Here is a 57671-nt window from a genome sequence, read left to right as displayed (position 1 = left end):
TTCATCATGTAGGCGATGACCTTGCCGAAGGCCTGGCTCTGATAGTAAGGGCTGTCGGGATTGGACACAAAGAAGAGGGTCATGCGGCCACCCTTGAGGAACACCTTCTCGGCTCCCAGACGGGCGGCCAGACGACGCAAGGGCACGATGCGCAGCAGCTCTTCCGTCTCGGGCGGCACAGGGCCGAAACGGTCTTCGAGGCGAGCGCGGAAGGCATCGACGTCCTTGTCGAGCACCAGCGAATCGAGCTCGCGGTAGAGGAGCATGCGCTCGCTGCTGCCCGTAACGTAGGTGGCGGGCAAGAGGAGTTCGAGGTCGCTCTCCACCTGACATTCGTCCACAAACTGCTCGCCGCTGATCTGCCCGCTACCGTCGGCCGCCTGCTGCTCTTCGGCCACGAGGTCGGCAAACTCGTCGTTCTTCAACTCGCGTACGGCTTCGGTCAAGATCTTCTGATAGGTTTCGTAACCCAGGTCGGCGATGAAGCCGCTCTGCTCGGCGCCCAGCATGTTACCTGCCCCGCGGATGTCGAGGTCCTGCATGGCGATGTGGATGCCGCTGCCCAGGTCGGAGAAGTTCTCGATGGCTTGCAGGCGTCGCTTGGCTTCGGGCGTCAGGCTGGACAGCGGGGGCGCCAACAGGTAGCAGAAGGCTTTCTTGTTGCTGCGCCCCACACGCCCGCGCATCTGGTGCAGGTCGCTCAAGCCGAAGTTCTGCGCCTGGTTGATGATGATGGTGTTGGCGTTGGGGATGTCGATGCCGCTCTCGATAATGGTGGTGGCGATGAGCACATCGTAATCGTAATTCACGAAGTCGAAGATAATCTTCTCCAGTTCGGCCGGCTCCATCTGACCGTGACCGATGCACACGCGGCAGTCGGGTATGTTGCGCTCGATCATGGCCTTCAGCTCGGGCAGGTTGGAGATGCGGTTGTTCACGAAGAACACCTGCCCGTTGCGGCTCATCTCGAAGTTGATGGCGTCGATGATGACTTCCTCGTTGAAGGTATGCACCTCTGTCTGGACAGGGTAGCGGTTGGGCGGCGGCGTCTGGATGACGCTGAGGTCACGCGCCCCCATCAGCGAGAATTGCAGGGTGCGGGGGATGGGCGTGGCGGTCATGGTGAGCGTATCGACATTCACCTTGAGCTGGCGGAGCTTCTCCTTGACGCTGACGCCGAACTTCTGCTCTTCGTCGATGATGAGCAGACCCAAGTCCTTGAACTTGACGTCCTTGCCCAGGATGCGGTGGGTACCGATGAGGATGTTCACCTCGCCTGCGGCCAATCCCTTGATGACGGCCTTCGCCTGGGCGGCGGTGCGGGCGCGGCTCAGGTACTCCACGCGGCAGGGCAGGTCTTTCAGACGCTCCTTGAACGTCTGAAAATGCTGGTAGGCCAAGACGGTGGTGGGCACCAGGACGGCCACCTGCTTGTTGTCGCACGCGGCCTTGAAGGCGGCGCGCACAGCCACTTCCGTCTTTCCGAATCCCACGTCGCCGCACACCAGCCTGTCCATCGGCCGGGCGCTCTCCATGTCGGCCTTCACGTCGGCCGTGGCCTTGCTCTGGTCGGGCGTGTCTTCGTAGAGGAACGAGGCTTCGAGCTCGCGTTGCAGGAAGCTGTCGGGGCTGAACTGATAGCCCTTCTCCTCGCGGCGTTGCGAGTAAAGCTTGATGAGGTCGCGGGCAATATCCTTGATTTTCTTCTTCGTACGGTCCTTCAACTTCTCCCACGCACCCGTGCCCAGCTTGTTGAGGCGGGGCGCTTCGCCCTCCTTGCCCTTGTACTTGGACACCTTGTGGAGGGAGTGGATGGAGACGAACACCACGTCGTCGTTCTGATAGACAAGCTTGATGACCTCCTGCGTGGTATTGCCATTGGGGATGCGCACCAAGCCGGCAAAGCGCCCCACGCCATGGTCGGTATGCACCACATAGTCGCCCGGCTGAAACTGGTTCAGTTCCTTCAGCGAAAGGGCCACCTTGCCGCTGCGGGCCTTGTCGCTCTTGAGGTTGTACTTGTGGAAGCGGTCGAACAGCTGGTGGTCGGTAAAGACGCACAGGCGCAGCTGGTTGTCGGCAAAGCCCTCGTGCAAGGTCTTCTCCACTGCCGTGAAGGTAATCTTCTCGCCCCCGCGCTCCTCGAAGATGGCACGGATGCGGTCGGTTTGCTTGGTGCTGTCGCTACAGATATAGATGGTATAGCCGTCGGCCAGATAACGGGCAAAGCTGTCGGCCACGAGGTCGAAGTTCTTGTGAAAGATGGGTTGCGCCGACGTGTCGAACTGAAGCGAAGCGTCGGGCGTGCCTGTGGGCTTGGTGCCGAACTCCAGGCGGCGGAAGTCGAGGGCACGGACGGTGAACTCACCGCCGTCGATGAGCTTGCCTTCCAGACGGATGTCACCGTTCTCCTCCGCCTCGCGGGCAGCGATGGCTTGGGGAGTGAGAGCTTCGTCGTGCACCTGCTGGATGCGTTCGCGCAGCCACAGGAAGTCGCGCATGGACAGGATGGTGTCGGCGGGCAGGAAGTCGAGAAACGACACCATGCCGCCCGTGCCGCCTGCCGAGAGGTCATTGCTGAGGTCGGGCACGATGACCACGCTCTCCTTCTTCTCCTTGGACAGCTGTGTCTCCACCTCGAAGGTGCGCAGGCTTTCCACCTCGTCGCCGAAGAAGTCGATACGGAAGGGGTATTCGCTGGAAAAGGAAAATACGTCGATAATGCTGCCTCGGACGGCATACTGGCCGGGTTCATACACATAGTCGGTACGCTCGAAACCATAGCTGTGGAGCACCTCGGTGACGAACGTCATGTCCACCTGCTCGCCGGCATGAAGGGTGAGCGTCTTCTGCTCCAGCTCGCCCTGCGACACCACCTTCTCGGCCAGCGCGTCGGGGAAGGTGACGATGCACAAGCCGCGGCTGTCCTTCTGCAGGCGGCTGAGCACCTCGGTGCGGAGGATTTCGTTGGCGGCATCCTTCTGGCCGTACTTGATGGCACGGCGGAAGGACGAGGGGAAAAAGAGTACCTGCCCGTCGCCCAGCACCTGCACCAGGTCGTGATAGAAGTAACCCGCCTCCTCGCCGTCGCCCAGCACAAAGACGAACGGGCGACCTGCCCGCCCCACCAGCACCGAGGCCAGCAGGGAAGCCGACGAGCCGTGAAGCCCGCCCACGAAGAGGTGTTTCAGCTGGTCGTCGGCCAGCAGGCGCAAGGCCGCCTCAATCTGCGGATGGGCGGCGTATCGTTGTTGCAGTTCGGTAATCGTAAAGCTCATGTGCGTGAAAATTATCCGTGCAAAATTACGAAGAAAATGGATAAGAATACATCCGCCGCAAAGAAAAGCACTGTTTTCCTACTGAAAAAACAATGGAAAACACTACATTTGTGGCACATTTACAATCCATAAAAGATATGCATACATCAGACAGCATCGTCATCATCCCGACCTACAACGAGCGGGAGAATATCGAGAACATCATACGGGCCGTCTTTGCCCTGGAGCATGGTTTCCACATCCTGGTCATCGAAGACGGGTCGCCCGACGGTACGGCCGAGATTGTCCGCCGCCTGCAACGCGAAGAGTTCGCCGACCGCCTGTTCATGGTGGAGCGTCACGGTAAGCTGGGCTTGGGCACCGCCTACATCGCCGGTTTCCGCTGGGCGCTGGAGCACGACTACGAATACATCTTCGAGATGGACGCCGACTTCAGCCACAATCCCAAGGACCTGCCCCGCCTCTATAAGGCCTGTGCCGAGGAGGGGGCCGACGTGTCCATCGGCTCGCGCTACGTGAGCGGCGTGAACGTGGTGAATTGGCCCATGGGGCGCGTGCTGATGTCCTACTTCGCCTCGAAATACGTGCGCATCATTACGGGCCTGCCCATCCACGACACCACGGCGGGCTTCGTGTGCTACCGCCGCCGCGTGCTGCAAACCATCAACCTCGACTCCATCCGCTTCAAGGGTTATGCCTTCCAAATCGAGATGAAGTTCACCGCCTACAAGTGCGGCGCACAGGTGAAGGAAGTGCCCGTCATCTTCATCAACCGCGAGCTGGGCACCTCGAAAATGAACTCCAGCATCTTCGGCGAAGCCGTCTTCGGCGTCATCCGTCTGAAGTGGGACAGCTGGTTCAAGAAGTATCCGAAGATTAACGGTTAGTGGTGAGCGGTGAACGGTTAGTATTCCATTCGGACGGCTACTAACCGCTAACCGTTAACCACTGACCGCTCAACAACGTCACTAACCGCTAACCACTAACCGCTCATAACATGAAACGTACCCTCATCCACAACGCCCTCATCGTCAACGAGGGACAAACCATACAAGGCTCCGTAGTCATCACCGACCAGGGCCGCATCGCCGAGGTGCTGACCCACGGCAAACCCCTCTCCGCCCCCTGTGACGAAACCATCGACGCCACCGGCTGCTACCTGCTGCCGGGCGCCATCGACGACCACGTGCACTTCCGCGACCCGGGCCTGACGCACAAGGCCGACATCCTCAGCGAAAGCCGGGCGGCCGCCGCAGGAGGCGTCACCAGCATCATGGACATGCCCAACACCCTGCCGCAAACCACTACCCTCGAAGCCCTCGACGCCAAGCTCAACCTGCTGGACGAACGCTGCATCGTGAACCACTCCGCCTACTTCGGCGCCACGAACAACAACTACGGCGACTTTGCCCGTCTGGATCGTTCGCGCGTGTGCGGCATCAAGCTCTTCATGGGTTCGAGCACGGGCAACATGCTGGTGGACCGCATGGAGAGCCTGCGCGCCATCTTCGGCAGCACCGACCTGCTCATCGCCGTCCATTGCGAGGACCCCGCCACCATCCGACGGAACATGGAGAAATACAAGGCGCAATATGCCGACGAAGACGACGTGCCCGTCAGCAAGCACCCCAACATCCGCTCTTCGGCCGCCTGCTACGCCTCGTCGAGCCTGGCCGTGAAGCTGGCGCGCGAAACGGGTGCCCGCCTGCATGTGCTCCACCTCTCCACCGCCCGCGAACTGAACCTGCTCGAGGCAGGCCCCGTCAGCGGCAAGAAGATTACGGGCGAGGCTTGTGTGGCCCATCTGCTGTTCAGCCAGGCCGACTACCGCACACTGGGCACCCTCATCAAGTGTAACCCGGCCGTGAAGACCAAGGCCGACCGCGACGCCCTGCGCCGTGCCGTCAACGACGACGTGATAGACGTCATTGCCACCGACCATGCCCCCCACCTCATCACCGAGAAGAAGGGCGGCGCGCTGAAGGCCGTGTCGGGCATGCCGATGGTGCAGTTCTCGCTCGTGAGCATGCTCCAGCTGGCGAGTGAAGGCATCTTCACGATAGAGAAGGTCGTGGAGAAGATGTGCCACGCCCCTGCCCAGCTTTATGGCATCAGCGAGCGCGGCTTCATCCGCGAAGGCTGGAAGGCCGACCTCGTACTGGTGCGCCCCGACACCCCCTGGACGCTGGAAAAGAGCCTCATCCAGAGCAAGTGCGGCTGGAGTCCGCTGGAGGGACACACCTTCGACTGGCACGTGGAGCGTACTTTCGTCAACGGCCATACCGTTTACGACGGCCGCGAAGTCGACGAAAGCTATCGGGGCGAGGCACTGCGCTTCGACCGCTGACGCCAGCTCCAATCGGGTGGGAAGAAGGTAATGATAGTTTACAAAACAGAAATCTGACCGAATCCGGAGCCAACCGGCCCGCCCAAACAGGTTTAAACCCCAAGGGGCTTATGTTTCAAACATAGGGGTCGAATGTTTCAAACATAAGGCCCCGATGTTTCAAACCTTCGGCAGTACCGCTTCAGAACCGGTGAAAGACCCCGACTGAAAATCCCGTCCGAAGACAGTTACAGATATTTACAACGAAACATAACCGGAACGAACATGCTCCTCACCTATACCCTTGCCGAAACAGCCCCCTACATCAACTGGATCTACTTCTTCCATGCCTGGGGCTTCCAACCACGGTTTGCCACCATTGCCGACCTGCACGGATGCGACTCGTGCCGCGCCCTGTGGCTGGCCCGCTTCCCCGAAGCCGACCGCGCCAAGGCAGCCGAAGCCATGCAGCTCTTCAAGGAAGCGCAACGCATGCTCGCACAGCTGGAAGGCAAACTGCGTGTGCAAGTCCTCTTCCGCCTGTGCCGTGCCAACGCCGAAGGCGACAACCTGCTGCTGAACGGCGTCACCTTCCCCCTGCTGCGCCAGCAGACGCCCCATGCCGACGGCAGTCCCTACCTCTGCCTGAGCGACTTCGTGCGCCCACGCTCGTCGGGCATCGAGGACACGGTAGGCGTCTTTGCCGCTACCGTAGGAGGCGAAGCGGAAACCCTCGGCGACGACGACCCCTACCGCCAACTCCTGGTGCAGACGCTGGCCGACCGCCTGGCCGAAGCCGCCACGGAGCGGATGCACCTCTACGTGCGCCGCACCGCCTGGGGATACGCCCCCGACGAAGACCTGCCCATAGCCGACCTGTTTCAGGAGAAATTCCAGGGCATACGCCCCGCCGTAGGCTATCCGTCGCTGCCCGACCAGTCGGTCAACTTCCTCATCGACCGCCTGCTGGACCTCAGCCGGATAGGCATCCGTCTGACCGAGAACGGCGCCATGCACCCGCACGCCTCTGTCAGCGGGCTGATGCTGGCCCATCCGGCGGCCCGCTACTTTGCCGTGGGGCGCATCGGCCACGACCAGCTGGAAGACTATGCCCGCCGGCGCGGCCTGCCGCTGGAAGAGATGAAAAAATTTCTGGCGGCCAATCTGCAATAAGCTGTGATTTTCGGCCCCGCCCTGCGACTCATGAAACAAGAAAGCTTGAATACATCCTTCACCCCGAGAAAGATCATGGACCCGATAGAACAAGAGTTCGTCCGTCTGATAAAAGAATACGAACGAGTCATCTACAAGGTGTGCTACCTGTATGCCACCCCCAACGCCCCGCTCAGCGACCTCTACCAGGAGGTGGTGCTGAACCTGTGGAAAGCCTTTCCCAAGTTCAGGCGCGAGTGCAAGATGTCCACATGGATTTACCGCATCGCGCTGAACACCTGCATCAGCTTCATGCGCAAGGAGAAGAACATCCCCGAAATCGTGTCGCTGACACCCGCCGAAGCCGACCGCAGCGAGGAATGGGACGAGACACAGGCCATGCTGAAGCAGATGTACCGCCTCATCAACCGGCTGGGGCAGCTGGAGAAGTCCATCATCCTGCTCTACCTCGAGGAGAAGAGCTACGAGGAAATCAGCGAAATCACGGGGCTCACCGTGACCAACGTAGCCACCAAGCTGAACCGCATCAAGGAGAAACTGAGAAAAATGAAGAAGGAAGAATGACCGTATGGAACTGGAGGAACTGAAGAAATCGTGGCAGACGCTGGACAACCGCCTGCAAAAACAGAATATCACTACCGAAGAACGGGTGGAAGCGCTCATCGAGAGCTACCGCCGTAAAACGACCCGGCGGCTGGGCAACATACAGAGCCTGCTGAGGGCTTCGCTGGCCATCGGCATCGTGCTGCTGGGCATCATAGGCATCGTGGCCGTCCTGCTGCCCACGTGGTACGACAACGAAGAGACCCTGCTCAAGCTGCAGGTGGTCCTGGCCTTCATCGCCTTCACCCTGGTGGCCGGAGGCTGCTGGGACTGGTGGACCTACCGCTACATCCGGCAGATACGCGTCGACCTGCTGCCCATTGCCGAAGTGAGCCGGCGAATCGTCAGGCTGCGGCTGTGGACCCGCCAGGAAGCGGCGGCCATCAGCCTCTGGGTGCTGCTCTTCGGAGGCATCTACTACTGGGGTATGGAGTTCTACCGCCTGCCGGCCTATGCACAGGCGGTTATCCTCGGCGTGTTCGTGCTGTTCGAGGCCGCCATCATCTACCTGCTCTACCAGAAGCTCATCTACAAGAACTTGAACCAAATCAAAAAAGACATTGAAGACCTGAAAGACGTATGCACCGAATCACATTAATCCTGCTCCTGTCCCTGCTGCTGCCTGACCTGTACATCTACCTGGTGTACATCGTGCGGCAGACGAAGAACTTTGCATGGCGTGCGGCCTACTGGCTGCCCTCCGCCGTGCTGGTCGTGCTGTACATGTACCTCATCTACCTGACGGGCGACAACGCTATGGCCCACCATCCGCAAGCCATCGGCCATCTGGCCATCGCGGTCATGGCACTGGCGGTACCCAAAATTCTGTTCATGCTCTGCTCGCTGCTCGGCATCCTGTGCCGCGGGCTGGGGCGCTGCCTGTCGGCCGCCCTGCTGCACACCCCCTTCCGCCAACCCAAGGCGCCGTTCACCGTCCGCCGTGCGCCGTTCACCCTCCTGGGACTGGTACTGGGCGTGGTGAGCTTCATCAACGTGATTTACGGAGCCACCGCAGGCATCACCCGCTTCGAGGTGAAGGAAGTAATCTACGAGTCGGACCGCCTGCCCGAAGGCTTCGACGGCTACCGCATCGCCCAGCTGTCGGACATCCACATCGGCAGCTGGCAGGGGCGCCCCGAAGCGGTAGCGCAGCTGGTGGAGCTGACCAACCGGCAGAAGGCCGACCTCATTGTCTTTACCGGCGACCTGGTGAACCAGCAGAGCCACGAGCTGGACAGCTTCCGGCAGACCCTGTCGCGCCTCCAGGCTCCCGACGGCGTCTACTCCGTGCTGGGTAACCACGACTACGGCACCTACTACCACTGGAAGAACAGCCGCGAGGAGGCCGACAACCTGCAATACCTGCGGGACGAACAGCGGGCCATGGGCTGGCAGCTGCTGGACAACAGCCACGTCGTCCTGCACCACCGCGGAGACAGCATCGCCCTCGTCGGAGTGGAGAACGACGGCGAACCGCCCTTCCCCCAACATGCCGACCTGGAGCAGGCCACCCGCGGCACGGAAGACATGTTCAGCATCCTGCTGAGCCACAACCCTACCCACTGGCGCCGCGAGGTGTTGCCCGAATCGGCCATCGACCTGATGCTGGCCGGGCATACACACGCCATGCAGATGACCTTCTTCGGCCGTTCGCTCTCGTCACTGAAGTATCCCGAATGGTCGGGCATGTATTATGAAGGGCCGCGGGCACTCTATGTCAACGTGGGCATCGGCTACGTAGGCCTGCCCTTCCGCTTCGGAGCCTGGCCCGAGATAACGGTCATCACGCTGAAGAAAAAGAGATAGACCAAAGCCATCCTCTGACGAAATGCGAAAACTTCTTTTCAGCTTGGCATTTCGTCGGGTTTACACTATCTTTGCCACAAAAATAGCCAGCATTATGAAGTTTTTCTATTACATCTATCAAATTTGCATCGCACTCCCACTGTTCCTGGTGCTGACCATCCTGACGGCTCTGGTCACCATCATCGGTTCGCTGCTGGGCGGAGCACACATCTGGGGTTACTACCCCGGCAAGATATGGTCGCAGCTGACGTGTTACCTCCTGCTGATTCCCGTCCGTGTAGTGGGACGCGAGAAGCTGCACAAACATACGTCCTATGTCTTTGTTCCCAACCATCAGGGAGCTTTCGACATCTTCCTCATCTACGGCTTCCTGGGCCGCAACTTCAAGTGGATGATGAAGAAGAGCCTGCGTAAGATTCCCTTCGTGGGCAAAGCCTGCGAAAGCGCAGGACACATCTTCGTGGAGCGCGGCAACCCGAAGAAGATGGTAGCCATGATGCGCAAGGCCGAGGCATCGCTCACCGATGGTGTGTCGCTCGTTGTCTTCCCCGAAGGTGCACGTACGTTCACGGGCCACATGGGCTACTTCAAGCGCGGAGCCTTCCAGCTGGCCGACGACCTGCAGCTGGCCGTGGTACCCGTTACCATCGACGGTTCGTTCGAGATTCTGCCCCGCACAGGCAAGTGGGTACACCGCCACCGCCTCACGCTGACCATCCACGAACCCATCCCGCCCAAGTGCAAGGGACCGGAAAACGTGAAGGCCACCATGACCGAAGCCTATGCCGCCGTAGAAAGCGCCCTGCCCGAGAAATACAAAGGCATGGTAAGGAACGACGACCAGGACCGGTAGTCCACTCGACGAACAGAACACGAAAGGTACAGATACAGGAAGAGGCTGTCCCGGCAGGGGCAGCCTCTTCCTGTATTCTGTCAAATCAAATGAACGAGCCGAATCAAGGCTGCTGTGTTGTGGAAGCCATGTTCTGCTGCAGACGCTTATGCTCCTCGATGAGCTTCATGTTCTCTTTGGCCTTGGAGATGTAATCCTTTACCAGCACATGGTTCTTGAAAGAAAGGGGAGCCTCCTTCAGAATGGCTTCGATGTGAGGAGTCATGACCGGATAGGGCAACGTACTGCACATCATCATGAAGACACTGGGGCCCAGCTCATTCTCGTAATTGTCCTTGATGAATTGCTGCACATAATTGTCGAGCGCAGATACCAGCGAATCGGCTTCATGACGCAGCTGGTCGTGTATGTCGTCCAGCGCCACACCGTCGAGCACCATGCGGGCCTCCTTGCGGTCCACCTCCTCGACAGCCAGCTCCATGGAATTACGTTTGGCAATGAATTCATAAAGCATATCGTTCAACGGTGTACCCTCGGCTTTCATCTCGACATTCGTAATGTTCACCAGGATTTTCCCGTCCTCGAGCACCAGCGGCATCAGGCCTTCATCGCCCATGTAGAGGGTCACCACCCGTACGCTGTCGGCCGAGCCCTTCATCTGGAACAATCCATGAACCACTTCCGCCGAATCGATGGCCACCCAATCGCCGTCCTGCAGCGTCTTCAGGTAAAGCATTTTCCCGTCGAGACCGGTCACGGACGACTTGCCATCTATCTTATAACGCTTGCTGCAGGAAGCAAACAAAACCGTAAGTACCAGCAACAAAGGAAACGCGTAATTGACATGCATCTTGTTCATGTATGAATGTTTTTTGAATTTTACACGCCGCAAAGGTATTAATATTCCTTATAAAGGAAGAGGCAAAAAACGTATTTTCATTTGCTTTACGTATTTTTGCACATAAATTAATCAAAAGCTACAAGATACAGACATGTCTACCTACGCACCCTTTGCCAAACCGCTCTACGTGATGCTGAAGCCTGTAGGAGCCGTATGCAACCTGGCATGCGACTACTGCTACTACCTGGAGAAGGCCAAGCTGTACAGGGAGAACCCCAAGCACGTAATGAGCGAGGAACTGCTGGAGAAGTTCATCGAAGAATACATCAACTCGCAGACCATGCCGCAGGTGCTCTTCACCTGGCACGGCGGAGAGACGCTGATGCGCCCCCTGTCGTTCTACAAACGGGCCATGGAGCTGCAGAAAAAATATGCCCACGGACGTACCATCGACAACTGCATACAGACCAACGGCACACTGCTCACCGACGAGTGGTGCCAGTTCTTCAAGGAGAACAACTGGCTGGTGGGGGTCTCCATCGACGGCCCGCAGGAGTTCCACGACGAGTACCGCAAGAACAAGCAGGGACGCCCCTCCTTCCACAAGGTGATGCAGGGCATCAACCTGCTGAAGAAACACGGCGTGGAGTGGAACGGTATGGCAGTAGTGAACGACTACAACGCCGACTATCCCGAAGAATTCTACCGCTTCTTCAAGGACCTGGGCTGCCACTACATCCAGTTTGCCCCCATCGTGGAGCGCATCCTGCCCCACGGCGACGGACGCCATCTGGCCTCGCTGGCCGATACGGGTGACGTACCATTGGCCGACTTCTCCGTCAGCCCCGAGCAATGGGGCAACTTCCTCTGCCGCCTGTTCGACCTGTGGGTCAAGGAAGATGTGGGCACGTACTACATCCAGATCTTCGACTCCACGCTGGCCAACTGGGTGGGCGAACAACCCGGCGTCTGCTCCATGGCGCGTACGTGCGGCCATGCCGGTGTGATGGAGTTCAACGGCGACGTCTATGCGTGCGACCACTTTGTCTTCCCCGAATACAAGCTGGGCAACATCTACCAGCAGACACTGGTGGAGATGATGTACAGCGAACGCCAGCAGCGTTTCGGCCAGGCCAAATACGACTCCCTGCCCCGCCAGTGCAAGGAGTGTGAATGGCTCTTTGCCTGCAACGGCGACTGTCCCAAGAACCGCTTCGCCCGCACGGCCGACGGAGAGCCGGGACTCAACTACCTCTGCGCCGGCTACCGGCAGTTCTTCAGTCACGTGGCCCCCTACATGGACTTCATGAAGAAGGAATACCTGGCACAACGTGCACCTGCCAACGTGATGGACGCCATCCGCGAAGGCAAGCTGCCAATGCCCCAGTAAAGACTTTACAAAGGAACAACAACATATAAATCATTACTAATTTAAGTGACATACATGAAAATCAAGAAGTATCTCGTTGCGGCCCTCGCCGCAGCATTCACCTTCTCGGCGCAGGCCGACGAAGGTATGTGGCTGCTCCAGCTGATGAAGCAGCAGAATTCCATCGACATGATGAAGAAACAGGGCCTGAAGCTGGAAGCCGATGACCTCTATAACCCCAATGGCGTGTCGCTGAAGGATGCCGTCGGCATCTTCGGCGGAGGATGTACCGGCGAAATCATCTCGCCCGAAGGCCTCATCCTGACCAACCACCACTGCGGATATGCCTCCATCCAGCAGCACTCCAGCGTGGAGCACGACTACCTGACCGACGGTTTCTGGGCCAAGAGCCGCGCCGAGGAACTGCCTACACCGGGACTGAAGTTCCGTTTCGTGCACCGCATCGTGGATATCACCGACCTGGTGAACGCCAAGATAAAGGCCGGTGAAGTGAACGAATACGAAGCGATGACCGGTTCCTTCCTCAGCAAGGTGGCCAAGGAAGAATACGAGAAGAGCGACCTCAAAGGCAAACCCGGCATCGAAACCCGCGCCTTACCCTTCTACGCCGGAAACAAGTATTACCTCTTCTATTATAAGGTGTACAGCGACGTGCGCATGGTGGCTGCCCCGCCCTCGAGCGTAGGCAAGTTCGGCGGCGAGACAGACAACTGGATGTGGCCCCGCCACACGGGCGACTTCTCCATGTTCCGCATCTATGCCGACAAGAACGGAGAACCTGCCGAATACAGCGCCGACAACGTGCCTCTGAAGACCCCGAAATACCTTTCCATCTCGCTGAAGAGACTGGACGAAGGCGACTATGCCATGATTATGGGCTTCCCCGGCTCTACCGAGCGCTACCTCACGCAGAGCGAAGTGCGCCAGCGCATGACCGCCATCAACCAGGCCATGATAGACATGCGTACCGTCTACCTCGACGTGCTGAAGAAGTACATGCGCCAGAGCGACAAGACCCGCATCCAGTATGCCAACAAGTTTGCCGGCAGCAGCAACTACTGGAAGAACTCCATCGGCATGAACAAGGCCATCGTGGACAACAACGTGCTCGAGACCAAGGCCGAGCAGGAGAAGCGCTTCGCCGCCTTCGCCCAGGGCAAGCCCGAATATGAAGGTGTGGTGGAGAAGATAGACGCCATTGTGGAGAAAATGACTCCCGCCCTGCGCCGTGCCGAATATCTGTACGAGGCCCTGAACGGAGCCATCGAGTTCGGCTGCCCGCCTGCGCTGATGGACAAGATGAAGGAAGCCATCGAATCGAAGAACGACTCCCTGCTCCAGTCTGCCAAGAAGCAGCTGGAATCGGTATACGAAGGCATCTACAACAAGGACTACGACCAGCAGGTGGACCGCGCCGTGGCCAAAGCCATCCTGCCCGCCCTGGCCAAGGCCCTGACACCCGAAGAACTGCCCGCCTTCTACCAGACCATCGAGAAGGAGTACAAGGGCGACTATGACGCCTACGTGGACGACCTCTTCGACACCTCCATCATGGGCAGCCGGGCCAACTTCGACAAGTTCCTGAAGAAGCCCAGCGTGAAGGCCATCGAGCGTGACCTGGCCACCGAATACAGCCGCACGAAGCTCGAAGCCATCAAAGCTGCCGCAACCGAGTACAGCCAGACGTCACAGGAGCTGGGCCTGCTGCACAAGGCCTACATCCGCGGACTGGGCGAGATGAAGCAGCCCGTGCCCGCCTACCCCGACGCCAACTTCACCATCCGCCTGACCTACGGCAACGTGAAGTCCTACAACCCGAAGGACGGCGTACACTACAAGTACTTCACCACCACCGACGGTATCCTCGAGAAGGAAGACCCTGAAAACCCTGAGTTCGTGGTTCCGGCCAAGCTGAAGGAACTCATCCAGAAGAAGGACTTCGGACGCTATGCCATGGCCGACGGCACCATGCCCGTCTGCTTCCTGACGACGAACGACATCACCGGCGGCAACTCCGGCTCGCCCGTCATCGACGGCGAAGGACGCCTCATCGGCTGCGCCTTCGACGGTAACTGGGAATCACTGAGCGGCGACATCAACTTCGACAACAACCTGCAGCGCTGCATCGCACTCGACATCCGCTACGTGCTCTTCATCCTCGAAAAGCTGGGCGGCTGCGGGCACCTCATCGACGAGATGACCATCGTGGAGTAATCAAATAAACAGGCACGGATTACACGGACTATCACGGAGAAAAACGACCGTGAACCCTCCGCGAAATCCGTGCCTCATTTATACCAATTCACTTATATATCCCTGATTCTACATTATGATGAACAAACTTCTATTTGCGGCAGCCCTGTCTGCCCTGACACTCCCCGCGCTGGCCGACGAAGGCATGTGGATGCTGACCGACCTGAAGCGGCAGAACGAGGCCGCCATGCAGGAACTGGGGCTGCTGCTGCCGGCCGACTCCATCTACAACCCCGAAGGCATCGCCCTGAAGGACGCCGTCGTACACTTCGGCGGAGGCTGCACGGGCGAGGTCATCTCGGCCGAAGGCCTGGTGCTCACCAACCACCACTGCGGCTACGGTGCCATCCAGCAGCACTCGAGCGTGGAGCACGACTACCTGACGGACGGCTTCTGGGCCATGAGCCGGCAGGAGGAGCTGCCGTGCAAGGGGCTTACCGTGACCTTCATCGACCGCATCCTCGACGTGACGGACTACGTACAGCAGCAGCTGGCCAAGGATCCCGACCCGCAGGGCACCAACTACCTCTCGCCCAAGTACCTGACTCAGGTGTGCGCCCGCTTCCTCCAGGAGCAGAACATCACCCTGGGCATCGGCGAAAAGGCCGAGCTGAAGACCTTCTACGGCGGCAACCGCTACTACCTCTTCGTGAAGACCGAATACAGTGACATCCGCATGGTGGGTGCGCCGCCGTCGAGCATCGGCAAGTTCGGCGCCGACACAGACAACTGGATGTGGCCCCGCCACACGGGCGACTTCTCCATCTTCCGCATCTACGCCGACCGCGACGGACGCCCAGCCGCCTACAGCGCGGACAACGTGCCCCTGCGCGTGAAAAAGCACCTCAACATCAGCCTCCGCGGCTACAAGGAGGGCGACTTTGCCTTCGTCATGGGCTTCCCCGGCCGCAACTGGCGCTACATGATAGCCGACGAGGTGGAGGAGCGGATGCAGACTACCAACTTCATGCGCCACCACGTGCGCGACGCCCGCCAGCGTGTCCTCATGGAGCAGATGCTCAAGGATGACGCCGTGCGCATCCACTACGCCAGCAAGTACGCCTCCAGCGCCAACTACTGGAAGAACGCCATCGGCATGAACGAAGGCCTCGTGCGCCTCCACGTGCTCGACACCAAGCGTGCCCAGCAGGAAGCCCTGCTGCAACGCGGACGCGAGCTGGGCGACACGACCTATCAGGCTGCCTTCGACCGTATCCGCGCCATCGTGCAGAAGCGCCGCCCTGCCCTCTACCACCAGCAGGCCATCCAGGAGGCACTGGTCACGGCACTCGACTTCATGCGCATCCCCAATACCGCCGCCCTCGCCACCGCCCTCAAGAGCAAGGACAAGGCAGCCATCCAGGCTGCCACAGACACCCTGCGCCAGGCGGCCGACCGCTACTTCGCCTCCGTCCCCTATCCCGAGGTGGAGAAGCTCGTGGGCAAGGAGATGCTACGCACGTATGCCAAGTACATCCCCGCCGACCAGCGCATCGGTATCTTCAAGGTCATCGACAAGCGCTTCAAGGGCGATACGGACGCCTTCATCGACGCCTGCTTCGAATACTCCATCTTCGGCAGCCGCGAGAACTTCGACAAGTTCATCAGCAAGCCCAAGCTCTACCGGCTGACCAGCGACTGGATGGTGCTCTTCAAGTACTCCATCACCGACGGCCTGTTGCAGACAGCCATCGCCATGATGGACGCCAACCGCGACTACAACGCCGCCCACAAGACGTGGGTCAAGGGCATGATGGACCTGCGCCAGGCCAACGGCCAGCCCATCTATCCCGATGCCAACTCCACCCTGCGCCTCACCTACGGCAAGGTGGCCTCCTACGAACCCGCCGACGGAATGGTGTACGACTACCAGACGACACTGGACGGCGTGATGCAGAAGGAAGACCCGACGAACTGGGAGTTCGTAGTGCCCGACAAGCTGAAGCAGCTCTGGCAGGCGAAGGACTTCGGCCGCTATGCCCTCGAGGACGGACGGATGCCCGTGTGCTTCATCGTGGACACGGATAACACCGGCGGAAACTCGGGCAGCCCCGTGTTCAACGCCAAGGGAGAACTCATCGGCACCGGCTTCGACCGCAACTACGAAGGCCTGACGGGCGACATCGCCTTCCGCCCCTCGTCGCAGCGCGCCGCCTGCGTGGACATCCGCTACACGCTCTTCATCATCGAGAAGTATGCCGGTGCCAAGCACCTCATCGACGAGCTGAGCATCGTGGAGTGAACCAAAACGACGCAACGTTTGTTAGTAGATACATCATCAACAACTAACAGGATTATCATTATGGAAAAATTTGAAGAACTGATCAACAACACCGCAGAGCCCGTACTGGTGGACTTCTATGCCACGTGGTGCGGCCCCTGCAAGATGATGCACCCCATACTGGAAAACGTCAAGGCACGCGTGGGCAACAAGGCACGCATCGTCAAGATAGACGTGGACGAACAGCAGGCGCTGGCCATGAAATACCAGATTCAGGCCGTCCCCACGCTGATGCTCTTCAAGGGCGGAAAGCAGGTGTGGCGGCAGTCGGGCGTGGTGCAGAGCAACGAGCTGGTAGAACTCATCGAGAGCCAGGCATGAGGTATTAATTATCCATTATCAATTTTCAATTCTCCATTATTATGAAGAAGTTATTGCTTACCCTGGCCCTCGTGGCCGCCGCCCTCCTCGGGCATGCCCAGGAGGTGATTGTGATGGACAAGGCAATGTTCATCGACAAGGTGTTCGATTACGAGAACAGCAAGGAGTGGAAATACAAGGGAGACAAACCCGCCATCATCGACCTCTATGCCGACTGGTGCGGGCCCTGCCGCAGGGTGGCTCCCATCATGAAGGAACTGGCCAAGGAATATGCCGGAAAGATTACTATCTATAAGGTAAACGTGGACAAGGAAAAGGAGCTTGCCGCCCTGTTCAATGCCACCAGCATCCCACTGTTCGTGCTTATTCCCATGAAGGAGCAGCCGCAACTGATGACCGGAGCAGCCGACAAGGCCACGTACAAGAAGGCTATCGACGAGTTTCTGCTGAAGAAATGACCGGCAACCGGCACTGAAAATGCCACAACATAGCAGCATCGGGCCGACAAGCTGCAATCATCCATCCGTTCCCCTGCCAAGGAAGCATCCGTTTCCTTGCAGGGGAACGGTTGTTTCCTGCCTATGGGAACGAGCGTTTCCGCCTATGGGAACTCCAGTTTCCTAGTAGGGGAACTGGTGTTTCCGCGCAGGGGAACTCCAGTTACTGCGCGGAGAAACAAACGGCACTGCCTGTCTAAAAGGGAATCTCAGTCCACTGTCCGCCCCGAAGCCGCATGACGGACGTGAAGCCTGCGCGGCGCAGGGCCCGGTAAGCCTCAGCCATACCGCTGGCGATGCGCTCGGGATAGTGGGCGTCGCTGTTCACCTGTACACGGATGCCCAGCTCACGGAGCAACGGGAAGTAGCGTTCGTCGGGATAGAAGGTGCCCAGCTCGGACCAGGCCTTCGTATTGATTTCCACCTGATAGCCACGGCGGGCAATCTCGGCGAAATAGTCGCGCACCAGGCGGTCGTACCACGGCTCTTCCAGAATGCCGGGACGGCAATAGGCGGCGTTGTAATGAATCTTGTCTGCATGGCCCACAATGTCGAAGCCGCCCAGCTCCACCATGCGTCGCGAACGCTCGTAGTAGAGGCGCACCACCCGCTCCACATCGCCCTGAAAATGCTTCTCGACCATCTGTCGGAACTTCTCGGCGGAGAGGTCGGCGTCTACCACGCGGCCTTCGTCGTCGTAGAGCAGGTGGACAGAACCAATGCGATAGTCCAGTGGCAGGCGGCGGAAACGTTCGATGGCGGGATGGCTCTCCTCGTTCAGGTAATCAATCTCCAGCCCGAGGTACAGCTCGATGCGCCCGGCATACTTCTCCTTGAGGCGGCGGAACTCGGCCACGTAGTCGTCCATGCGGTCCCACTCCATGGTCCAAGCCGTGGGGAATGGCAGCGGGGCGTGCGAGGAAAAGCCATAGGACGTGAATCCGCTGCTCAGGGCAAAGCGAACGAAGTCCTCCATGCCGGCACGGCCGTCGCAATAGAGGGAATGGCTGTGGTAGTTCGAGGTGGCAGCCTCGCAAAGATCGTTTATCGGTGTCATAGGCGTGTTCATTTCAGTAGGTGTTCTTATTTATCCTTCTATCTCACTCAACTCGAGCCAGCGCATCGTCTTCTCGTCAATCAGGTCCGTCAGCTGCGGCAGGCGTTTCGACTTCTCCGTCAGCTCGTCCACCGAAAGCGTGCCGCTGCACAAGGCTTCCTCGATGGCCTTCTTCTCGGCTTCAAGCTCGGCAATCTCCTTCTCGAGCTGCTCGAACTCGCGGCGTTCCTTGAAACTCATGCGGCGCTTCTCGTCCTGACGGATGCGGGCGGGCTTGGCGGCGGCTTGCGGTTTGGCGGCCGCCTGCTGTTCCTTGTCGTGGCGTGCCTTGGCCTCCTTCCATTCGCGGTACTGCGTGTAGTTGCCGGGGAAGTCGCGGATGTCGCCCCCGCCGTTGAACACCAGCAGGTGGTCCACCACCTTGTCCATGAAGTAGCGGTCGTGGCTCACGACGATGACACATCCCTTGAAGCTTTGCAGATATTCTTCGAGCACCTGCAGGGTGACGATGTCGAGGTCGTTGGTGGGCTCGTCCAGCACGAGGAAGTTGGGGTTGCGCATCAGCACCGTACAGAGGTAGAGGCGGCGGCGTTCTCCTCCGCTCAGCTTGTAGACGTAGCTGTGCTGCGTCTCGGGCGTGAAGAGGAAGTGCTGGAGGAATTGCGAGGCGGTGAGCCTCTTGCCGTTACCCAGCTCGATAACTTCAGCGATGTCCTGCACCACGTCGATGACCTTCATCTGCTCGTTGAACTGAAGCCCGTCCTGCGAGTAGTAGCCGAAACGGACGGTCTCGCCGATGTCCAGCGTGCCGCTGTCGGGCTTCACCAGCCCCATCAGTATCTTGATGAAAGTTGATTTTCCCGTCCCGTTGTTGCCCACGATACCCATCTTCTCGTAGCGGGCGAAGATGTAGGAGAAGTCGTCCAGTATCTTCAGGTCGCCGAAAGCCTTGCACAGGTGGTCGGCCTCGAATATCTTGTTGCCGATGTAGGAAGCCTTGACATCGAGCTTCACGTTGGCGTCGTGGAAGCGCTGCTTGGCCACCTTCTCCAGTTCGTAGAAGGCCTCCTCGCGGTAGCGGGCCTTGTGGCCGCGGGCCTGGGGCATGCGGCGCATCCACTCCAGCTCGGTGCGGTACAGGTTGTTGGCACGCTCCACCTCCACCGTCTTGGCGTCGATACGCTCCTGACGCTTCTCCAGATAGTAGCTGTAGTTTCCCTTGTAGGAATAAATCGTGCGGTTGTCTATCTCGATGATTTCGGAGCAGACACGGTCGAGGAAGTAACGGTCGTGCGTCACCATGAGCAGTGTCAGATTGGTACGTCGCAGGTATTCTTCCAGCCACTCGGTCATGTCGAGGTCGAGGTGGTTGGTGGGCTCGTCGAGGATGAGGAGGTCGGGCTCGGTGATGAGGGTGTTGGCCAGCGCCACACGCCTCAGCTGCCCGCCGGAGAGGTGCTTCACCTGTTGGTTGAAGTCGCGTATCTTCAGTTGGGAAAGTATCTGCTTGGCTTTCTGCTCGTAGTCCCACGCCTTTTCGTGGTCCATGCGCACGAGCAGCTCGTCCAGGCCAGGATGGCCCTCGGTCTCCATGCAGCGCTCGTAGTCCTTGATGAGGTCCACGGTCGTGTTGCCATGATGAAAACAGGCCTCGAGCACGGTCAGTTCTTCGGGATACGAGGGGCTCTGTTCCAGATAGCCCACACGAAGGTCTCGGCGAAAGGATATCTTTCCCTCGTCGTAACCTTCCTTTCCCGAAAGAATATTGAGCAGGGTGGACTTGCCGCTTCCGTTCTTGGCAATCAGTCCGACACGTTGGCCTTCGGCCAGGCCGAAGGATATATTTTCAAACAAGACCAGGTCGCCGAACGACTTGGTGAGGTTTTCTACTTGCAGTATGGGAGACATTAATTTAAATGAAGAATGAAGAATTAATAATGAAGAATTAATCAAGCATTGCAATAGGCTTCCGCCAGGTTGACCTTCTCGCCGGCCTTCACCTTGCTCCACACCAGCTTCATGGGGTCTGTCCACTGGCCGGTAGCAGTGTTGAGCAATACGGGGGCCTCGCGGTTGCCGTCTATCAGCGTACGCCACTCCATCCCGTCCACTTCGTTGGCCATGATGACGCAGAGGGTGATGCCCAGTGCCAGCCACTGGTCTTTCTTCTTGGGTCCTATCACGCCACGGTCCACCACCTGCTGCATGCTTTCCACGTCTTCTTCCACACCCTGGAAGTCCTTCTTCAGCAGGTCTTTCACCGTCTTCTCCACCCATTCGTAGGCTTCGTCTATCTGATAGATTTCGGAAAGACGGACGGGGATGAGCTCGGCAGGATATTTCACACCCGGCTTGCGCACCTGCAGGGAAGCAATCACCCGCTCGGCCTCGGCCACGGATTCACCCTTGCGCACGGTGAACGAGCACTCAAAGGCCACATCGTCCACACCCGCAATCCAGATGTGCGACGTATAGTATTCGCCGCCTTCCTCGAACATCTCCTTGCTATAGGCACAATCCAGTGCACCCACACGTACCCGTACAGCCGAAGCGTTCTCCTTCAGCTCCTGCCGTACGGACTCGCGCCCGTAATCAGCCGTATTGCCCCGATAGGCCGAAATGCGGAAATTACCCGTCCACTCGTCGGGATTGTAGAACAGGAACGAGCCTTCGCTGTCTTCGAATTCGCTCCACACGGCCGGGTATTCCATGGAAAACCACGCACCCGGAGAAATATACTTCTTGAATGATTCCATATCGTTGACTCTGACTTAACTTCGCAAAGGTAACACTCCCAGCGATGATTTGCAAGCGGCAGGTACAAAAACAAGCCTTATTTGCCGATGGGCTGTATCTTCCTGCGCACTTCCTTCGATATTTCCAGGAACATGTAGTTCAGCTTGCCCGAGTGGATGCCCTCCTCGTGCTGGCGGTACTTCTTGTTGGCATACTCCTTCGACTTGTCGAACGTGATGCGCGACATCTGGTTCTGCGACTTGCCCACCATCGTGGAGTCCAGCTGCTCGTCGGGGAAGAAATCGTCCAGGTCGACATCGCCTATCATCGTCGTCTCGAGAAAGTTCATGTCCTTGTGCTGGCTGTCGGTGTAGTAGCCTACAAACATGTGGCCGGGTATGCGCACCAGTATAGGCTCGATGTTGATGGCACGCAACAGGGAAGCGAACAAGACGCTGCCGTCCACGCAATTGATCTGCGACGACTCCAGCGCATCGTCGAACGTACGTACCCGCTGGGAAAAGACAATGTTGCTCGAAAGACTGGTATTCGACACCGAGCTGTAGCGGAAGTTTCGCTTCTGCAATACGTTCCACAAGGCATACACCTGCTTGTCCACCGCCTCCGCCTTCCCGCCCTGATAGCCCAGAAAGCGGTTGACGATGCGCGTGTTGAGCGCCTCGCGGAGCAGACGGTCTATCATCGGATTTTCCTCGTTGACGTAGGCGGCAAAGAAAATGCCCGTATCATGAAACTTGGTACCGTTGGTGACGTAACCCAACAAACACTCGTTGATGCTTCGCACGGAGAAGGTACGTACCTTCTGCCCCAACGCCTTGCCGTTCACCTCCACCGTGACGGCCACACTGATTGGCTCGGCCTGCTCGTTGGCCTTTAAGGCCTCGTAGTTCCAGATGATATCAGGATAGATAATGTACTCGGTACGCGGACGGGGCAACACAAACTCGGACACCGAACGGGAGAAGAACGGTGTCTCGGCCACCTCGATACGGACACGCGTGTAACTGCGCCCCGAACGCAGGCGGACCGCAATGCACGACTTCGGGTTACCCACATACACGGAGTCGGAAGGCACAATGACCTGCGCATCGGTAGTAGCCACGGAGAGGATGCTCGACGGAAAGATGTTTCCTCCCAAATCGTCGGCTATCTCGAATCCCGAACGGAAGGGAATGCCGTTCAGCCAAAACGCGACCACCGCCACTACAATCACCACCCCAAGCGGCAATGCCAGACGCCACCGGCCCGAAGCCAACCGGCGCCAATTGATGCGAATATTTTTTTTCATAACAACAATCTCTGCTTTATTCCAAACAAAGATAGTGAAAGGTGAGAGGAGAACAAAATATTGAAACTTGTTTCAGATATTTTTTATCACGAGACGACTCTTATTTTATGAAAAGATAGTGAAAGGCGAGAGGAGAAATAAAACGAGCTAGCTTGATTATTTTGCTGAGACCTGTCCTCATCAGACAAAGACAGCAAGACGAAACCTGAAAGGCCCTACCATCAAATACATAAGATGAAATCTTGCGATGCACAAGATGCCATCTCATACTGCACAAGATGCCATCTCATGCAACACAAGATGCCATCTTACGCAACACAAGATGGCATCTTGTGCAAAGGATGATTGAAACCTGCATAAGCCAAGGCGGTACTTACGACTTCTGACCGGGCATGATACATATTCAATTATCCGGCATTCCGAAATCCCTGTAACAGGAATGTAACATCTGTTTCATGTTTCCGTAATAAAAATGCCTCAACTTTGCCGCAACAAAAGAATAAAAACATATTTTTGTAAAACCATTACCTTACTTAAACTGAAGAAGAGATGAACAACTACCGGATATTGGTCGTCGACGACGAAGAAGACTTGTGCGAGATCTTGAAGTTCAACCTCGAGAACGAAGGTTATGAAGTGGATACGGCAAACTCAGCCGAAGAAGCCCTGCAAATGGACATCAGCCGTTACAACCTGTTGCTGCTGGATGTGATGATGGGCGAAATCTCCGGCTTCAAGATGGCCCGCATGCTGAAACAGGACAAGAAGACGGCCCAAATCCCCATCATCTTCATCACTGCCAAAGACACGGAAAACGATACCGTTACAGGCTTCAACCTGGGAGCCGACGACTATATATCGAAACCCTTCTCCCTGCGCGAAGTGACCGCCCGCGTAAAAGCAGTGCTCCGCCGGACCACTTCAGCAGAAAGCGGACGCATGCCCGAACAGCTGGTCTATAAATCGCTGGTGCTGGACATAGTCAAAAAGAAAGTATGCATCGACGGCGAAGAAGCCCCGCTGACCAAGAAGGAATTCGAGATATTGCTCCTGCTGCTCCAGAACAAAGGACGTGTATTTTCGCGCGAAGACATCCTGAACAAAGTGTGGAGCGACGAAGTATACGTACTGGACCGTACCATCGACGTGAACATCACACGCCTGCGCAAGAAAATAGGTGATTATGGTAAATGCATTGTAACACGTCTGGGATATGGATACTGCTTCGAAGCCGAGTGAAAACCGGCATTTCCTTTCATTCAGCCGGAAACTGTTTCTCTCCGTTTTCCTGCTGTTCCTGCTTTTCTCCGGAAGTGTTACCCTCTACCAGTACCAGCGGGAAAAAGAGTACAAGATAGAACTGCTCGACCTGCAACTGCAGGATTTCAACGAAGACCTGTATTACCGGCTGGTGGAAACACCCGACAGCCTCTGGGATACTGTACTCAACACCCATATCCGCCAAAGTCGGGCCAAAGACCTGCGTGTCACCATCATCAGCCCGCAAGGCACCGTCTTGTATGACAGCTACGAACAGAACTTCAAACCCGGCAACCATCAGAACAGGCCGGAAGTACAGCAGGCCCTGAAGCAGCGAAAAGGGCATGACGTGCGCCGCACGTCGGAAACTACGGGAGTACCCTACTTCTATTCGGCCACCGACTTCGGTTCCTATATCATCCGCTCGGCACTGCCTTACGACATCGACCTCGTCAACCACCTGGCCGCCGACCGCCATTACCTGTGGTTCACACTGGCCGTCACACTGGTACTGATATTCATCTACTATCACTTTACCTCACGCCTGGGAACAGCCATCACCAAACTGCGCCAGTTTGCCAAACGTGCCGACAAGAACGAGCCCATTGAGACAGACTTGCAATCGGCCTTCCCGCATAACGAGTTGGGCGAAATATCGCAGCACATCATCCAGATTTACCGCCGCCTGCGTGAAACGAAGGAAGCGCTCTACATCGAACGCGAGAAACTCATCACACACCTCCAGACGTCGCGCGAGGGTCTGGGCGTATTTACCAAAGACAAAAAAGAGATACTGGTCAACAACCTGTTTATCCAATACAGCAACCTGATTTCAGACTCCAACCTGGAAACGACCGAAGAGATTTTCGCTGTCTGCGAATTCCAGAAAATCACCGACTTCATCGGCAAAGCCCAACGCAGCCCGCTGGGAAAGGAAGAGAAAAGAATGTCGCTGACCATCAATAAGAACGGACGCATCTTCATTGTGGAATGTATCATCTTCCAGGACCTGAGTTTTGAAATTTCCATCAACGACATCACGCAGGAAGAAGAGCAGATACGCCTGAAGCGTCAGCTCACCCAAAACATAGCCCACGAACTGAAGACACCCGTCAGCAGCATACAAGGTTATCTGGAAACCATCCTCAGCACGCAGGATCTGCCTCAGGACAAAATGCAGATTTTCCTGGAACGGTGTTACGCCCAAAGTAACCGGCTGACGCGCCTCCTGCGAGACATCTCCGTACTGACCCGCATGGACGAGGCAGCCAACCTCATCGACATGGAGAAAGTGGACGTCAGCCTGCTGGTGGGAAACATTGTCAACGAAGTGGCGCTCGAACTGGAAGAAAAAGACATCACCGTCGTCAACTCCCTGAAACCCCACATCCTGCTCCGCGGTAACTACTCGCTGCTCTACTCCATCTTCCGCAACCTGATGGACAATGCCATCGCATACGCCGGTTCGCATATCCACATACACATCAGCTGTTTCCGTGAAGATGAAAACTTCTATTATTTCAGTTTTGCCGATACAGGCGTCGGAGTGTCACCCGAACATCTGAACCGACTTTTCGAACGGTTCTACCGTGTAGACAAAGGACGTTCGCGCAAACTGGGGGGTACAGGCCTGGGACTTGCCATCGTCAAAAATGCCGTACTGATTCATGGCGGAACAATCTCTGCCAAGAACAGTCAGGGAGGCGGATTGGAATTTGTATTTACACTGGCGAAAGAAAGGTAACTGTTAACTTTTGCATCGCCTGTAATTTATTTCCTCCAACAGTCTTTCCGATTCAAAAAAAACTTCTATCTTTGCTCTGCATTGGTTCGCCCGCTTCCCACATTGGCGGAAGCGGCGATTAAAAGGGAATCGGGTGCAAGTCCCGAACAGTCCCGCTGCTGTGAGTTTCATCTATCCCGTTGCCGGCATTACTCCATCTGCCACTGGAACCCGTTTCCGGGAAGGCCGCCGGCAACAGAAACAAGTCAGAAGACCTGCCATGCACATTCTTTATCATTGCTTTCGAGGAAAAAGCGGTGAGTCTAATGAATCGGACCGTTCCGTCCTTCATTTCATTCATCTAAACTGATTCAGAGAAAGTAAACGAGTAAACTTCTGCCAAAGTTTATGAAATGATGTCCGGGCGAAGGGATTTCGACCGGACATTTTCATTTTTTGTCATGAACAGAAACCGAAAATAACCGTCAATCAGATTTCAGTCTTTTCCCTTCGCTATCTGTGTCACCACTGTTTCAATCTGTACTTTTTTCAGTTCTTGCAGTGTATATGCATGCCGATACCGCTTGGTTAAATCACGCTTTACTGTAAACAGCCGGCCTCCCATTCGAGTAATGGTAATGAGTACTTCCTGCCCGTTACCATAGCAGAGCATGTAACGTGTACCGTTGGTCGTAAATGTACCTCGTACATCGTGTCCATCAGGAAAGAAGTAAGCAAATGTTCCACGACACATCTCGGTATAGCGGAAATACAATAACCCCTTTGTGACCGGACAACTATCTTGCAAGTGGGTTTCCACACACGTACGAATGGAGTCACTGCCCACAAAATTCAGGCTATATTCCTCATTGTCCACATGAAAGTATTCATAACGTCCGCACTGCTGTTCCGAATTATTGTAAGCTGCGAGGGCAACCAATGTCTTATTGGCAGCTCTACGCTGGCGGAAGTTCCAATACTGGAGACTGAACATTTGATCGAAGTCCGTTTTGAAACTACCGCCCATACTACCGCCCATCATCATAAGTCGCATGTCATTCATCGGCCCTCCCTGTCCTGGCACTATCTGTCCACGTGAAATTTCGTATGTCTTTCTGTCCATCATTCCACCCATAGGAACCCGCTTTCCTGACACAGGATTTAGATTGTAAAGGTAAATGCCATGATAAGGTAACAGACTCATGTGCATGCCTTTCGCCAACGTGTCTGTTGCCACTCGAGGGAAAGGCGAAGATGGCAATGTTTCATCGAAATCGAAATGCCGACGATAGTGTTGCGGATCACTATATGGCGAAGCAAAACCTGAATTCCCATTTGTAGCTGTACCGCTTGTTTCCACACCTATACTACCTTTCAAAAAATCAATGGATTGCAGCGCTTCAGGGTTCAACTCTATTTCTCCCTCCTTTTTCAACAGTTCCGCCAACTTGAGAGAGTCTTGTTTTGTCCATTGTGCATGGCAATAATTAGCCGACAACAACCCGATCCATAATAGGAAGATGTTTTTTAATACTTTATGCGTCAAATCAAATATCCGTTTCATGGTTAGAATTTATTTTCAATATTTCAAAATTAGGTATCGTGCAATTTCCCTACAAATAAAATCGACGAATCGCCTCCTCCATTCCATAAACGATATTTCGTTCTTAACTTCATAATGTATAAAAGAAATGAAAGCTATCAAATGTGTTTTCCGACTGAATGATTTACTGACAGCAGAGTTGTATAATAGCCATATACCAGTCATATAAAAGAGTACATATCACTTGGAAAGCACCACTGATATGACGCTTGTAACTCTATAATGAATATTGTATATGGAAACAGAATTGCCCCATCAGTGTTCTCCGGTCAAGTTTCCGTTTTTCGGAAAACAAGTCCAGGTCAGTACAAAATCCGGAGTAATCCGATAGGCGACCCGAAACAGCTGCCGACGGCCGGTCTTGTATTCACAAGCCTCAAAACAACCTTGCCGTTGTGGACTGAAAGGAAAAATACGGAGATGTTCCTTAAAATCGACTTCTGATTCATTCAGACATTTGAACAGAGTTTCTTTGGCCGACCAATGAAGCAACATCGACCAGACATCATCGCCTTCAAAAAGGGCAGCCGCCTCATCGGGACGCATAAAGCGACGGGCCACCTTGCGCACTCTCTCGCCCGCTTGTTCGATATCAATCCCTACCTCCGAGTCCGCCCGCCCCCAGATGACAGCCGCATAACCTTTGGTATGAGTGATACCAAGCGCATACGAACCGTCTGTCAAATAAGGTTTCCCACTGGGCAGATAGGCTATCTCCTTCTCTTCGCCCAACAAGGTAAACAACAGGACACGTACCGCCAGCCACTCCAGGCGGCGGTGGGGGGAAGTATATTTCCCAGCCATTACACGGGCATAGTCTTCCGCGTGAGGGAGCAACGAAAGCAAGGCTTCTTCTGTCTCGTCTATCCGCCATATTCCCCACGAACAGGTCTCTTCCTTATGTTGCAGATACAAGGGCATCAGTCCGACTCACTTTCATCATTCTCCACAACCTTCTCCGAAATGGCAAATTTCACTTTCAGAATGCGGCGGCTGTCCATTTCGAGCACCTCGAATTCATAATTCTTGTAGGAAAGGCGTTCATGCAAAACAGGAAACTCTCCCTTCAGTTCGAGCAGCAGGCCAGCCAACGTATCGGCATCCCCAGCCACTTCTTCAAACTCCTGCTCGTCTATCTTCGTGATTTTATAGAAATCCGTCAGCAGCGTCTTGGCCTCGAAAATCCAAGTATGATCATCGAGCACCACATAGGTACGTTCCTCGTCGTCGTATTCATCGTGTATTTCTCCCACAATCTCCTCAATGATGTCTTCCATTGTTACAATGCCCGACGTACCGCCAAATTCATCGACCACAATGGCTATGTGGATTTTATTGGCCTGAAAGTCGCGAAGCAAGTCGTCTATCATCTTGGTTTCGGGAACAAAATAAGCCGGACGGATGAGGGACTGCCAACGGAAATTGTCTCCTTTACCCAAATGGGGCAACAAATCCTTGATATAGAGAATACCCTTGATGTTGTCGCGCGTACCGGCATAGACGGGAATTCGCGAATAGGCGTTGTCGACAATACACTTCAGCACATCCTTGAAAGGCGTCCGGATATCCAGATCGACCACATCCAGACGTGAAGTCATCACCTCCTTGGCCGTCTCGCCGCCAAAACGGATGATTCCTTCCAGGATATTGCTTTCTTCCGAAATTTCCGTCTTGTCCGTCAGTTCCAGCGCATGCGACAGTTCATCGACAGAAATGTTGTGCCCCTTGCGGGAAATGTGCTTGTTCAGGAATGAAGTGGAACGTATCAGGAGCGATTCCAGCGGATAGAAAATGGAACGGCACATGGAAATGCCCGAAGCGGCAAAACGACAAAAGCCCAATGTCTTTTGTGCCGAATAGATCTTAGGCATGATTTCGCCGAAAAGCAGCAAAAGAAAAGTCAGGATGACCGTCAACACCAGAAACTCGGCAACAGGCGAATGAAACTCAAAGACATTCATGAAAAAGAAGTTGCAGAGCATGATGATGGTCACGTTCACAAAATTATTGGTAATCAGGATAGTGGCCAGCAAGCGCTCGCTGTCGGCAAGCAAATCGCTAATTTTGGAGTCGGCAGGATGCTTGCGTTCGGCAATGGTGCTCAAATCAGCCGGAGAAAGCGAGAAGAAAGCAATCTCGGAAGCCGAAGCAAAGCCCGACACAATCAGAAGAAGCCCCGCCAACACAATGGCTACGATAGCCGAAACGGTAGGAGTCTGTACAGAAATTCCACTAAATACATCTGCCAACTGGCATAAATAAGCGTCTGGGTCCAAAGAGGTAGTTTTTAGTTAAACATTCAGAAAGGCAAATCGTCTGCCGCATTGTCTTGCGCCGGCATGGCCTGTGTCTGGGCAGGTTGTTGGGGTGCAGGCTGCGCAGCTCCCTGCAAAGGCTGGGAAGCAGGTGCAGCCGTTTTGGGAGTAAGCATTTCCATATTGTCAACAAAGATTTCCGTCACATAACGTTTGATACCGGACTGGTCATCATACGAACGGGTACGGATTTTTCCTTCCAGATAGAGCTTGTCTCCCTTGTGTACATATTTTTCTGCCGTCTCAGCCAATCCTCGCCACAGAACGACATTGTGCCACTCTGTGCGTTCGGGTACCTGCGTTCCGTTGGGCAAGGTATATGCACGGTCGGACGTTGCCAATGGAAACGTAGCCACAGCCACGCCACTATCCAGATATCTCACTTCGGGGTCTTTTCCCACATTTCCCAACAGGATTACTTTATTGACAGACATAACTTTCCATATTTTTTATTCAGCGGCCAAAAATAAGCAGAATAATGCAACCTTGCAAATATCCGCCCAACTTTTACACATATTTCTCCAAGAAGAGATGTATCAGGCGGGGAACCGCATAGCGGTCCCATTCCTGTATGCCCACACGCAGGCAGCCGGCAAAAGCCTCAGAAGATTCGGGTAACAGCATTTCATAGAAATCTGCATGAATCACCTGATGGGACAATACGTGCTTCACCCCCAAGTGCAACGGACGTACTTCACAGGCAGGGCTCTCCTCTCCCAATTCCTTTTTCAAGGCGGGATGCCGAAGAAGCTCATCCTGCGACAACCGGCAATCCGTTTCAATCAAGGGCAACTCATACAGATTGCGCCAGATGTCGTCCGCCGTCCGCTTCCGCATCAGCATCCTGTCGCCCATCCGTATATATAAATAGGTAAAAAAGCGGTCTGTTGTCTTGGTCTTATGCTGCTTTACAGGAAGACTTCCCACCTCACCTCGCGCCAAAGCCGAACAGCTGTCGGCCAAAGGACAGAAAAGGCAGGACGGCGACTGGGGCGTACACTGGATAGCACCAAAATCCATTATCGCCTGATTGTAGAGAGCCGGACGGCGCTTGTCGAGCATTTCCTGTGCCAAGGCTGCAAACATCTTCTTGCCCTGCGTCGAATCGATGGGCACATCCACGCCCAAGTAGCGGGCAAGCACCCGATAAACGTTACCGTCGACCACGGCGTAGGGCATGCCATAGGCAATGGAGCAGATAGCTGCTGCCGTATAGTCGCCTACCCCCTTCAACGCACGCACGCCTTCATACGTAACAGGAAAGACACCGTTCATGCTCCGGGCCGCCGCATGCAGGTTGCGAGCCCGCGAATAATAGCCCAGTCCCTGCCAATACTTCATCACCTCGTCCTCGTCGGCCTCCGCCAGCGAAGCCACATCAGGGAAACGCTCTACGAAGCGCCGATAATACTCATAGCCTTGGGCTACACGCGTCTGCTGGAGGATGATTTCAGAAATCCATATGCGATACGGATCCGTCGTTTCGCGCCAGGGCAACTCACGCTTGTGAGCGGCATACCAATCCAACAATATACTGGAAAAATCACTCATTCTTTACGTTGTCAACATTACTAAACGATTCCGCAACTGCCTATCTATTTGCAATTTCCGGCCTGCAGGACGAAACACTCCCGCCTGCGGACGACAAATGTAACGCTTTTCCGCCTAACAAACCTTAATCAGCCGACTTTTTTAGAAAAATGTCCGAAATATATTTTTCAGAGACGCGGAAAAGCTATATATTTGCAGTCCAAAAAAATTAAGGAAACATTAGTAATAATATTTTTTTTAAGGAAAAATGACTAAAGCTGACATTGTAAACGAAATTACAAAGAACACCGGGATTGATAAGACAACCGTGCTTACCACCGTTGAGGCATTCATGGACGCCGTAAAAGCGTCTTTGGCTGAGGATGAGAACGTTTATCTTCGCGGATTCGGAAGTTTCATCGTGAAGAAGAGAGCTCAAAAAACCGCTCGTAACATCTCCAAGAACACTACGATCATCATACCCGAGCACAATATCCCAGCATTCAAGCCTGCCAAGACATTTACCCTGGCAGTGAAGAAATAATAAACAATAGTATTAACCCATAAAAATTAAAAGCTATGCCAAGCGGAAAGAAGAAAAAAAGACATAAAATGTCGACGCACAAGCGTAAAAAAAGACTAAGAAAGAACAGACATAAAAGCAAAAAGTAATTTTTAGTCTGAAGGACAAAATAAAGAACAAACTTGTGAAGCAAAATGTCTCGCGGGTTTGTTCTTTGTTTAAGTAGTAAATTGAATCATTTAAAAGCCAATTATTGTGACAAGCGAACTCGTTGTAGACGTACAGCCCAAAGAGGTATCCATTGCACTGCTTGAAGACAAGCAGCTGGTGGAACTCCAGAGCGAAGGAAGAAACATCTCCTTCTCGGTGGGCAACATGTATTTGGGACGCGTCAAAAAATTGATGCCCGGCCTGAATGCCTGCTTCGTGGACGTGGGTTACGAGAAAGACGCTTTTCTTCATTATCAGGACCTGGGTCCTCAATTCAAATCTTTAGAGAAATACGTAAAGCAAACTTTAAGCGACCGCAAGAAACTCAACCCCATTACCAAAGCAACCCTGCTTCCCGACCTTGAAAAGGAAGGCACCGTGGCCAACACACTCAAGGTAGGACAAGAAGTCGTGGTGCAGATTGTCAAGGAACCTATCTCAACGAAAGGTCCGCGCCTGACGTCCGAACTCTCGTTTGCCGGACGCTACCTCGTGCTGATACCCTTCAACGACAAGGTTTCCGTATCGCAAAAGATAAAGTCGAGCGAAGAACGCGCACGCCTCAAGCAGCTGCTGATGAGCATCAAGCCCAAGAACTTCGGTGTCATCGTGCGTACCGTGGCCGAAGGCAAACGCGTAGCCGAACTGGACGGAGAGCTTAAAGTATTACTGAAACATTGGGAAGAGGCCATCGTCAAAGTACAGAAAGCCACCAAATTTCCGACACTGATTTACGAAGAAACCAGCCGCGCCGTAGGCTTGTTGCGCGACTTGTTCAATCCTTCCTTCGAAAGCATCCACGTGAACAACGAGGCTGTCTACCACGAAATCAAGGATTACGTGACACTCATAGCCCCTGAACGGGCAGGAATCGTGAAACTGTACAAAGGCCAGCTCCCCATCTACGACAACTTTGCCATCACCAAGCAGATCAAGGCTTCGTTCGGCAAGACCGTTTCCTATAAGAGCGGTGCCTACCTCATCATCGAGCACACCGAAGCCCTCCACGTGGTGGACGTGAACAGCGGCAACCGCACCAAGAACGCCAACGGGCAGGAAGCCAACGCCCTCGAAGTGAACCTCGGCGCGGCCGACGAACTGGCCCGCCAGCTCCGCCTGCGCGATATGGGAGGCATCATCGTCGTAGATTTCATCGACATGAACGAAGCCGAGAACCGGCAGAAGCTTTACGAACGCATGTGCCAGAACATGCAGAAGGACCGCGCACGCCACAACATCCTTCCGCTCAGCAAATTCGGACTGATGCAGATTACCCGCCAGCGCGTGCGTCCCGCCATGGACGTCGATACGACAGAAACCTGCCCCACCTGCTTCGGCAAAGGCAGAATCAAGTCGTCCATCCTCTTTACCGACACTCTGGAGAGCAAGATTGACTATCTGGCCAACAAACTGAAGATAAAGAAATTCTCGTTACACATCCACCCGTACGTAGCCGCCTACGTCAACCAGGGCCTCGTGTCCATGAAACGGAAGTGGCAGATGAAGTACGGACTTGGTATCAAAGTGATTCCCGACCAGAAACTCGCGTTTCTGCAATATGTCTTCTACGACCCTCACGGCGAAGAGATAGACATGAAGGAAGAAGTTGAAATCAAACAATAAAGGGAAAAGGGTAACCCATATATAATTAAAAGGGTTACCCTTTCCTTTATAGCAAATTTCATGAAATAAATGAAGTAGCTTATTATCTATTTGTGTTTTCCAATCTCTTTATCACCCAATATATACAAATCCTCATAAAACACCTTTTTTCGTAATCCAGTCCAGATACCAATGGCAAACAATACGATAAAACACATAATAAATATTACAAATTAAAAGCCCCCCTATAAACTAATAACACACGTAATTATCAGTCCAATTGATAAACTTTGAATAACCAGCTTCCAACCTTTCATATATCACGCACAATCTACACATCCATCCCTCAGTCTCTAATCCAAGCCCCAACAACGTAGCCATCAATTTATGTATTGCAACAAGAAGAATCGGCTCTTCAACCAACCATCTCAACCAACGTTATTATCACGATAATACATTATTCATTATACACATACATTAAAGAAAATACTGCAATTTTCATTTTTTAACCCCAAAAATCGATATTTTTTAAAAATATTATCTATATTTGCAGCATCTAATTAAATCATACATCTATGAAAGAAAACAGCTATTTTCACTTAGGAAAAATTCCTTTTATAAAAAAAGGAACTATCATTTATAAAAAATTCACTCATTAAATTCAACCCTAAAATCAACAATGTGCAAATGAATCTATTTATTTGTAAAAAAGAACAATGCGTAAAATGCATGGTCTTGTCATTGCTATTATCTCCGAGTACACTTTTCGCACTTCCTGAAAATAGGACAGGCGCAAGCGAAACAGTTACAACTATTTTACAACAGCAAAAACAGACCATTACAGGTACCATTCTTACCGGTGATACCAATGAACCGGCCATTGGTGCTACAGTCTATTTAAGGAACAGTACAACAGGAGCTGTAACCGATGTCAATGGTAAATACTCCATTACCGTAGAAGGTATAGGTGGGGTATTGGAATTCTCTTATATCGGCTATAAAAAACAAGAAGTAGCCATTACGGGACAAAAAACGATTAATATTGTATTGCAGCCTGATACGGAAGTCCTTGATGAAGTAGTAGTAGTCGGCTACGGAAGCCAAAAAAAAGAAAGTGTAGTCGGCGCAATCTCCACATTGGACGTTACCAAACTGACTGTTCCCGGTTCATCCATATCAAACGCATTAGCCGGTCAGTTATCAGGTATCGTTGCTATGAGCCGTTCCGGTGAACCCGGCAAAAACAGCGCAGCAGATTTCTATATCCGAGGCGTATCCTCTTTTAAAGGCACATCTACCCCTCTAGTACTGGTCGATGGCATCGAACGTGACTTGGATTTAGTAGATACAGATGATATTGCATCCTTCTCCATCCTAAAAGACGCATCTGCATCTGCCGTATATGGTGTACGAGGAGCCAACGGTGTAATCCTTATCACAACCAAAAAAGGTGCCGTCGGAAAGCCACAAGTCAATGTACGTACAGAATTTGGCTTTACCCAACCAACAAAACGACCTCAAATGTTAGGTTCGGCAGAATGGGCCGAATTGTACAATGAGGCATACGGCAGCCAATACTATTCACCTGAAGAAATCGAAAAATACCGGACGAACGCAGATCCCGACCTCTATCCTAACGTGGATTGGTTCGATGCTCTGTTCGATGATATGGCAAGCAACCAACGTGTTAATCTGAATATCACAGGTGGTAGTGACATTGTCAAGTATTACGTATCCGGTGCTTTTTATAATGAAAGCTCCATTTATAAGAATGCAGGCAACATTTATGGCTACAATCCGTCCATCCGCTACAACAAATTCAATTTTAGAGCCAATGTCGATTTGAACCTTACCAAAAGTACGGTCGTAAACTTCAATTTGGCCAACATTTATGAAAAATCATTTGGCCCTGGATTTGGTGATACAGACGCCGACATCTGGTCCTATACATTCATGACTTCTCCGAACGCTTTCCCTGTACAATATTCCGATGGAACATTGTCCGGTCCTTCCACAGACTCCGGTTATAATCCATGGAACATGCTGGCACATTCAGGGTATCGTGAACAATTCTGGAACTCGGCCCAATCATTAATTGGCGTAACCCAAGATATCGGGGCACTTTGGGAACCATTAAAAGGTTTAAGCGCAAACATTAAATTCTCTTGGGACGCATGGAACACGACATTGCAACGCCGTAACAAAGTTGAAAGTTTCTACCATGCACGCGGTCGTGCCGAAGACGGCAGTTTAATCTATGATGACAATAATGGCGACGGCATTTGGGATCCTGTACACACCGGAGACGAAACATTGTCATTCCTAATCGGACGTAGTGGCACCATGACCCGCTATCTGGAAGGCTCATTGACCTACAACCGAGTTTTCAATGATATCCATCGCGTAGGAGCCTTATTGTTGTACAACCAAAAGATCCACACCAATACCCAAGCTGGCAGTGGAGATGATGCCTTACCCTACAAAAACCAAGGTTTAGCAGGACGTGCAACTTATGCCTTCAAAGACACTTATTTTGCAGAAGTGAACTTGGGATACAATGGTTCTGAGAACTTTGCACGTGGACACCGTTTTGGTTTCTTCCCTGCTGTAGCTATCGGCTGGATGATGTCCAATGAAAAATGGTTCCAACCAGCAACCAAAGTTATAGACATGTTGAAATTAAAAGCATCCTACGGTAAAGTCGGTAACGACGATATCGGTGGACAAAGAAGATGGGTATATGAATCAACCATTGTAAACAGCGGCAGCTGGTATTACGGTAGCACCGGTAGTCAAGGCGGAACTGGTATCCGTATCGGTGAAGTTGAAAATCTTAATGTATCATGGGAAGAAGCATTGAAAATAAATGCCGGTATTGAATTCTCATTATTCAACAAGGTACGTGTACAGGCAGATTATTTCCGCGAAGAGCGTAGTGGTATCTTCCTGCAACGTGCAGGACTACCTGCCATAGTTGGTGTCTCCACTATTCCTTATGTAAACATCGGAGAGACCTTGAACCAAGGTTTTGATGCTACGGTAGAATATACTCACCAGGTAAACAAGGATTTAATGTTGACAGCACGAGGAAATTTCACATTCAACAGAAATGAATTACTGAATAATGACGAGCCCGACTGGGAATATAAGTATCAAAATAGGACTGGCAAACCTTTCGGAAGCGGAAGTTCACTGCAACCATTTGGATTAGTTGCAATCGGCTTATTTGAAAGCCAAGAAGAAATAGACAACAGTCCTGTACAGAATTTTGGTGAATATCGTGTAGGTGACATCAAATATCAGGATATCAATGGTGATGGTCAGATTGACCCACAAGACCAGATAGCAATCGGTTATACCAATCTACCGGAAATCACCTATGGTTTTGGTGGCACAGCACAATACAAGAACTGGGATTTCAATATCTTCTTCCAAGGAGTTGCACGTACCAGCTTCTTCCTGAACGGTTCTTCTATTCGCACCCCCTTCTCATCAGGAAATATGGAACGTGCAGCCATTAATGAAGATATATATGGCAACGTATGGATGTCGACCAATACTCCCGAACAGAACGCAAATGTCACCTATCCACGCCTCAGCATGGGTAGCGGTGGAGCCGGCGCTTCCAACAACAGCCAATCTTCTACTTGGTGGTTACGGGATGGTTCATTCCTTCGTTTAAAAAGCATTGAGATTGGATACTCTCTGCCTAAGTCTCTATTACAAAAGAGTTTCATTAAAAGCCTAAGATTCTATGCCGCAGGAAATAACCTTTTACAATTCAGTCCATTCAAATTATGGGATCCAGAAAAAGGTTCATCAGACGGTTCAGGATATCCGCTTAATCGAATGTTCTCTATCGGATTTAACGCAAATTTCTAAACATAGATAATATAAACACTTATGAAGATTAATTTTAAATCATTCTATATGCTATGCTTCGCTGCAAGTACTCTGACTTTAACTTCATGCGAAGACTTCCTAGACAGACAAGAAGATGAGATGCTCACTTTCGAGAAAATTTGGGAAAATCGGAATACGACCAAACAATATTGGTTAAATGCCATGTCATTTTTACCCAACTTTAATGGGGGATACATCGGGGACAATGAACCTTACCTAGGCGCATCAGATGAATGTACCATCGCTTACGACCGTCAATACCGTAACATCAATTTTGGCTCTTGGAATGCATCAACGGTACCCTATTACAGTATGGATAAATATTATAAAGGAATCCGTGAATGCAACATTTTAATGCAGAACGTTCATAAATGCAGTGACCCCTTAGCTACGCAAAAAGATCTCGATCTATACTATTGGCAAGCCCGTTTTGCTCGCGCCTACTATTATTTTTTAATGATGTGCGATTACGGTCCTATATTCTTGTTAGGAGATGAACTACTAGATTTTTCAGCCTCAACAGAATCGCTTTACCGTCCACGTAACACATGGGAACAATGCGTAGACTACGTAGTCAGCGAAATGACAGAATGTGCCAATAGCGATGCGATCCAATCTTCTTATGAAGAATTGGAATACGGACTGGCAACCAAGGGTACCTGTCAAGCAGTCATCTCAAGACTATTACTCTACTCTGCACGTGATTTGTTCAATGGGAACACACTTTATCGGAATGTAAAAAATCCGACGACCAGTGAATTTCCAGACTTGTCGGGCGCTGAGTTATTTCCCCAGCAATATGATGCAAACAAATGGTTGAAAGCCGCAGAAGCCGCTAAGGTGCTATTGGACAATCCTCAATATGAACTATATCGTGCGGGCAATGGCAATCCCTATGAAGATTATGTAGGTATCACCAATGTGAATTGGAACAGCGAACTCATTTGGACAGACCGCTACAATAACCGCTTCAGCTGGGGAGTAGGCACTGTGCCAACAGGTGTGGCAGGTACTGCTTATGGTGCAGTAGGCCCAACACAACAACAAGTAGATGCTTATGCAATGAACAACGGCCGATATCCCATTACAGGATACGATGCTGATGGAAATCCTATTGCGGATAGCCAATCAGGATATGACGTAGCCACAGAAATGCAATTAAGCGTATGGGAATATCCGGCAACCGGCTGGAGCAAGTTTACCAACTACGATGTAGAAGCACCCAACATGTATAAAAATCGTGAGCCACGCTTTTATGTGACTGTATTCTTTAGTGGAAACTACTGGCTGCATGACCAACAATCTACCATGATTTCTTTTGCCAAAGGAGGCAATGGAAACAAGAGTCACGACTATCCGAAATCGGGTTATCTGGTCAATCGTTTCTATGACCATCGTTTAAACTCAGCATCCGGAAACTGGGGTAACATTACTTTCCCCGTATTCCGCCTTGGCGAAATGTATTTGAACTTCATCGAATCCGTTTTGGAATGCAAAAAACGGGGAATTACTCTTCCTGGAGGATATGAACAATTAGCAATGGACAAATGGGCAGACCTGCGTGATCGTGCCGGCTTAGTTCCCATCACGGAAGTCTATCCCAATGCTACCACTGAAGAATTAATAGAACTTTGCCGCAAGGAACGTCGTGTCGAACTTGCTTTTGAACGTCATCGCTACTACGATACGCGTACTTGGATGATTGCCAAAGAAACAGATGGCGGTCCCATGTATGGCATGAATGCAGAATGCCCGCTTGGGAAAGATGATGCAACAAACGTAACTCCTGTAGATTTCTGGAAGCGTACCGTATTTGAAACACGCGTATTTAAGGACAACCATTATCTGTATCCGTTCTCTCAACGCGAATTGGATCGTAATAAAATGCTGACACAAAACTATGGTTGGTAATATAGAATACTAATAATCAAACAACGAATTCATATGAAAAAAAACATATTATTTGCGATTCTTGCCACAGGCTGTCTGCTGACACATACTGCATGTGAAGACGGCAAGGACGAATACTTGTCGGATTTCAGTACCATCCTCTATTTCAGAAATAGTGGAGAATTACCGTTAACTGTTTATAAAACCGGTGAAGTGACAGACTACCAACTTACTGTAAACAAATCCGGATCAGCTTTAGGAGCTACAGCATCCACCGATATTGGAATAATGAGTGATGCCAGCCTTGCTGCATATAACGCAGCAGAAGGCGTAAACTATAAAGCATTACCAGGAACATGTTACACTTTCAGCAATGAAACTATAGAATTTGGAGCAGCAGATTTATATAAAACAGTAAATGTTTCATTGATAGCCGAACAAATTGAACAAAATAGTGGAACAGATGCAACCTACGTCATTCCATTTGAACTGTATAATGGCTCTGACTCCATTAATGCAGAAAAACGTTATGCATTTATTATACCCAGCGTTCAAACCCTCACTGTAGGTTTCGAGAACAGTGGCTTCATCTCCACAGACGACATTACAGACAGTGAAGGGACAACAACGATCACACAATCCATCCTAATGCCCATTGTAAGTCAATGGGATTTGGATTGTCAGGTTACAGTAGATGAAGGAATTCTGGACGAATATAACACTGCAAACAAGAAAAACTTAAAAATGGCTGCAGAAGATTCATATACAATAGAAATAACGCCCTTCCAAAATGGTTCTAACCATGCAACTGTAACGATAACTTTAGATAAGTCCAAATTAATATGGGGACAACAAGCCATACCATTGAAGATTTCTGGAACATCTAATCCCAATTTTGCAGTCGACGAGGCCAAATCGAGTTGCATCGTAGGTATTAACTATACAATTCCAAGAAGTGAATTGACCCAAATACCACTTTCCCTCGATATGCTATCTTCGAATGCTACAGTAAACGGAGATGGAACCGGGTTAGCTGGATTGTTCGATGGTAGAGGAAGCGGTCTCCATTGGCATTCTAACTATACCAGCTCTGTAATTGATGCAATTTATGGACATTACATTGATTTCAAATTGTCCAACCCAATCAATCATTTTGCATATAATTTCTGGACACGATTTGAGAATGCGAATGGTGCACCCACCAAAACAATAATCTATGCAGGAAATGATGGTAATACTTGGAAAGAAATAGGAGAGGTTGCAAACTCATTTACAACCGGTGATGAGGAATATGATTCAAATGTGTTCTCTTCAAGTGAATCTTTTACTTATATACGTTTTTCTGTAACTGAAAGTAATGCAGGAAATGTATGCACAGGACAATTCTGGAACTGTGGTGAAATGCAAATTTTTGGTAAATAACAATTCTTCTAACCTTTGAAAGGCAGAATAGCCTTTTATCATAATAAAATAAACAGATTTACTAAAAATGAGCGAAGGAGAGGAAATATATAATCAATTTCCTCTCCTTTTTCCACATTAAATGAACAAAGTATCCATTTTTTCATATCTTTGCCCTGTGCAGCTGTATTTTTTATTATCAACCCTTAAACCCCACTAAAAAACTATGAGAGTTCCATTCTTCCTGACAGTATGCCTATGTACAATGTTATGGTTTATTTCATGCAACAATGAAAAAGACCCCTCCATAGGTACCCCGCTTTTTTCAATTGAAGAACAATATCTACATCAAGACTTTGAACAAGAAGGAACATCTGTAGTCATTCCTGTTACAACAAATTTAAAAGCATCCGAATGGAGTGTAAAGTCAGACCAGACATGGTGTCTGGTTGATCAAGATTGTTCTTCTTCAAAAGTATCAGGAATCCTGGTCAGCATACAAGCCAGTGAAGAACCTGATATCCGAACAGCAACCATAACAGTAAACTCAAGTGTTGAAAATTATAGCATTCAAGTACGACAGTTGGGGTATGGTCCGGCTATCTTAATAAAACAAGATGTCCCAACCATACCTGCAACCGGAGGTCCATTAACAATAACCGTCACCTCCAACATTGAATATACAACAACCCTATCTGTAAATTGCGACTGGATACATGACGCCCCGGCGACCCGTGCATTAACAGACAAAAGTTATATTTATACAGTAGACCCTAACTCTCTATTCGAAGAACGAAGCGCCACTTTCACCTATACTGGAACGGAATATACGGATGTAGTAACTACGTGCACAGTAATTCAGGAAGCCAAAAGTGCCAACGTCAGTGATGTAACTGTAGAAAATGATATCAAGGTGACGCCCACCGGTGGAAAGGCCAGCGAACACCAGCCGGGCCAAGACATCGAGAACAGTTTCGACGGGAAGTTCGGGGCCGACGGGCAGCCCTACCACTCCATCTGGAACCAGCAGGCAGCTTTCCCCGTCACGCTGGAATACTTCTTCGACCAGAAGCCCGACCTCGACTATCTCATCTACTACACCCGTAGCGGAAACGGCAACTTCGGCGAGGTGGATATCTATACGGCCACAGAAAGCGAACCCGAATACCAGTTGCAAGGCAGCTACGACTTCAAGATGCAGAATGCGGCCAGCCGGATAGACTTCAAGAACACACTCTCCAAGGTAACCAAAGTGAAGTTCAGTGTCAAGTCGGGTCTGGGAGGCTTCGTCAGCTGCGACGAAATAGAATTCTACCGGAAAAACAACGAAAAGGTACTGGACAAGCAGCTGCTCACCGTCTTCACCGACCTCACCTGTACCCAGGTGAAGGAAGACGCCACCAACGAGCAGATCAATGCCCTGCCCACCTACTTCGCCTCGCTGGCCACCATGCTGCGCAACGACACCTACGACCCGTGGGAAAAGGAATTCCGCATCCAGTCCTACCAGCCCTACAGCAACGTGGAAGAATGGGCCGAAAAGCTGATGACCAAACGTTACAGCAACCTGGACAACCCTACCGGCATCTACGTGGAAGCCGGCGACTCGGTAGTGATTCTCGTGGGCGACACGCACGGCAATTCCCTCTCCGTCCAGTGCATCGGTGAAGAAGAAACCAGCGACGGCAGCAAGAACTACGTACAGACAGCCGCCAGCGGCGAGACGCGCTTCCTGCAGGAAGGAGTCAACAAGGTGGGCTTCAGCCGCAAAGGCATGCTCTTCCTGATGTACACCGCCGACCTGACGGACGAGAACTCCCTCCCCATCACTGTCCACATCGCTCCCGGCAGCGGAAAAGTGAGCGGTTTCTTCGACCTGAAGAAGCATCAGACCAATGAAAAGTATCAGGAACTCATCGGCAAGGCCACCTACAAGTACTTCTGCGTGCGCGGCGAACGCATCATGTTCTACTTCCACCGCGAACAGATGAAGCAGGCCGTTCCCACCGACATCCTTTCGGCCATCAACCTGTGGGACGACATCATCGGCTGGGAACAGGAACTGATGGGCGTCGAAGACGTACGCCCCTCGCAGGTCAACAACCACCTGTTCGCCATCTCTCCCGAAGGCAGCTACATGTGGGCGTCTGACTACCGCATCGCCTTCGTTTACACCTACCTGGACAACATCCTGCTGAAAGACAACGTCATGGCCGCCAAGGACAATGCCTGGGGACCCGCACATGAGATTGGCCACATCCACCAGCGTGCCATCAACTGGCCGGGCTCCACCGAGTCGTCCAACAACCTTTTCTCGAACTATATCCTCTACAAGCTGGGCAAGTATTGTTCGCGCGGCAGCGAACTGAGTGCCCTCGCTACCGCCCGTTGTGAGAAGCACCAAGGATGGTGGAACATGGGAAGCGCTACTCATCAGAACGAGGACACAGAAGTACACATGCGCATGAACTGGCAATTGTGGAACTACTACCACCGTTGCGGCTACAAGAAAGACTTCTGGCAGACACTCTTCAAGCTCCTGCGCGAAGACCGCATCGTCGAATCTGACCCCGGAGCTGCCCAACTGAAGTTTGCCATGAAGGCCAGCCAGGCTGCCAACGAAAATCTGACGGACTTCTTCGAAATGTGGGGCTTCTTTGAGCCGGTGGACGCTACCATCGAGCAATACGGCACGTGGAACTACCGCGTGACGGAGGCCATGATAAAGGAAGCCAAGGACTTCATGTCTCAATTCCCTGCCCCGAAACATGCCTTCTACTATCTGGAAGACCGCAAGAACGGCGACGTAGGCATCGATGATTACAAGGTGGGCGACGTGGGCTACTACACGCAGTTCCAGGACAACGTGAAGATAACCAAGGAAGTAGGCTGCAGCCTCTCCGGCCAGCAGGTGAGCATCACCGACGGCGACGAAGCCGTGGCTTTCGAGGTAAGGAAAGACGGCAAATTGCTCTACTTCTCCAACTTCTTCCAGTTCACCGTTCCTTCCACCATCCCGCTGGACGGTGCAGCCGTCTATGCCGTACAGGCCGACGGCAAGCGCATAGCCTGCACGGCCCGCTGATGCCGGGAAACCGGTCCGCCCATACATAAAAAACTCTCCGGGCAGGGAGCAAACACGCTCCGCCCGGAGAAGAAAAACCGCCTGCCCGAGCAGCATTTGCTCTCCGGGCAGGCGGTTTTTGTTATCCAGGCAGCCTACAAACACTGCCCGGGCAGAGAAAACGAAGCAATCGGTATCCCGTCACACCTCGTCCGGCCAGGGACAAGGCTTGCCCGTACTCTTGAACGTGGGACGCTGGGCATCGACCTTGCGCAGATACTGCCCCAGTTCCTTGGACAGGCGGCGCACGATGTCGGGATGTTCGGCCGCCACGTCGTGCTTCTCGCCGATGTCTTCGGGGATGTTGAACAATTCCTTCTTGCCGGTCTCGTAGTAATATACCAGCTTCCACTCGTCCTTGCGGATGGCACAGTCCAGATTGATGCCCGGTCCGTCATTGCCCCAGATGTTGGGGAAGTTCCACACCAGCGCACGACCCTTCGAGGGGTCGCCCGTACCTTTCAGCAACGGCACGAAGCTGACACCGTCCAGCGGAGCCACCGTCCTGTAATCTTTCACACCGGCCATCTCGAGCAGTGTCGGATAGAAGTCCTCAATCATCAGATACTTGTCGCAACGCGTATCGGGTTTCACTACGCCCGGCCAGCTCACAATCATCGGCTCGCGGATGCCGCCCTCGTAGAGCGAACCCTTGCCGCTGCGCAGAGGCGCATTCTGCGTATGTACTTCGCCGTCGCGCCACTCGGGCTCGGCAGCCAGTCCGCCGTTGTCGCTCATGAAGATGACAATGGTGTTGTCGGCCTCACCGTTCTTCTCCAGCCAGTCCATCAAGTCGCCCAGACTCTTGTCCATACCCTCGATGAGCGAGGCATAGGCAGCCTCCTTGTCGCTCAGCCCCTTGCGCACGTACTTGGGGAAAAAGCGCATGTCCTTGTCGATAGGCACATGGATGGCATAATGAGCCATATACAGGTAGAAAGGCTGGTTGTACTTCTTGGCCTTGTCCAGCGCCTTGATAGCCTCGCGCGTCAGGGCTTCGGTAGCAAAGATACCCGTCCCCCAGTAATTCTCCAGTCCGGGAATGGACATCAGCGAGTAAGCCTTGCCGTCGCGCGTGTGGCCGTAGTTCTGTTCGCTCAGGTAAGTGGCCAGTCCTCCGGCCGCATGGCCGGCGATATTCACCTCAAATCCCCAGTGGGTAGGATTCTCGCCCGGCGTATCGATGGAGCCCCAATGAGCCTTGCCGCAATGGATGGTGTGATACCCGCTCTGGCGGAGCAGTTCGACGAACGAAGTGCCCACATACGTGTTCGGTGTTCCTGCCACCTGGCTCACACCGTTATAGTTCCAGTCGGGGAGCTCTACCGTCGCGCTCTGGCGGTCGGTCTGCTTGTCGCGCTCCAGCGTCCAGTTGGTCACCCGATGGCGGGCGTTGTTGGCTCCCGTAATAAGGCTGCACCGGGTGGCCGAACTGATGTTACAGGCATACGCCTGGGTGAACATCATGCCCTGCTTGGCCAGCCGCTCCATATTGGGTGTCTCGTAGGCCTCATTATAAGGAGTCTTCTGTGTCCAGAAAGGCAGCGAGGTATCCTGCCATCCCATGTCGTCCACCATGAACAGGATGATGTTCGGGCGTTTCTGCTCCTCGGCAGAGGGTTGCTTCTTCGTCGCTCCCCACCCGTCGGTCATGGGTACCAATGGCGTCAGAGACAATGCGGTAAACAAATATTTATTCATAAATCTGAGTGTTTAGATAAAGGGGGTTAGTAAAATAGGAAACAACTATTCCGCATAACAAACACTGAAGTTTCGTATCTGCGGAGTGTCTGTGCATTGCTCCACAACTACACGGAAAGCCGTTGCCTCTACAGGATCGAAGCGTTCGATGCGCTTGTGTCCCACCGAAGTTCCCTTGGCCACAGTGACCCACTTCCCGCCTGTGCGGGCTTCCACCCGATAGGCACGGATGCGTTCGCCCAGCGTGATGTCTTCCTGCAGGATGTAATAGTTGGCCTTCTGTTTGCCCTTCAGGTCCAGCGACAGTTTCTTCGCTTTTCCGGAAGTCTGTGCCAGCGGTGTACCGAAACGGCGGGCTATCTCTTCGCCCCATTCCTTCAGACGTTTCACGTCACCCTCGGGTATCACGCCGTCCGGGTTAGGCGTCAGGCCTACAATCAGCGTAGCATTGCGTCCCACCGACTTCTCGTACATATCCATCAGGTTCTCCAGTGGATAGACGGCCTTGTCGTCGTCGCCCGGTTCCCAGAACCATTCGTGGCGGCCGTTGTATCCGCGCAGAGGCGTGTCGGCCATAGCGGGCACCCAATAGCGGCCGTCGGCATCGCCGTGGGCCAGCAGTTCGTTGTGGTTCCTCACCCCCTCGTTCGCATTACTGTGGCTATAGGGATAAGGGAAGCTCGACCAGCAGGGATAGCCTACCGTACCGCTCTCCGACCCTCCCCAGCGGAAGTCCGCGCGGTTCACGTTGTGATAGAACAGGCATTCCGGCTGATATTTGGTCACGATGGGTTCCACATCGGGTCCCAATCCCTTCGGATCGTCGGCACCGCCGTCAAACCAGATCATGAACAGGTCGCCGTAGCGGGTACAAAGTTCCGTCACCATCTTCTCGCACAGACGTTTGTACCAGGCCTGGCGGTTGCGTGCAAACTCACCGTCGCCCTCGGCCTTGAAGTTGTGAATGCCCAACAGAGAGTTCCAGCGGATGCCGATATAGATACCCGGCTGGATGCCATACTTGCGGCAGGAATTTACAAAGTCTCGCACCACGTCGCCCTTGCCGTCACGCCATTTCACCGCCTTCAGGCAGTAGGGATTCACGTCGCTCTGCCACAAGCCGAAGCCCGTTTCATGCGTGGCAGTAAGCACGGCAAACTTCGCTCCGGCAGCCTTGGCCGCCTGTATCCACTGGTCCGTGTCGAGCTGCGTGGGATTGAAGATATTGTAATCCTCCACCGGATTGATACGGTTGTTTCCCTGGCCGTACACCAGCCCGTCGAACACATGCAGGTCGTAATGGAACACAACACCCATCTCTGCCTCGTGCCACTTCAGCTGATGGGGGGCAGGCACAGGCATGGAAGGAGATTGCGCAAAAGCCACTGTAGCTATCATCACGAAAAAAGACAGTAAGACATTTTTCATAACAATCATTCTTTCAAAAATATAATAGACATAATTTCTGCCCAAAGATAAGATAAAAAATGAAGAAGGCCGCCATCCCCACTCGAAAACAAGGTAATGACGGCCATTCATCAAATAAATTCACAATCCAGATCAATCTCCTTCAGGCAGGGTACCATCTTCTTTGCTCCACCCCGGATTCTGATAAATTGTCGAAGTGTCATATTCGTTGGATCCTGCAACCTCAGTTGTCAAACGGAACTCATAGTTGCTGATAGGATACAAATACTTGGCCGGATTCCAGTTCAAACCGTTAAAACCAATATTACTTTTGCTTTTACGATAAGGCAAGAGATATTTACCTTCAGCATATTCATCAGTCTGTGCAGAAACATTCGGATCACCTTCAGTACTACCATAAGGAATCAGATTGACAGTCTTCAACGCAGAAGCAGCATCCTCTGGAGTAGGGGTTGTATACAGTTTGTACATATCATCCCAAATGTTGACACCTTGCAGATGAACATTCTTAACCTGGTCAAGAGCGCGCCAACGCTTCAAGTCAGCAAATCTGAATCCTTCGGCAGCCAATTCCACACGACGTTCACGACGAATGTTGTACAACGTTGCATCCACCTGCCGGCCAGCAGAGTAACTTCCCCAGTCAGCCTTTTCCTTGTCCATCTGCGTATTGTCAATAGTCAGCTGATAGTTGGTGGACACACCGGCACGTCTACGAAGTGCCTGCCAATACTCGTCGCAATTACCGCCTAAATTGCCATTCAATTCATAATAGGCCTCCAAATAATTCAAATAAGCTTCTGCAGCACGGTAACTGGGGCATCCTGTATAAGACTGTTTGGTAGTCTGCATGGTTCCCGAAGTATTCAATCCCTTGCGCAAACTGTATCCTGTGGGGCAGGCATTTTCAAGTTGACCTTCGAAAATCGGAGAACGATAGAAGTAGCCATAACCATCAGAAGCCTTGATATATTCAACGAGATTAGGACCATCAGAAAGCAGATCGCCCGTCTTCAAAATAGTCATATCCATACGCGGATCGCGTCCATCGAACAAGTGTTCATACGTATCGTCACCTTCATAACCGGAACCTGCTGCATAGATAGGCAAACCGTTGGCCATCAGATAAGAATCTACCATAGAACGGGTAAATCCGCTACCACCACTACCATTTCTCTGTAGATAGTCTACAACATGATGGGAGACAGAGTTTTCAGAACTGATGCTATACTGGCGCCACAACAAAACTTCATCCATATAAGGATTCAAATCTACAGAATTGAACAAACCTGCATAGTCACTGTTCAATGTGTGATTTTGTGCTACCAGATCGGCCGCCTCAATTGCCTGCTCCAAGAAATAACGAATTTCGCTTTGAGCATCATAACTATAATCTTTCAGGTAATCCATTGATGCACCCGGCCAGCCTTCACCTTTCGGAACGAAAGCAGTTCCTGCATGATATTTCTCCCACGTACCTTCAAACAATGCCACACGACTCTTCAACAAGGCAGCGCAGTCACGTGTCAAACGATTTGTCATAGGAGGCGTCGCCAGCATATAGTCATAAGCAGTATTCAAATCCGAAATGATGAAACGGGCAACTTCATTACGAGGACGACGCTTGGAGGCTTCTCTCAATACATTATAGTCATCAGTCAGCGTGTTGGTCAGAATCGGGAAATCGCCCAAATTCTGTAAAGCAAAATAATAGAAGAGTGCACGGAAGAAATACATTTCTCCAATATAATGCTTGATGTTAGCATCATTTCCACTAATCTCACCATTCTCATAACGTTGGGGAACAGTCTCAAGGAAATAGTTGACTGTTCGAATGACAGACATATAGGAATTCCAAAGGGCATAATTGCCTACATAAGTCTGTCCCGTTACAAACAAAGTGCTTGGAGAGGCAGCTGTCTGATTGTCCGTACCATTGTCATCATCGAACAATCCCAAACCGCTATAGCCCGTTCCATGAGAAGGCAGATTGCCGTAAAGATTGGCGGCATAAGCCCCCAGGTCGTTTTCTGCATAAAGATAATCGGTAGTTGACACACTTGTTATAGGTGACAAATCCAAATAATCGTTGCATGAGGTAGTGGTCAATCCAGCTGCCACTATCAATGAATATAATAAGGTCTTTTTCATATCTAATTTCCTACTAGTAATTTTTTAGAAAGTTACATTAACACCGAACGAAACAGTAGCCTGCAACGGATAAGTCTTACCAGAGTTACTACCTGTATAGGCTGAATAAGCTGTTTCAGGATCAAAGCCATTTGGCAAGCTTGAAATAGTCAATACATTCTCGGCACTTACATAGAAACGAAGATATTCCATTCCTATTTTGTCAAGAACTTGTTTCGGCAATGTATATCCCACCTGTATATTCTTCAGACGCATATAGGCTCCGTTCTGCATATAACGGCTTTGTGTATATTGATTTTTTGTGTTGCCCAAATAAATACGAGGGAAATAAGCGTCTGTATTAGGTCCAAATACAGATGTAGTATTTTCCGGACGATAATAATCCAAATGCGGTTCCAAACCTGTAGACTGCCATTCGCCACTGCCTACACCCCAGAACAAAGGACCATCCAACCAAAGATCACGTTTGGCCACACCTTGCCAGAACATACTAAAATCAATGCCTTTCCAATCCAAGCCCATATTCAGACCGAAACGGAAACGTGGTGTACTATTACCCAATTTTACACGGTCGCCCGGATCACTTAAAGTATTGGCTCCTGTATTGATAATACCATCACCGTTCAAGTCAGTATACATGATATCACCTTCTGTCCAACCAGAGCCCCAAGACGGACGGTTATCTTTCAACCATTCATCCATTTCTGCCTGACTCTTGGCTATACCGTGAGTTACGTAACCCCAGATGTCGTTCAGTTCTTCACCCTCATATCTTGTACCCAAGGACTTTGATTCATTTGGATAAGTCATGACAAACGAACGGGAATCTGCGATGTTGAAGCCAACGTTATAATTCACTTCTCCTACACGGTCGCGCCAATTCACTGCCAGTTCCCAACCTTTCGTCTTCAAGTCTGTATTATTGGTAGAAGGCATACCTGTACCATAAATATGTGCCACCTCAGAAGCAGGTCCTACCATATCAAGCGTTTTACGGATAAAGTAGTCGAAGTTCAAACTCAAACGGCTGCGGAACATAGACATATCGAAACCGACATTCAACGACTGCACGGTTTCCCAAGTCAGCGTAGAACTGATGGTACCCGGAACTCCTGCTATTGTAGGATAAGCACCGTCCATCAACCAATTTCCTCCATTAACGGAAACTGATTGGGTCAAATACATAGGATAGTACGAATTGGTATTCTGGTTACCCAATGTACCCCATGAAAGACGCGGCTTGAACTGGCTCATCAAGTCCTCGTCCAAGGGGAAGAATTCTTCGCGGGCCACATTCCAACCCAATGAGAATGAACCGAACGTTCCCCAACGGTCTTTTCTCAAGAAACGAGAAGAACCGTCATAACGCACATTGGCTGCAACGAAGTATTTGTCTGCATAATCATAGTTAAAACGGCCGAAGAAACCGACGGTAGCCCACGAATAAGCAGATGCGTCATTGATAACATCATCACCTGTAGCTGCGCCAATTTCAGGAACATTCTCAGTAATCAAATCCATACGTTCAACGCCGATTACACGATTATTGTATTTCTCAGTGTTCATACCAGCCATCACCTTGAACTTATGATTTTCATTCAAAGTAAACTCGTAATCACTGTACAAACTGGTAGTCAAGTGATTGGCACGCGTCCAACGCTGCATCGCGCCCGTCTGACCAGCGGCGTAACTATCATTATAGCCCAACAGCAGTGGTTCATCATTGACATTATATTCATATACCTTGTTCAGGTTCTGCTTACGGAATTCGTTGATGGTACGCAAACCTGCATTGGCATATATATTCCAACCTTTCAACGGATGGAACACCAGCTGTCCCTGCAGATATACGTTGTCATTGGAAGTAACAGAACGGCTGCCACTTGTCAGCTGGGCCAACTTACCGTTGCGCATATAATGACCATTGGGATCCTGGAAAGGCATCATCGGCCACATACGGACAATGTCGTGATAAAGCAAACCACCCATATCTGTATACAAAGGATTATCCAGGTCGGTATGAACATATTTCACATTGACTTCAACATCCAACCATTTAAAGGGTTGTGCATTGATTTTGGCGTTGGTATTGATACGTTCGTATGAATCTTCACCAAAACGCAAGTTACCGTCCTGTCCCAAATAATTTGCAGATACATAATATTGCATTTTCTCGGATCCGCCGTTGATGTTCAGATTGTGCTCGTGTGCCCATGACCATTTGTAATGCTTGTCATACCAATCTACATTATCATTGGCTTTTTCATGGAATTGCCAGTTTCCGTTCGAATTGGCAATAGTAGTGGTTGTAATCTCACCCCGCATATACTGCTGGATACGATTCATGGTATCCTCATCAAAGATTGCATTACCACCACCGTTCACACTCGCTTCATTAAAATAGTTCGCAAAATCCCAAGAATTCATCAGGTTGGGCAAGTTGAAGGGACCATAGTAACGGGCATTACCCGAATAACTGACACTGGCTTTTCCTGCTTTTCCTTTCTTCGTCGTAATCAAGATGACACCAAAGGCTGCACGCGAACCATAGATAGAACTGGCAGCTGCGTCTTTCAATACAGAGATAGATTCAATGTCGTCCGGATTGAGGTTGTTCATATTACCTTCTATTCCGTCGATCAAGACCAAGGTAGAAGCTGTGGAACCTGTTGAAATGGTACCTGTACCACGAATGTTGACGTCCATCGCCTGGCCTAACTGACCACCGTAAGAACCAACCGAAAGATTGAGGCCGGGAACTGTACCCTGCAAAGACTGTCCAAGATTGGTTACCGGACGCGATTTCAACGATTTGGTATCCACCGTAGCAACAGCCTCAGTCAGGTTAGCTCTACGCTGCGTACCGAAACCTACTACCACCACTTCGTCGAGCATCTGGTTGTCTTCTTCCAATGTAATGGAATAAGACGTCTGTGAAGGATTGATTTTGACTTCTACATCTTTATAACCGATGTAAGATACGGTCAGGACTCCGTCGGAGGGCACGTTTTTCATGTTGAACACACCGTTCAGGTCGGTAATCACACCATTGGAAGTGCCTTTGACAAGGACACTGGCACCGATGATGGGCTCGTCCTGCTTGTCTGTGACTTTACCTGTAATGCTGAGATGCTGGGCATACATAAATATACTGCTCCAAAGCATCAAAAATAAAATAAGGCTTTTTTTCATGTTTTCCTTAATTTTAAAGTTAAACAATGGATTGAGTTCTCTGTTTGCTGCAAATGTAGGAGATTCGCATCTGAAAGGCCCTGCACATTCATTTCATTCAGCATGCACGTTTAATGCAATCTTAACTTTCTTTGCTTTTTTGCAGCATTTTGAAAGGTTTATGCCTATGAAACCCCGTCTGCAAGCAGGTCACTGAATGAAAAACAACACAATATTCCATGATAACGTGACACAGTGCTTCATGAACCTGCAACGAAGTGCTTTGTGAAGGTGCAACGAAGCACTGCATGAGGTGATGATGAAGCACTGCATGAGATGGTAACGAAGCACTTCGTCTGAACGCAAAGATGTGATGCACGAAATGGCAAGCCTTTCAGATTCGTGTCCACCCAAGCCGCGCCATTGGAAAATATAAACATTTTTCAAGATCCGCAAGAAAATGTATCTCCAACCGGCTTATGTCACGGCATTCTTATGTTTCAAACATAGAGGGGGTATGTTTCAAACATAAGGCCCGAATGTTTCAAACATACCCCCCTCTGGGTTCAAACCCATAATTCCGATGGCTGTCAGACAAGTTGCCCAGATATCTCAAATTGTAAGTAATTATAACCAAATAACACATAAGTATCCATGCCGATATATAAAACAAGCTTCCGAGACTTCTGCTATTTTTTTTGTATTTCATTTCGAGAAATAATAGATTTTTCATTTCTTTGTGTAACTTAATCATAATACAGAATATGCGCACCAATACCTTACGTATACTATTCAGCTTCCTTTTATGTCTGTACGCCCAGATGGCCTGCCATGCTTTTTTTGAAAAGGACCTCCATGTGCTGACCATGAAAAACGGCCTGTCAGACAATACCATCCACTCCATCTGCAAAGACCGGAACGGTTTCATCTGGCTGAGTACACGTGATGCCCTGAACCGCTATGACGGAAAGCAGGTGAAAACCTTTCCTTTTGACAACACAAGTACCAACATCTCGGTACTGAAAGAAATATCAGACGGCCTGCTGTGTTTCGAAAGCGGCGGCTTGCTTTACGGATTTGACTTGCGCAGCGAAACGTTCATCCCCGTACAGACGGAAGACGGCAAGCCTTTCAAGGCCATTGCAACTGAATCGGTAAACGACTCTACCTTATGGGTGTTGAACAATCAGGAGCTGATGCTTGCCCGAATAGCCGGTTCGTCACAGCACGATGCCGTTACCTTCAAAATCCTGAAACGCTACTCGCAGTGGAACACAGAAAAACATATACTGGCCAAAATGTCATTGACGCCTGACAAACGTCACATCTGTGTAGCAGACGTCTATGGAAAAGCCATGATAGCCGACGTAAGCCAGATGGACAAATACAGCATCATCGACTTTGGATTCAACCAGCCCATACCTATCAACCATATTTTATACGACGAGGACGGAAACATCTGGCTCTCGGCCCTTACATACGGACTGGCACGCCATAATGTAAAGACCGGGAAAACCAGTCGCATGACTTACCACAACAAAACGATTTCGAACCAATTGTCGCACACCGATGTCTTCGGAGTAATACGGCTGGAGAAGAACCGCTATCTGGCTGCCACCTGGAACGGATATACGCTCATCAGCCTGAACAAGAACAACCCGGACGAAATGACAGGCCAGGTCTTCAACAATACCACCTCCTATATATTCCGCGACATCGAAACGCGTATGATTACCGCGTTTTACGACCCGCAAGGCATCCTCTGGATTGGAACGGATGGTGGGGGCGCCATCTGGTCGGACCTGCGGGAACAGTTTTACAAACGCTACTATCAGGACCGTCACAACGAAATCTGTTCCATCGTAGCCGACGACGAAGGTTACGTGTGGCTCACCACCTTCCACCGGAGCATCCTGCGCAGCCGTACTCCTTACCATACGGATGAAGAGCTGGATTTCACACCAGCCGGAAACTCGGAAAGCCAAAAGCGCCATACGGTATTGAGCAGCTGCAAAGACGCTGAAAGCGACCTCTGGTTTGGCAATGCCGACGGAACACTGACCCATTATGAAGCTAAGACGAAACGTTTCCAGATTGTGAAACTGACAGATTCGGCAGGCCATGCCAACAATGGTTCCGTATGGAGCCTGCTGGCTGACAGCCAGGGAAGAGTTTGGGCCGGTACACAAAGCGGACTGTTTGTATTAAAGCCCGGCTCCCATTCATTCCAACGCATTGACTTCAAAGACAAAAACGGGGACACAATTCCCCCACTCTACATCCGTGCACTGGCCGAGACGCCTGACCACCATCTGTGGCTGGGAACTGTCAACGGGCTCTACCGTTACAGCGGTAATGGAGACCGTCTTGACAACGATTATGAAGTACAGGCCAGCATGAACTATCGTTCGATACGGTCAGTCTTTGCCGCCAAAGACGGCATGCTGTATGTAGGATATACCAACAAACTGGCCGTCGTTTCACCCAAAGAAAACCGCATCGTGCAGACCTTTACCACACAGGACGGCTTGTGCAACGACTTTGTGGGATGTATCACAGAAGACGACAAGGGAAACATCTGGATAGGCTCCAATTCAGGCATTTCACGGTATGACAGCCAGCAACATTTGTTTTACAACTACTATGTGTCGGGCAGCAACCGTTCGGCCTTATATTGGAAACACACGCTGTTTTGGGGTAACAACAAGAACTTGACTTACTTTAGCCCCAAAAAGACAGACCGTTTTGAGAAGTCCAAGAAAGTGTTGATAACGGGACTGGAAGTAAACAACCGGCCGGTAGGCATCAACCAGTCGGTCAACGGGCAGACGATTCTGCCCAATGGCATTTCCTACCAGTCGGCCATCCGCCTCAACTATCAGAACCGGGATTTCTCGCTTACCTTCAGCGACATGTCTTATTCTGACGGGCAACAGAGATATGCCTACCGCCTGTATCCCTACCAACAGGAATGGATCTATACGCAAGGGGAGGAAAAAGTAGCCTATACCAATCTGAAGCATGGCAATTATACCTTCGAAATCAAAAACATACACCCCAACAGTGCAACCAACGAAACTACAGTTTTGCACATCACCATTGAACCCCATTGGAGCAGTAGCGCCTGGTTCCGCCTCTGCATTCTGATAGCCATAGCTTTATGCGCCGTCTTTATATTCAGACGTATCCAGTTGAGGAACAAGCGTCTGGCGCACGAAATGCAGCTGGAGCACGAGGTATTCACAGCCAATGTGGAACGCGACAAGGAAAAACAGCTCCGCATGGAGCGTGAGCGTTTCTTCACAGAAATAGCCCACGAGCTGCGTACGCCGCTGACCCTGATTCTGGCACCTCTACAAGAACTGCAACAGACCAAAGACCTGAGTCCACACATCCAGCGTCAGCTACAGACTGCTTTTGACAACAGCAAGTCACTGCATGCCCTGATGGACCAGCTGCTGTTCGTACAAAAAGCGGAAGCCGACATGGTGAAACTGAAAGTGGCAGAAACTGATATAAACCGGCTGGCAAGTGACGTATGCGAATCCTTCAAGTCTATGGCCGAAAAAGGACATTATCAGTTCCACGTCCATCTCCTGCCCGAACCGCTCATGCTTTGGATTGACGCCGAAAAGATAGCTTCTGCCCTGCGTAATCTGCTGTCCAACGCATTCAAATATACCCTGCCACAAGGAAAAGTAGAACTGAGCCTGGGACGCACGGTCATCGACGGTCATCCTTTCTGCAGCATCACTGTCAGCGACAACGGAGCAGGCATCCCTCAAGAAGTGAAGGAGCACTTGTTCGAACCTTTCACGACAGGAGCCAATACGCCCGCACACTCCACGCAGACGGGCATCGGCATGCGTATCATAAAAACCATCACAGACCTGCATCACGGACGCATAATGACGGCCGACTGCCCTGACCATGGCACCGCCATCAGCCTCTACATACCTGAAGGGAACAGCCATTTCGACACGAACAATGAGAAAGTGAGCCTCATCACACCCGAAAAACAGCCACAACCGACAAATATATCAGCTGAAACGACTGACCAACTCGACGTAACCCTCAAGCATCTACTCATCATCGAAGACAATGCTGATATCCGCCAATATATCAGTAACCTTTTTGAGGGAGAATTCATCGTAGAGGAAGCTGCCAACGGTGAAGAAGGCGTCAGAATGGCACATGAAACGACTCCCAATCTCATCATTTGTGACATCATGATGCCTGTTAAAGACGGGCTGGAATGCTGCCGCGAGCTGAAAGAATCGCCGCAAACGGCTTCTATCCCCATTCTGATGCTTACCGCAAAGTCCGAAGATTCGGATGTGATACAGGCATTGGGCCTGGGAGCAGACGACTACATGATGAAACCGTTCAACCCGGAAATGCTGAAATCAAGAGTACGCAATCTGATACGCCAGCGCGAAAGACTGCAACGGCTGTATACCGGTACCTTGCAACTGAAAGCTGATGAAAACCAGCAGACATCGAACGGAACGGAAGATTACTTCATCCAACAAGTAATCCAGGTGATAGAAGCCAATCTGGCAGACGAAAACTTCAACGTCAAGATGCTGGCCGACCAGCTCCACATGAGCCAACCCACCCTCTACCGCAAAATCAAGCAGCGGAGCGAACTGGCTGCCATCGACATGATTCGCAGCGTACGCATGAGCAAGGCGGCGTCACTCATCCTGGAGAACCGATACAGCATGCAGGAAATAGCCGAGATGGTAGGATACAATGACACGCGTACCCTGCGAAAACATTTCATGGCACAATTTGGAGTGTCTCCTTCGAAATACAGCGGGCAGAGCGCAGAGGAATGAAAACCGACATCAACCGATGTAGCCGGTATACTTCCCGAAGAAACGGCGGAAGGCCCCCCAGCGCATCAGTCCCTGTTCGAAGACCAGAATACCCAACAAGGCACAGCCGATGCCCAACGAGACATCAATCAGATAATGATGGCCCGAATAGACGGCTGTCCACCAGATGCCGACCATAATAAAGGCAAAGACGGCAATAAGCCAACGGCGACAACGCCCCATGATGGCATAGGCCAAAGCCACAACCATATAGGCGGCATGGAGTGAAGGTACAGCGGCAAAAACATTGGCATTGCGTCCATAGATTCCCTCGAAAACGGTAATTCCCAGCAGTTCGTCGAAACGTCCCAGTCCGGCCACATTGCCCGGAGTAGAGAGTACCGGTTCGAAACCATAGTTCATGGCATACCAGGGCGGCGCAGCCGGATGGATATAATATCCGGCAAAACCTATCAGGTTGACCAGCAGAAATACCATCGAGAAGCGAAGGTACAGATTGCGCTTCCCTTTAAAATAGAGCCACAGGCCGAAAGCAATGGGCACAGGGACCCAACAGAGGTAAAAGATACCG

The 57671-nt window shown here is 51.7% G+C and carries 37 protein-coding genes and 1 riboswitch (2 of these 38 cut by a window edge); of the genes, 21 read left to right on the top strand and 16 right to left on the bottom strand.

Going from position 1 to position 57671, the window contains the following annotated elements:
* On the bottom strand, positions 1-3278 hold the 5' portion of the coding sequence (gene mfd / locus RDO88_RS02405) for a transcription-repair coupling factor (RefSeq protein WP_307757835.1). It extends 127 nt beyond the left edge of the window; 3278 of the gene's 3405 nt are visible here — the first part of the coding sequence; its start codon is at positions 3276-3278; its stop codon lies beyond the left edge, outside the window.
* Positions 3279-3415: 137 nt separating this feature from the next.
* Between mfd and RDO88_RS02400 the strand changes: the two genes are divergently transcribed.
* From RDO88_RS02400 to RDO88_RS02370, 7 genes are all read left to right on the top strand, one after another.
* A complete protein-coding gene (locus RDO88_RS02400) occupies positions 3416-4165 on the top strand; it encodes a glycosyltransferase (RefSeq protein WP_307757834.1) in 750 nt (249 codons plus the stop codon).
* 110 nt (positions 4166-4275) lie between these two features.
* Entirely contained in the window at positions 4276-5625 is a 1350-nt protein-coding gene (locus RDO88_RS02395) for a dihydroorotase (protein WP_307757833.1), read from the top strand.
* Between the two features lie 264 nt (positions 5626-5889).
* Positions 5890-6777 carry a vitamin B12 dependent-methionine synthase activation domain-containing protein gene (locus RDO88_RS02390; RefSeq protein WP_307757832.1) on the top strand — a complete coding sequence of 296 codons (888 nt, stop codon included), beginning with the start codon at positions 5890-5892 and terminating at the stop codon, positions 6775-6777.
* A gap of 75 nt (positions 6778-6852) precedes the next feature.
* Positions 6853-7341 carry an RNA polymerase sigma factor gene (locus tag RDO88_RS02385; protein ID WP_205094195.1) on the top strand — a complete coding sequence of 163 codons (489 nt, stop codon included), beginning with the start codon at positions 6853-6855 and terminating at the stop codon, positions 7339-7341.
* A gap of 4 nt (positions 7342-7345) precedes the next feature.
* Complete coding sequence (locus tag RDO88_RS02380) at positions 7346-7978, top strand: hypothetical protein (RefSeq protein WP_307757831.1); 633 nt, start codon at positions 7346-7348, stop codon at positions 7976-7978.
* Positions 7960-9186 carry a metallophosphoesterase gene (locus RDO88_RS02375; protein ID WP_307757830.1) on the top strand — a complete coding sequence of 409 codons (1227 nt, stop codon included), beginning with the start codon at positions 7960-7962 and terminating at the stop codon, positions 9184-9186. The genes RDO88_RS02380 and RDO88_RS02375 overlap by 19 nt, the downstream gene beginning before the upstream one ends.
* Positions 9187-9280: 94 nt before the next feature.
* Positions 9281-10039, top strand: a complete 759-nt coding sequence (locus RDO88_RS02370; protein ID WP_307757829.1) for a 1-acylglycerol-3-phosphate O-acyltransferase — start codon at positions 9281-9283, stop codon at positions 10037-10039.
* A 103-nt stretch (positions 10040-10142) separates the two neighbouring features.
* Here RDO88_RS02370 and RDO88_RS02365 read toward each other — a convergent pair whose 3' ends face one another.
* On the bottom strand, positions 10143-10898 hold the full coding sequence (locus RDO88_RS02365) for a DUF4369 domain-containing protein (protein WP_307757828.1): 756 nt from the start codon (positions 10896-10898) through the stop codon (positions 10143-10145).
* A gap of 133 nt (positions 10899-11031) precedes the next feature.
* On the opposite strand from RDO88_RS02365, the gene RDO88_RS02360 reads away from it, so the two are divergent.
* From RDO88_RS02360 to RDO88_RS02340, 5 genes are all read left to right on the top strand, one after another.
* Positions 11032-12270 carry an anaerobic sulfatase-maturation protein gene (locus RDO88_RS02360; protein WP_307757827.1) on the top strand — a complete coding sequence of 413 codons (1239 nt, stop codon included), beginning with the start codon at positions 11032-11034 and terminating at the stop codon, positions 12268-12270.
* Positions 12271-12324: 54 nt separating this feature from the next.
* Complete coding sequence (locus RDO88_RS02355; RefSeq protein WP_307757826.1) at positions 12325-14484, top strand: S46 family peptidase; 2160 nt, start codon at positions 12325-12327, stop codon at positions 14482-14484.
* Positions 14485-14602: 118 nt separating this feature from the next.
* On the top strand, positions 14603-16765 hold the full coding sequence (locus tag RDO88_RS02350; RefSeq protein WP_307757849.1) for a S46 family peptidase: 2163 nt from the start codon (positions 14603-14605) through the stop codon (positions 16763-16765).
* A gap of 57 nt (positions 16766-16822) precedes the next feature.
* Complete coding sequence (trxA, locus tag RDO88_RS02345; RefSeq protein WP_374043887.1) at positions 16823-17125, top strand: thioredoxin; 303 nt, start codon at positions 16823-16825, stop codon at positions 17123-17125.
* A 41-nt stretch (positions 17126-17166) separates the two neighbouring features.
* Positions 17167-17583, top strand: a complete 417-nt coding sequence (locus RDO88_RS02340; RefSeq protein WP_307757825.1) for a thioredoxin domain-containing protein — start codon at positions 17167-17169, stop codon at positions 17581-17583.
* Between the two features lie 235 nt (positions 17584-17818).
* Here the strand turns inward: RDO88_RS02340 and RDO88_RS02335 are convergent, their stop codons facing one another.
* The 4 genes from RDO88_RS02335 to RDO88_RS02320 all read right to left on the bottom strand — a co-directional run bounded on the left by RDO88_RS02335 (position 17819) and on the right by RDO88_RS02320 (position 22724).
* The gene (locus RDO88_RS02335; protein ID WP_307757824.1) at positions 17819-18679 is read right to left on the bottom strand and encodes a histidinol-phosphatase HisJ family protein; all 861 of its coding nucleotides are present in this window, start codon (positions 18677-18679) and stop codon (positions 17819-17821) included.
* A gap of 30 nt (positions 18680-18709) precedes the next feature.
* Complete coding sequence (locus tag RDO88_RS02330) at positions 18710-20587, bottom strand: ATP-binding cassette domain-containing protein (protein ID WP_307757823.1); 1878 nt, start codon at positions 20585-20587, stop codon at positions 18710-18712.
* Between the two features lie 41 nt (positions 20588-20628).
* Positions 20629-21435 (bottom strand): DUF3805 domain-containing protein, encoded by an 807-nt coding sequence (locus RDO88_RS02325; RefSeq protein WP_307757822.1) that lies wholly within the window; start codon positions 21433-21435, stop codon positions 20629-20631.
* A gap of 77 nt (positions 21436-21512) precedes the next feature.
* Positions 21513-22724, bottom strand: a complete 1212-nt coding sequence (locus RDO88_RS02320; RefSeq protein ID WP_307757821.1) for a hypothetical protein — start codon at positions 22722-22724, stop codon at positions 21513-21515.
* A 549-nt stretch (positions 22725-23273) separates the two neighbouring features.
* Between RDO88_RS02320 and RDO88_RS02315 the strand changes: the two genes are divergently transcribed.
* Positions 23274-23963, top strand: coding sequence for a response regulator (locus RDO88_RS02315; RefSeq protein ID WP_307757820.1), 690 nt, complete (start codon positions 23274-23276; stop codon positions 23961-23963).
* Entirely contained in the window at positions 23938-25728 is a 1791-nt protein-coding gene (locus RDO88_RS02310; RefSeq protein WP_307757819.1) for an ATP-binding protein, read from the top strand. The genes RDO88_RS02315 and RDO88_RS02310 overlap by 26 nt, the downstream gene beginning before the upstream one ends.
* Before the next feature lie 65 nt (positions 25729-25793).
* Positions 25794-26005, top strand: a riboswitch (cobalamin riboswitch).
* A gap of 198 nt (positions 26006-26203) precedes the next feature.
* Here the strand turns inward: RDO88_RS02310 and RDO88_RS02305 are convergent.
* From RDO88_RS02305 to mutY, 5 genes are all read right to left on the bottom strand, one after another.
* A complete protein-coding gene (locus RDO88_RS02305; protein ID WP_307757818.1) occupies positions 26204-27271 on the bottom strand; it encodes a DUF4858 domain-containing protein in 1068 nt (355 codons plus the stop codon).
* Positions 27272-27565: 294 nt separating this feature from the next.
* The gene (locus tag RDO88_RS02300) at positions 27566-28231 is read right to left on the bottom strand and encodes a 4'-phosphopantetheinyl transferase superfamily protein (RefSeq protein WP_307757817.1); all 666 of its coding nucleotides are present in this window, start codon (positions 28229-28231) and stop codon (positions 27566-27568) included.
* Entirely contained in the window at positions 28231-29586 is a 1356-nt protein-coding gene (gene gldE / locus RDO88_RS02295; RefSeq protein ID WP_307757816.1) for a gliding motility-associated protein GldE, read from the bottom strand. The genes RDO88_RS02300 and gldE overlap by 1 nt, the downstream gene beginning before the upstream one ends.
* 23 nt (positions 29587-29609) lie before the next feature.
* Positions 29610-30059 carry a single-stranded DNA-binding protein gene (locus RDO88_RS02290; protein WP_307757815.1) on the bottom strand — a complete coding sequence of 150 codons (450 nt, stop codon included), beginning with the start codon at positions 30057-30059 and terminating at the stop codon, positions 29610-29612.
* 73 nt (positions 30060-30132) lie between these two features.
* Complete coding sequence (gene mutY, locus RDO88_RS02285; RefSeq protein ID WP_307757814.1) at positions 30133-31176, bottom strand: A/G-specific adenine glycosylase; 1044 nt, start codon at positions 31174-31176, stop codon at positions 30133-30135.
* A 247-nt stretch (positions 31177-31423) separates the two neighbouring features.
* Here mutY and RDO88_RS02280 point away from each other — a divergent pair, with 247 nt between their 5' ends.
* The 6 genes from RDO88_RS02280 (at position 31424) to RDO88_RS02255 (ending at position 43769) form a co-directional block, all read left to right on the top strand.
* Entirely contained in the window at positions 31424-31699 is a 276-nt protein-coding gene (locus RDO88_RS02280) for an HU family DNA-binding protein (RefSeq protein WP_307757813.1), read from the top strand.
* A 234-nt stretch (positions 31700-31933) separates the two neighbouring features.
* On the top strand, positions 31934-33511 hold the full coding sequence (locus tag RDO88_RS02275; RefSeq protein ID WP_307757812.1) for an Rne/Rng family ribonuclease: 1578 nt from the start codon (positions 31934-31936) through the stop codon (positions 33509-33511).
* A gap of 666 nt (positions 33512-34177) precedes the next feature.
* A complete protein-coding gene (locus RDO88_RS02270) occupies positions 34178-37372 on the top strand; it encodes a SusC/RagA family TonB-linked outer membrane protein (RefSeq protein WP_307757811.1) in 3195 nt (1064 codons plus the stop codon).
* A gap of 21 nt (positions 37373-37393) precedes the next feature.
* Positions 37394-39304, top strand: coding sequence for a RagB/SusD family nutrient uptake outer membrane protein (locus RDO88_RS02265; RefSeq protein WP_307757810.1), 1911 nt, complete (start codon positions 37394-37396; stop codon positions 39302-39304).
* 33 nt (positions 39305-39337) lie between these two features.
* The gene (locus RDO88_RS02260) at positions 39338-40705 is read left to right on the top strand and encodes a BT_3987 domain-containing protein (protein WP_307757809.1); all 1368 of its coding nucleotides are present in this window, start codon (positions 39338-39340) and stop codon (positions 40703-40705) included.
* A gap of 205 nt (positions 40706-40910) precedes the next feature.
* Complete coding sequence (locus RDO88_RS02255) at positions 40911-43769, top strand: M60 family metallopeptidase (protein ID WP_374043884.1); 2859 nt, start codon at positions 40911-40913, stop codon at positions 43767-43769.
* 180 nt (positions 43770-43949) lie between these two features.
* On the opposite strand, the gene RDO88_RS02250 is transcribed toward RDO88_RS02255, so the two are convergent.
* The 4 genes from RDO88_RS02250 to RDO88_RS02235 form a co-directional block, all read right to left on the bottom strand.
* Positions 43950-45509, bottom strand: a complete 1560-nt coding sequence (locus RDO88_RS02250) for a sulfatase-like hydrolase/transferase (protein WP_307757808.1) — start codon at positions 45507-45509, stop codon at positions 43950-43952.
* Between the two features lie 45 nt (positions 45510-45554).
* The gene (locus RDO88_RS02245; protein WP_374043883.1) at positions 45555-46937 is read right to left on the bottom strand and encodes an alpha-L-fucosidase; all 1383 of its coding nucleotides are present in this window, start codon (positions 46935-46937) and stop codon (positions 45555-45557) included.
* 132 nt (positions 46938-47069) lie between these two features.
* On the bottom strand, positions 47070-49088 hold the full coding sequence (locus tag RDO88_RS02240; protein WP_307757807.1) for a RagB/SusD family nutrient uptake outer membrane protein: 2019 nt from the start codon (positions 49086-49088) through the stop codon (positions 47070-47072).
* 24 nt (positions 49089-49112) lie between these two features.
* Positions 49113-52280: a SusC/RagA family TonB-linked outer membrane protein gene (locus RDO88_RS02235; protein ID WP_307757806.1), complete on the bottom strand. Its 3168-nt coding sequence runs from the start codon at positions 52278-52280 to the stop codon at positions 49113-49115.
* Between the two features lie 845 nt (positions 52281-53125).
* Here RDO88_RS02235 and RDO88_RS02230 point away from each other — a divergent pair.
* Complete coding sequence (locus RDO88_RS02230; protein ID WP_307757846.1) at positions 53126-57100, top strand: two-component regulator propeller domain-containing protein; 3975 nt, start codon at positions 53126-53128, stop codon at positions 57098-57100.
* 9 nt (positions 57101-57109) lie between these two features.
* Here the strand turns inward: RDO88_RS02230 and RDO88_RS02225 are convergent, their stop codons facing one another.
* Positions 57110-57671, bottom strand: partial view of a phosphatase PAP2 family protein gene (locus tag RDO88_RS02225; protein WP_307757805.1) — the 3' portion only. The gene runs 371 nt beyond the window's last position; 562 of the gene's 933 nt are visible here — the last part of the coding sequence; the start codon falls outside the window, past its right edge; it ends in the stop codon at positions 57110-57112.

This window comes from uncultured Mediterranea sp. (genome assembly GCF_902493215.1).
Lineage (GTDB): Bacteria > Bacteroidota > Bacteroidia > Bacteroidales > Bacteroidaceae > Bacteroides.
Note: the sequence above shows the minus strand (reverse complement) of the source record. Positions and strands in the feature narration are given on the sequence as shown.

Bases quoted from the DNA above. Each gene is read 5' to 3' on its own strand.
- RDO88_RS02360 (WP_307757827.1), top strand. From the start codon at position 11,032: ATGTCTACCTACGCACCCTTTGCCAAACCGCTCTACGTGATGCTGAAG.
- RDO88_RS02230 (WP_307757846.1), top strand. From the start codon at position 53,126: ATGAAAAACGGCCTGTCAGACAATACCATCCACTCCATCTGCAAAGAC.
- RDO88_RS02305 (WP_307757818.1), bottom strand. From the start codon at position 27,271: ATGAAACGGATATTTGATTTGACGCATAAAGTATTAAAAAACATCTTC.
- RDO88_RS02310 (WP_307757819.1), top strand. From the start codon at position 23,938: ATGGATACTGCTTCGAAGCCGAGTGAAAACCGGCATTTCCTTTCATTC.
- RDO88_RS02250 (WP_307757808.1), bottom strand. From the start codon at position 45,509: ATGAATAAATATTTGTTTACCGCATTGTCTCTGACGCCATTGGTACCC.
- RDO88_RS02315 (WP_307757820.1), top strand. From the start codon at position 23,274: ATGAACAACTACCGGATATTGGTCGTCGACGACGAAGAAGACTTGTGC.
- RDO88_RS02325 (WP_307757822.1), bottom strand. From the start codon at position 21,435: ATGGAATCATTCAAGAAGTATATTTCTCCGGGTGCGTGGTTTTCCATG.
- RDO88_RS02400 (WP_307757834.1), top strand. From the start codon at position 3,416: ATGCATACATCAGACAGCATCGTCATCATCCCGACCTACAACGAGCGG.
- RDO88_RS02375 (WP_307757830.1), top strand. From the start codon at position 7,960: ATGCACCGAATCACATTAATCCTGCTCCTGTCCCTGCTGCTGCCTGAC.
- RDO88_RS02350 (WP_307757849.1), top strand. From the start codon at position 14,603: ATGAACAAACTTCTATTTGCGGCAGCCCTGTCTGCCCTGACACTCCCC.
- mutY (WP_307757814.1), bottom strand. From the start codon at position 31,176: ATGAGTGATTTTTCCAGTATATTGTTGGATTGGTATGCCGCTCACAAG.
- RDO88_RS02385 (WP_205094195.1), top strand. From the start codon at position 6,853: ATGGACCCGATAGAACAAGAGTTCGTCCGTCTGATAAAAGAATACGAA.
- RDO88_RS02365 (WP_307757828.1), bottom strand. From the start codon at position 10,898: ATGAACAAGATGCATGTCAATTACGCGTTTCCTTTGTTGCTGGTACTT.
- RDO88_RS02335 (WP_307757824.1), bottom strand. From the start codon at position 18,679: ATGACACCGATAAACGATCTTTGCGAGGCTGCCACCTCGAACTACCAC.
- RDO88_RS02270 (WP_307757811.1), top strand. From the start codon at position 34,178: ATGAATCTATTTATTTGTAAAAAAGAACAATGCGTAAAATGCATGGTC.
- RDO88_RS02290 (WP_307757815.1), bottom strand. From the start codon at position 30,059: ATGTCTGTCAATAAAGTAATCCTGTTGGGAAATGTGGGAAAAGACCCC.
- RDO88_RS02235 (WP_307757806.1), bottom strand. From the start codon at position 52,280: ATGAAAAAAAGCCTTATTTTATTTTTGATGCTTTGGAGCAGTATATTT.
- RDO88_RS02265 (WP_307757810.1), top strand. From the start codon at position 37,394: ATGAAGATTAATTTTAAATCATTCTATATGCTATGCTTCGCTGCAAGT.
- RDO88_RS02255 (WP_374043884.1), top strand. From the start codon at position 40,911: ATGAGAGTTCCATTCTTCCTGACAGTATGCCTATGTACAATGTTATGG.
- RDO88_RS02280 (WP_307757813.1), top strand. From the start codon at position 31,424: ATGACTAAAGCTGACATTGTAAACGAAATTACAAAGAACACCGGGATT.
- RDO88_RS02260 (WP_307757809.1), top strand. From the start codon at position 39,338: ATGAAAAAAAACATATTATTTGCGATTCTTGCCACAGGCTGTCTGCTG.
- RDO88_RS02355 (WP_307757826.1), top strand. From the start codon at position 12,325: ATGAAAATCAAGAAGTATCTCGTTGCGGCCCTCGCCGCAGCATTCACC.
- RDO88_RS02395 (WP_307757833.1), top strand. From the start codon at position 4,276: ATGAAACGTACCCTCATCCACAACGCCCTCATCGTCAACGAGGGACAA.
- RDO88_RS02240 (WP_307757807.1), bottom strand. From the start codon at position 49,088: ATGAAAAAGACCTTATTATATTCATTGATAGTGGCAGCTGGATTGACC.
- RDO88_RS02300 (WP_307757817.1), bottom strand. From the start codon at position 28,231: ATGCCCTTGTATCTGCAACATAAGGAAGAGACCTGTTCGTGGGGAATA.
- RDO88_RS02340 (WP_307757825.1), top strand. From the start codon at position 17,167: ATGAAGAAGTTATTGCTTACCCTGGCCCTCGTGGCCGCCGCCCTCCTC.
- RDO88_RS02330 (WP_307757823.1), bottom strand. From the start codon at position 20,587: ATGTCTCCCATACTGCAAGTAGAAAACCTCACCAAGTCGTTCGGCGAC.
- RDO88_RS02380 (WP_307757831.1), top strand. From the start codon at position 7,346: ATGGAACTGGAGGAACTGAAGAAATCGTGGCAGACGCTGGACAACCGC.
- RDO88_RS02390 (WP_307757832.1), top strand. From the start codon at position 5,890: ATGCTCCTCACCTATACCCTTGCCGAAACAGCCCCCTACATCAACTGG.
- RDO88_RS02245 (WP_374043883.1), bottom strand. From the start codon at position 46,937: ATGAAAAATGTCTTACTGTCTTTTTTCGTGATGATAGCTACAGTGGCT.
- RDO88_RS02320 (WP_307757821.1), bottom strand. From the start codon at position 22,724: ATGAAAAAAAATATTCGCATCAATTGGCGCCGGTTGGCTTCGGGCCGG.
- RDO88_RS02370 (WP_307757829.1), top strand. From the start codon at position 9,281: ATGAAGTTTTTCTATTACATCTATCAAATTTGCATCGCACTCCCACTG.